56 protein-coding genes (2 of these 56 cut by a window edge) are annotated in these 56687 nt (G+C 64.6%); 33 read left to right on the top strand and 23 right to left on the bottom strand.

Translation table 11 applies throughout. From position 1 onward, the window contains the following. From H6678_14470 to H6678_14450, 5 genes are all read right to left on the bottom strand, one after another. Window positions 1-591, bottom strand: partial view of a T9SS type A sorting domain-containing protein gene (locus H6678_14470; protein ID MCB9475001.1) — the 5' portion only. The gene continues 93 nt to the left of window position 1, outside the view; only the first 591 of its 684 coding nucleotides appear in the window; its start codon is at window positions 589-591; the stop codon falls past the left edge of the window. A 201-nt stretch (window positions 592-792) separates the two neighbouring features. Next, a complete protein-coding gene (locus H6678_14465) occupies window positions 793-1482 on the bottom strand; it encodes a T9SS type A sorting domain-containing protein (GenBank protein MCB9475000.1) in 690 nt (229 codons plus the stop codon). Window positions 1483-1522: 40 nt separating this feature from the next. Beyond that, entirely contained in the window at window positions 1523-2215 is a 693-nt protein-coding gene (locus tag H6678_14460; protein ID MCB9474999.1) for a hypothetical protein, read from the bottom strand. A gap of 397 nt (window positions 2216-2612) precedes the next feature. Further along, a complete protein-coding gene (locus H6678_14455) occupies window positions 2613-3305 on the bottom strand; it encodes a T9SS type A sorting domain-containing protein (GenBank protein MCB9474998.1) in 693 nt (230 codons plus the stop codon). A gap of 331 nt (window positions 3306-3636) precedes the next feature. After that, entirely contained in the window at window positions 3637-4194 is a 558-nt protein-coding gene (locus H6678_14450; protein ID MCB9474997.1) for a DUF1572 family protein, read from the bottom strand. Window positions 4195-4330: 136 nt separating this feature from the next. Here H6678_14450 and H6678_14445 point away from each other — a divergent pair, with 136 nt between their 5' ends. From H6678_14445 to H6678_14380, 14 genes are all read left to right on the top strand, one after another. Then, window positions 4331-6064 carry a SulP family inorganic anion transporter gene (locus H6678_14445; GenBank protein ID MCB9474996.1) on the top strand — a complete coding sequence of 578 codons (1734 nt, stop codon included), beginning with the start codon at window positions 4331-4333 and terminating at the stop codon, window positions 6062-6064. A 234-nt stretch (window positions 6065-6298) separates the two neighbouring features. Continuing rightward, complete coding sequence (locus H6678_14440; protein MCB9474995.1) at window positions 6299-7615, top strand: amidohydrolase family protein; 1317 nt, start codon at window positions 6299-6301, stop codon at window positions 7613-7615. A 65-nt stretch (window positions 7616-7680) separates the two neighbouring features. After that, window positions 7681-8892 (top strand): YgeY family selenium metabolism-linked hydrolase, encoded by a 1212-nt coding sequence (locus tag H6678_14435; GenBank protein MCB9474994.1) that lies wholly within the window; start codon window positions 7681-7683, stop codon window positions 8890-8892. Between the two features lie 46 nt (window positions 8893-8938). Beyond that, the gene (locus H6678_14430) at window positions 8939-9922 is read left to right on the top strand and encodes an ornithine carbamoyltransferase (protein MCB9474993.1); all 984 of its coding nucleotides are present in this window, start codon (window positions 8939-8941) and stop codon (window positions 9920-9922) included. Between the two features lie 2 nt (window positions 9923-9924). Further along, window positions 9925-11388 (top strand): pyridoxal-phosphate dependent enzyme, encoded by a 1464-nt coding sequence (locus H6678_14425; GenBank protein ID MCB9474992.1) that lies wholly within the window; start codon window positions 9925-9927, stop codon window positions 11386-11388. A gap of 7 nt (window positions 11389-11395) precedes the next feature. After that, window positions 11396-12649, top strand: coding sequence for a threonine synthase (gene thrC, locus H6678_14420; GenBank protein MCB9474991.1), 1254 nt, complete (start codon window positions 11396-11398; stop codon window positions 12647-12649). 9 nt (window positions 12650-12658) lie between these two features. Then, entirely contained in the window at window positions 12659-15973 is a 3315-nt protein-coding gene (locus H6678_14415) for an FAD-dependent oxidoreductase (protein ID MCB9474990.1), read from the top strand. Beyond that, window positions 15970-17382 (top strand): 8-oxoguanine deaminase, encoded by a 1413-nt coding sequence (locus H6678_14410; GenBank protein MCB9474989.1) that lies wholly within the window; start codon window positions 15970-15972, stop codon window positions 17380-17382. The genes H6678_14415 and H6678_14410 overlap by 4 nt, the downstream gene beginning before the upstream one ends. Before the next feature lies 1 nt (window position 17383). Beyond that, window positions 17384-18118, top strand: coding sequence for an FAD binding domain-containing protein (locus tag H6678_14405; GenBank protein ID MCB9474988.1), 735 nt, complete (start codon window positions 17384-17386; stop codon window positions 18116-18118). After that, entirely contained in the window at window positions 18115-18570 is a 456-nt protein-coding gene (locus H6678_14400) for a 2Fe-2S iron-sulfur cluster binding domain-containing protein (protein MCB9474987.1), read from the top strand. Before H6678_14405 ends, H6678_14400 begins: the two co-directional genes overlap by 4 nt. Continuing rightward, window positions 18567-20867, top strand: coding sequence for a molybdopterin-dependent oxidoreductase (locus H6678_14395; GenBank protein ID MCB9474986.1), 2301 nt, complete (start codon window positions 18567-18569; stop codon window positions 20865-20867). Before H6678_14400 ends, H6678_14395 begins: the two co-directional genes overlap by 4 nt. Further along, complete coding sequence (yqeC, locus tag H6678_14390) at window positions 20864-21613, top strand: putative selenium-dependent hydroxylase accessory protein YqeC (protein MCB9474985.1); 750 nt, start codon at window positions 20864-20866, stop codon at window positions 21611-21613. Before H6678_14395 ends, yqeC begins: the two co-directional genes overlap by 4 nt. Next, on the top strand, window positions 21597-22238 hold the full coding sequence (locus H6678_14385) for a nucleotidyltransferase family protein (GenBank protein ID MCB9474984.1): 642 nt from the start codon (window positions 21597-21599) through the stop codon (window positions 22236-22238). The genes yqeC and H6678_14385 overlap by 17 nt, the downstream gene beginning before the upstream one ends. Next, a complete protein-coding gene (locus H6678_14380) occupies window positions 22231-23115 on the top strand; it encodes an EF2563 family selenium-dependent molybdenum hydroxylase system protein (GenBank protein ID MCB9474983.1) in 885 nt (294 codons plus the stop codon). Before H6678_14385 ends, H6678_14380 begins: the two co-directional genes overlap by 8 nt. Before the next feature lie 223 nt (window positions 23116-23338). Here the strand turns inward: H6678_14380 and H6678_14375 are convergent, their stop codons facing one another. Both H6678_14375 and H6678_14370 read right to left on the bottom strand, forming a co-directional pair. Then, complete coding sequence (locus H6678_14375; protein ID MCB9474982.1) at window positions 23339-23962, bottom strand: poly-gamma-glutamate hydrolase family protein; 624 nt, start codon at window positions 23960-23962, stop codon at window positions 23339-23341. Next, on the bottom strand, window positions 23959-24375 hold the full coding sequence (locus H6678_14370; protein MCB9474981.1) for a YjbQ family protein: 417 nt from the start codon (window positions 24373-24375) through the stop codon (window positions 23959-23961). Before H6678_14370 ends, H6678_14375 begins: the two co-directional genes overlap by 4 nt. 186 nt (window positions 24376-24561) lie before the next feature. On the opposite strand from H6678_14370, the gene H6678_14365 reads away from it, so the two are divergent. The 12 genes from H6678_14365 (at window position 24562) to gltA (ending at window position 33718) form a co-directional block, all read left to right on the top strand. Beyond that, window positions 24562-24837: a hypothetical protein gene (locus H6678_14365; GenBank protein MCB9474980.1), complete on the top strand. Its 276-nt coding sequence runs from the start codon at window positions 24562-24564 to the stop codon at window positions 24835-24837. A 632-nt stretch (window positions 24838-25469) separates the two neighbouring features. Beyond that, window positions 25470-26069: a spore maturation protein gene (locus tag H6678_14360; protein ID MCB9474979.1), complete on the top strand. Its 600-nt coding sequence runs from the start codon at window positions 25470-25472 to the stop codon at window positions 26067-26069. After that, window positions 26062-26607 (top strand): spore maturation protein, encoded by a 546-nt coding sequence (locus H6678_14355; GenBank protein ID MCB9474978.1) that lies wholly within the window; start codon window positions 26062-26064, stop codon window positions 26605-26607. The genes H6678_14360 and H6678_14355 overlap by 8 nt, the downstream gene beginning before the upstream one ends. Window positions 26608-26661: 54 nt before the next feature. Then, window positions 26662-27186 (top strand): DUF84 family protein, encoded by a 525-nt coding sequence (locus H6678_14350; GenBank protein MCB9474977.1) that lies wholly within the window; start codon window positions 26662-26664, stop codon window positions 27184-27186. A gap of 38 nt (window positions 27187-27224) precedes the next feature. Further along, a complete protein-coding gene (locus H6678_14345; GenBank protein ID MCB9474976.1) occupies window positions 27225-27665 on the top strand; it encodes a DUF1499 domain-containing protein in 441 nt (146 codons plus the stop codon). Between the two features lie 124 nt (window positions 27666-27789). After that, window positions 27790-27948 carry a CDGSH iron-sulfur domain-containing protein gene (locus tag H6678_14340; GenBank protein ID MCB9474975.1) on the top strand — a complete coding sequence of 53 codons (159 nt, stop codon included), beginning with the start codon at window positions 27790-27792 and terminating at the stop codon, window positions 27946-27948. A 2-nt stretch (window positions 27949-27950) separates the two neighbouring features. Beyond that, on the top strand, window positions 27951-28832 hold the full coding sequence (locus H6678_14335) for an aldo/keto reductase (protein ID MCB9474974.1): 882 nt from the start codon (window positions 27951-27953) through the stop codon (window positions 28830-28832). A gap of 188 nt (window positions 28833-29020) precedes the next feature. Beyond that, window positions 29021-30028, top strand: coding sequence for a HAMP domain-containing histidine kinase (locus H6678_14330; GenBank protein MCB9474973.1), 1008 nt, complete (start codon window positions 29021-29023; stop codon window positions 30026-30028). A 112-nt stretch (window positions 30029-30140) separates the two neighbouring features. Further along, window positions 30141-30770, top strand: a complete 630-nt coding sequence (locus H6678_14325) for a chromophore lyase CpcT/CpeT (GenBank protein MCB9474972.1) — start codon at window positions 30141-30143, stop codon at window positions 30768-30770. Then, the gene (locus H6678_14320; protein MCB9474971.1) at window positions 30770-31246 is read left to right on the top strand and encodes an SRPBCC family protein; all 477 of its coding nucleotides are present in this window, start codon (window positions 30770-30772) and stop codon (window positions 31244-31246) included. The genes H6678_14325 and H6678_14320 overlap by 1 nt, the downstream gene beginning before the upstream one ends. A 133-nt stretch (window positions 31247-31379) precedes the next feature. Further along, window positions 31380-32261: a sulfide/dihydroorotate dehydrogenase-like FAD/NAD-binding protein gene (locus tag H6678_14315; protein MCB9474970.1), complete on the top strand. Its 882-nt coding sequence runs from the start codon at window positions 31380-31382 to the stop codon at window positions 32259-32261. Between the two features lie 5 nt (window positions 32262-32266). Further along, window positions 32267-33718 carry an NADPH-dependent glutamate synthase gene (gene gltA / locus H6678_14310; GenBank protein MCB9474969.1) on the top strand — a complete coding sequence of 484 codons (1452 nt, stop codon included), beginning with the start codon at window positions 32267-32269 and terminating at the stop codon, window positions 33716-33718. Here gltA and H6678_14305 read toward each other — a convergent pair. After that, a complete protein-coding gene (locus H6678_14305) occupies window positions 33712-34212 on the bottom strand; it encodes a D-tyrosyl-tRNA(Tyr) deacylase (protein MCB9474968.1) in 501 nt (166 codons plus the stop codon). The genes gltA and H6678_14305 overlap by 7 nt on opposite strands. A gap of 392 nt (window positions 34213-34604) precedes the next feature. Between H6678_14305 and H6678_14300 the strand changes: the two genes are divergently transcribed. The 5 genes from H6678_14300 to H6678_14280 all read left to right on the top strand — a co-directional run bounded on the left by H6678_14300 (window position 34605) and on the right by H6678_14280 (window position 38035). Next, window positions 34605-35831, top strand: a complete 1227-nt coding sequence (locus H6678_14300) for a molybdopterin molybdotransferase MoeA (GenBank protein MCB9474967.1) — start codon at window positions 34605-34607, stop codon at window positions 35829-35831. Window positions 35832-35841: 10 nt separating this feature from the next. After that, entirely contained in the window at window positions 35842-36309 is a 468-nt protein-coding gene (gene moaC / locus H6678_14295) for a cyclic pyranopterin monophosphate synthase MoaC (protein ID MCB9474966.1), read from the top strand. A 193-nt stretch (window positions 36310-36502) separates the two neighbouring features. Next, a complete protein-coding gene (locus tag H6678_14290) occupies window positions 36503-37342 on the top strand; it encodes an NTP transferase domain-containing protein (protein MCB9474965.1) in 840 nt (279 codons plus the stop codon). Beyond that, window positions 37339-37590: a MoaD/ThiS family protein gene (locus H6678_14285; protein ID MCB9474964.1), complete on the top strand. Its 252-nt coding sequence runs from the start codon at window positions 37339-37341 to the stop codon at window positions 37588-37590. Before H6678_14290 ends, H6678_14285 begins: the two co-directional genes overlap by 4 nt. Next, complete coding sequence (locus tag H6678_14280) at window positions 37550-38035, top strand: molybdenum cofactor biosynthesis protein MoaE (protein ID MCB9474963.1); 486 nt, start codon at window positions 37550-37552, stop codon at window positions 38033-38035. The genes H6678_14285 and H6678_14280 overlap by 41 nt, the downstream gene beginning before the upstream one ends. A 188-nt stretch (window positions 38036-38223) precedes the next feature. Here H6678_14280 and H6678_14275 read toward each other — a convergent pair whose 3' ends face one another. From H6678_14275 to H6678_14235, 9 genes are all read right to left on the bottom strand, one after another. After that, window positions 38224-38466: a hypothetical protein gene (locus H6678_14275; protein ID MCB9474962.1), complete on the bottom strand. Its 243-nt coding sequence runs from the start codon at window positions 38464-38466 to the stop codon at window positions 38224-38226. A 638-nt stretch (window positions 38467-39104) separates the two neighbouring features. After that, window positions 39105-39878 carry an AMP nucleosidase gene (locus H6678_14270; GenBank protein MCB9474961.1) on the bottom strand — a complete coding sequence of 258 codons (774 nt, stop codon included), beginning with the start codon at window positions 39876-39878 and terminating at the stop codon, window positions 39105-39107. 41 nt (window positions 39879-39919) lie between these two features. Continuing rightward, complete coding sequence (pdxH, locus tag H6678_14265; GenBank protein MCB9474960.1) at window positions 39920-40498, bottom strand: pyridoxamine 5'-phosphate oxidase; 579 nt, start codon at window positions 40496-40498, stop codon at window positions 39920-39922. A 55-nt stretch (window positions 40499-40553) separates the two neighbouring features. Beyond that, window positions 40554-41744: a trans-2-enoyl-CoA reductase family protein gene (locus tag H6678_14260; protein ID MCB9474959.1), complete on the bottom strand. Its 1191-nt coding sequence runs from the start codon at window positions 41742-41744 to the stop codon at window positions 40554-40556. Between the two features lie 18 nt (window positions 41745-41762). Further along, entirely contained in the window at window positions 41763-42428 is a 666-nt protein-coding gene (locus tag H6678_14255; GenBank protein ID MCB9474958.1) for a class I SAM-dependent methyltransferase, read from the bottom strand. A gap of 156 nt (window positions 42429-42584) precedes the next feature. Continuing rightward, window positions 42585-43667, bottom strand: a complete 1083-nt coding sequence (locus tag H6678_14250; GenBank protein MCB9474957.1) for an alkene reductase — start codon at window positions 43665-43667, stop codon at window positions 42585-42587. 101 nt (window positions 43668-43768) lie between these two features. Further along, window positions 43769-45778 (bottom strand): M23 family metallopeptidase, encoded by a 2010-nt coding sequence (locus H6678_14245; protein ID MCB9474956.1) that lies wholly within the window; start codon window positions 45776-45778, stop codon window positions 43769-43771. A gap of 38 nt (window positions 45779-45816) precedes the next feature. Beyond that, window positions 45817-46317, bottom strand: a complete 501-nt coding sequence (locus tag H6678_14240) for a hypothetical protein (GenBank protein MCB9474955.1) — start codon at window positions 46315-46317, stop codon at window positions 45817-45819. Window positions 46318-46365: 48 nt separating this feature from the next. After that, complete coding sequence (locus H6678_14235) at window positions 46366-49605, bottom strand: methylmalonyl-CoA mutase family protein (protein MCB9474954.1); 3240 nt, start codon at window positions 49603-49605, stop codon at window positions 46366-46368. Window positions 49606-49920: 315 nt separating this feature from the next. On the opposite strand from H6678_14235, the gene H6678_14230 reads away from it, so the two are divergent. Next, window positions 49921-50199 carry a hypothetical protein gene (locus H6678_14230; protein ID MCB9474953.1) on the top strand — a complete coding sequence of 93 codons (279 nt, stop codon included), beginning with the start codon at window positions 49921-49923 and terminating at the stop codon, window positions 50197-50199. Between the two features lie 355 nt (window positions 50200-50554). Here H6678_14230 and H6678_14225 read toward each other — a convergent pair whose 3' ends face one another. The 6 genes from H6678_14225 to H6678_14200 form a co-directional block, all read right to left on the bottom strand. Then, window positions 50555-52390: a thioredoxin family protein gene (locus tag H6678_14225; GenBank protein MCB9474952.1), complete on the bottom strand. Its 1836-nt coding sequence runs from the start codon at window positions 52388-52390 to the stop codon at window positions 50555-50557. 189 nt (window positions 52391-52579) lie between these two features. Further along, window positions 52580-52972 carry a pentapeptide repeat-containing protein gene (locus H6678_14220; GenBank protein MCB9474951.1) on the bottom strand — a complete coding sequence of 131 codons (393 nt, stop codon included), beginning with the start codon at window positions 52970-52972 and terminating at the stop codon, window positions 52580-52582. A gap of 99 nt (window positions 52973-53071) precedes the next feature. Continuing rightward, entirely contained in the window at window positions 53072-53785 is a 714-nt protein-coding gene (locus tag H6678_14215; GenBank protein ID MCB9474950.1) for a response regulator transcription factor, read from the bottom strand. A 63-nt stretch (window positions 53786-53848) separates the two neighbouring features. Then, window positions 53849-55039, bottom strand: coding sequence for a HAMP domain-containing histidine kinase (locus tag H6678_14210; protein ID MCB9474949.1), 1191 nt, complete (start codon window positions 55037-55039; stop codon window positions 53849-53851). A 109-nt stretch (window positions 55040-55148) separates the two neighbouring features. Further along, window positions 55149-55385: a TM2 domain-containing protein gene (locus H6678_14205; protein MCB9474948.1), complete on the bottom strand. Its 237-nt coding sequence runs from the start codon at window positions 55383-55385 to the stop codon at window positions 55149-55151. A gap of 5 nt (window positions 55386-55390) precedes the next feature. Next, window positions 55391-55954: a hypothetical protein gene (locus H6678_14200; GenBank protein MCB9474947.1), complete on the bottom strand. Its 564-nt coding sequence runs from the start codon at window positions 55952-55954 to the stop codon at window positions 55391-55393. Between the two features lie 208 nt (window positions 55955-56162). Between H6678_14200 and H6678_14195 the strand changes: the two genes are divergently transcribed. Beyond that, window positions 56163-56687, top strand: partial view of an acyl-CoA dehydrogenase family protein gene (locus H6678_14195; GenBank protein MCB9474946.1) — the 5' end (the start) only. 660 nt of this gene lie beyond the right edge of the window; 525 of the gene's 1185 nt are visible here — the first part of the coding sequence; it begins with the start codon at window positions 56163-56165; the stop codon falls past the right edge of the window.

Here is a 56687-nt window from a genome sequence, read left to right as displayed (position 1 = left end):
GGTCACTTCGTGGGTGCCGCGAACCATCATCTCGTTGGCCAGGGTGGCAACCTTCTGACCGGTGATGTTGAAGATGTTCAGCTTCACGAGCTCAGCCGTCGGCAGGGCGAAGCTGATCGTGCTGCTGGGATTGAATGGATTGGGGAAAGGCTCCGCAAGCTCGAAGACCACGGGCAGGTCATCAACGCTGATGATTCCCATATCGCAATTACCGACATCGACGCCGAAGTTGGTCGGACCGGCAGGCGGGTTGGCAGGCCCAGGCAGGTAGAAGGTGCTGAACGGGGCGAAGGCCACGCTGAAGGTCCTCTGGCCACTGCAATAGAAGAACAAGTCAATGGAGTTGATCGGGGTCGGGCTGAAGATCTGGCCGTCGTTGGTCCACACGGCATGGTACATCTCGGGGAAGCCGGAGGGGCCGGACATCACGGCGTTGTAGGCGGTGCCGGGGGCCACGAAGCCGATGTGGGCCACGCAGGAGGGCTCACCATGGCCGGCGGGCAGCATGGTGGGATCGAAATCGATCTGGTACTCGGCCATCGCGGTGGCGGCCAGGCCCAGAACGGCGGCGGAAAGGAAGCGTGTCATCATGGTGAACCTCCAGGACCGATGCATGGACAAGAAGGGGACTTCCGGTCAGAACGCAACACAAGGGGAATGATCGTCTCGCTCGCAGGAGTGGCGCATGAACCGTTTGAACGAAGTACAACATCGCTTGTCGGATCGCCGCAGGCAAAAACAAAAGCGGCCCGTCCGAAGACGGGCCGCTCGCAGAATACGGGTTCGGGTGAATTACTTCACCAGGACCATCTTCTTGGTGGCGGTGAAGTCGCCGGCTTCGATGGTGTACATGTACACGCCGCTGCTCAGGGCGGAGGCATCGAAGGTCACTTCGTGGGTGCCGCGAACCATCATCTCGTTGGCCAGGGTGGCAACCTTCTGACCGGTGATGTTGAAGATGTTCAGCTTCACGAGCTCAGCGGTCGGCAGGGCGAAGCTGATCGTGGTGCTGGGGTTGAAGGGGTTCGGGAAGGCATTGCCCAGGTCGAAAGCGACGGGCAGGTCTTCGGTATCGGTGACGATACCTTCGCAGCTGCCGCTCATGTCAACGCCGAAGTCGGTCGGGCCGGCCGGGGGATTGGCGGGGCCGGGCAGGTAGAAGGTGCTGAACGGCTGGAAGGGCACACTGTAGGTCACCATCTGGCCGTTGCAATCAAAGGACATGTCGATGGAGTTGATGGGGGTCGGGCTGAACACCTGACCGTCGTTGGTCCACACGGCATGATACATCTCGGGGAAACCGGAGGGTCCGGACATCACGGCATCATAGGCGGTGCCGGGGGCGACGAAGCCAATGTTGGCAACGCAGCTGGGATAGCCATGGCCGACGGGCAGCATGGTGGGATCGAAGTCGATCTGGTACTCGGCCATCGCGGTGGCGGCCAGGCCCAGAACAGCGGCGGAAAGGATCATTTTCTTCATTGTAGTCTCCGTTGTTTGGCTGTTGACAGGTACGCTGACCTTAGTTCAGGGCGCTGATCGTCTGGGTCTTGGACACCTTGCGGGTGGCGGGAGCCTGCACGGCGGCGGGGGCGGCACCAACGGTGTAATCCCAGGTGAAGGCGGCGCTGTTGATCTTGACCAGATAGGACTCACCGGCCAGCAGGTCCAGACCGTAGGTGGTTCCGTTGTAGGTGAAGGCCACCCAGGCGGTTCCGTTGTGGGCGTAGATGATGTCGCCGGCGCTGAAGCCGTCAGCGGCCAGGGTCAGGTCGTCGGAGTCCAGGTCCACGTTCATGGGCAGGGGGTTGCCGAAACCATTGAAACCGGTCGTGAAGTTGCGCATGGTCAGGTTGGTGCCTTCGGCGATCACGTCACCGGCAATGACCAGGCTCTGGGCGCTGCCGCTGTTGTTGCGATACAGGTAGGCGTTGTTGTAGGTGAAGGTCAGGCCGGTCCAGGCGGCGGACCAGGCGTAGGCCACCCAGGCGGCACCGGAACGCTCGTAGATCACGTCGCCGGCGGTTCCCTGTCCACCGATGTAGTCGCCAGCGGCCACGCCAGCGGCGGTGCCCACGGGGCAGGCGGCGAAGGTGCTGAAACCGGTACCGACGGTCTGGTTGATGAAACCGACGGTGTTGGACGGATCGGACTCGGTGGCGAACGCGGCGACGGCCAGGATGCCGGTCAGGGTCAGAACAAGAGCTTTCTTCATCACTTCCTCCTTGTGTGTCGACTCAGTGTTTGGATCGACTCGGGTAATACTGCAGTTGTGAATGTTCTGTCGATGTCGCGTCAGCGTGCGACTGATGAAGACATTGCAATCCATGTGCCAGACCGCACCGATCTTGCGTGCAACTCGCCCCTCCAACCCACGACATCTTCCAATTGGTTCAATATCAATGGCTTGCATCAAAAAGTCATTCCGCTGGGAGCTTGCATCCCCCCAGGAACAGGACGGATGCCTTTGGCTTTGCGTGCAAAATCGCCCGATCGCCACACCATGAGTAACCCGCGAGTCACAGGCGGGGTGTGAGCTTCGGTTCACACCTGGAAAAACGAAAGCGGCCCGTCCGAAGACGGGCCGCTCGAAGAATGCAGGATCGGGTGAATTACTTCACCAGGACCATCTTCTTGGTGGCGGTGAAGTTGCCGGCTTCGATGGTGTACATGTACACGCCGCTGCTCAGGGCGGAGGCATCGAAGGTCACTTCGTGGGTGCCGCGAACCATCATCTCGTTGGCCAGGGTGGCAACCTTCTGACCGGTGATGTTGAAGATGTTCAGCTTCACGAGCTCAGCGGTCGGCAGGGCGAAGCTGATCGTGGTGCTGGGGTTGAAGGGGTTCGGGAAGGCATTGCCCAGGTCGAAGGCGACGGGCAGGTCTTCGGTACCGATGGTGCCACCACCGTTGCAATCACCGCTCATGTCAACGCCGAAGTCGGTCGGGCCGGCGGGGGGATTGGCGGGGCCGGGCAGGTAGAAGGTGCTGAACGGCTGGAAGGGCACGCTGTAGGTCACCATCTGGCCGTTGCAATCAAAGGACATGTCGATGGAGTTGATGGGGGTCGGGCTGAACACCTGACCGTCGTTGGTCCACACGGCATGATACATCTCGGGGAAACCGGAGGGTCCGGACATCACGGCATCATAGGCGGTGCCGGGGGCGACGAAGCCAATGTTGGCAACGCAGCTGGGATAGCCATGGCCGGCGGGCATCATGGTGGGATCGAAGTCGATCTGGTACTCGGCCATCGCGGTGGCGGCCAGGCCCAGGCAAGCAGCAGAAAGAATCAGCTTCTTCATGTGTGTCTCCAGTTTTTTTCTATGCAGGTTGATCAGAAGGACCGAACTCGTCGGGTTTGCACCCGTTGCCGCAGCAAGGAACCCGTCCTGCAGCAGTCGAGAGAATAGCAACTCATGTGCCAGAAGGCTTGTGATCGCGATCACAATGCCATCTATAGCTTTGATATTGTTTGACTTGGTGGAAAAATCCCTGAATTCTTGCCCACGCCAGCATCTCAGGAACTTCCGTTGACATGCAGGCGGCGTCAAAAATGAGGACGACATCCGGCAGCGAGTGACCACTCTTGAACAACTTCTTGCAGAGGAGACACCGGCGTCAGCGAACGATTCATCAGCTTTGCCGACCACTCGTTTTGCTCTGGCCATGCATTGTTTGGCGTTCCTTGTCCGGATTCATGTTGTAAGCTGCGGTACCTCCCCGGGGGATGCTCAGGGACTGCCAGTCGGTGCCTGCCTGCCAGCGCGCCAGCAGAACGATCTGCCCCACATGGTAGGCAAGATGGGCCAGGGACCGTTCCAGTGCGTCGATCACCGACAGCTCCACTCCACGGATTCGTACCGTTCGCCCCAGAGAGTGCTCATCCAGTTCGCCAAGCGCCTTCTCGAGGCAGTCCCATCCACGGGTCCAGTCCTCAAGCAGTTCGGCGCGCGATCGTGCGGAGGCGTCGAATTCGCCCTCACGGTCCCGCCACTCCTTCTCCCCATCGCTGACCAGGAAATCCGTGAAGCGTGACCGCAGGTTGCCTCCGATGTGCCGCACCAGCACCGCGATCGAGTTCAGCTCCGTACCGAGCGTCGCATGAAGCCCCTGATCGCTGGTGCGCGAGATGGCGGCTTCTCCCAGCTGCCGATAGCGGGTCAGTTCCCCCCGGATGGCGGCAAGCACCATGACGACCTCCTTTATGGTAAGTGTTCGCGCGTCGGCAAGGAGTGCCAGCACCCCGATCCGTTTTCCTTCGTGCGAGAGGTATATTCGCCCGTCGCAGCATAACAATCCCATCAGGTCATCTCCGGGAGCCAACCACATGGTTGCCAGTACCGCAACGTCCAGGCCAGCGTCCGGGGGGCCGGAGCGTCCTCAGCGCTTTCAGCCCAAGGTGTTCTCCTCCTTCAGGGCCTATGGGCGACAGGCCTTCCTGCTGGACCTGAAGGCCGGACTGATCCAGGGTCTGGTGGCCATTCCATTGGCCCTGGGCGTATCGATGGCCTGCGGCCTGCCCCCCGCCTACGGAATGCTGGCAGCCATTCTGGGTGGCCTGCTGATTTCGCTCTTTGGCGGCAGCCGCGTCCAGATCGGCGGTCCGGTGGCGGCCTTCATCGTGATCGCCGGTCCCGTCGTGCAGCAGTGGGGCGTGTCCGGTCTGGCGACAGCCACCGTGCTGGCCGGCGTGATGCTGCTGGTGCTGGGCGCCACGGATCTCGGGCGCTGGCTGCAGTATGTGCCTCACCCCGTGATCGTCGGCCTGTCCTCGGGTCTGGCCCTGTGTCTGCTGGCCTCACAGATTTCTCCGGCTCTGGGACTGGATGCCGAACCCACGGCGGGCACGCTGCTCCACTCCTTCCAGTCCCTGGTGCACAACTGGGATACACCTTCCCTGTTCGCGATTCTGATGGCGGCAATCACGGCCATCAGCTACCAGACCATCCCCCGGCGCTGGCCCTGGCTGCCCGGTGGCCTGCTGGCGGTCTGTGTGCTGGCCTTTCTCAACACCCTGCTGCCCACACCTGAACTCACGCTGGCCGGGTTGTTTTCCGGTCCCCCGTCGATCCGCTTCGAAGCGCCCAGCCTGATTCGCGATCCGGCAATCCTGGGTGCGCTCTTCCTGCCGGCTCTGGGAATTGCCCTGCTGGCCGGCCTGGAAGCCCTGCTCTCGGCCGTGGTGGCCGACGGAAGGATTGGCGGGCGCAGCCACGACAGCACCGAGCTGGTGGCACACGGTCTGGCGAATCTGGCTTCCGGCATGCTGGCGGCCCTGCCTGTCGCCGGCCTGATCCGGCGCACGGGATTGAATGTGCGACTGGGCGCCCGCAGTCCGTTGGCCGGAATCCTCCAGGTGCTGATTCTGGTGCCCGCGGGCCTGCTGCTGATTCCCCTTGCCGGCAGAATTCCCGTGCCCGCCCTGGCCGGACTGCTGATCCAGTTGGCCTGGAACCTGAGCGATGTCCATGACTTCCGGCAACTGCTCAACTCCGAAGCCCACGATCGGGCGGTCCTGCTGCTGACCTTCGGCCTGACCGTGGTGATGGGCGTGGGTGTCGCACTGCAGGTCTCGATGGTGCTGGCCTCGTTCCTCTTCATGAGCCGGATGGCCGAAGCCAGTGAGGTCCGTCCTCTGCTGGCGATGAAGGCCGACGGTGGCCACGCCACCTATTACGATCGTCCCGACGCCCTCAGCCAGCTGAGCATTCCACCCAGCACCCAGGTCTTCGAGGTGCACGGTGCATTCTTCTTTGGTGCGGCAGGGCGTTTCGAGAGCGAAATCCGCAGCATGCACCGTGGCACACGCTGGCTGGTGCTGCGCATGAACAACGTGCTGTTGCTGGACGGCAGCGGGGTGGCCGTTCTGAGGCGCCTGATGCGCGACGCGCGCAATGCGGGAGTCACCCTTCTGCTGGCGGAACTGAATACGGCCTGCACCAACGCCCTGGCCAGTTCAGGCCACTTCGACGAGTTGCTCGAACAGCGCTGCTGGGGCAGCCTGGAAGAAGCCCTGGCCCACGTCACGCGAGAGGAATCAGCACGCGAGCAGACAAGCTGAGCAACAATCCCGCAGCTTGAATGCGGGGAGGCTGTTCCATACCTTCCGTGCCCGGCGCGGCTAGCGGGCCCCGCCATGGTCACCAGTCAGGTTCCCTGCGTGAACCTCCTGCCAACGGACGTGGTATGACACGGCCCCCCGAATCCCCCGGGGCCACCCGCCTCCCCCCGGAACACAATGGCCCGCACCCGCCTGAACTCACTTCACGCCCGGCGCGGACCACAAGGAGCGCCCATGGCCTCGTTGCTGCTCAGCGGATTGCGCATCATTCGCCCCGGCTCCGAACAGGAGCTGATCCCCGAAGGCTGGATCCTTGTGGATGACGGTCTGGTCGCGGCTCTGGGAACGAACAGCGACAGACCTCCCGCCGCCGACAGCTCCCTGGACATGCAGGGCCGCACCGTACTGCCCGGTCTGATCAACGCCCATACCCATCTGTACTCCACCCTGGCACTGGGAATGCCTGCTCCCGCGAACACGCCCAGAAACTTCACCGAAATCCTTGAACGGGTCTGGTGGAAACTGGATCGTGCCCTCGACGAACCTTCCGTGAGCGCATCCTTCCGGGCGGGCCTGCTGGAATGTCTGCGTTGGGGCGTGACCACGGTCATCGATCATCATTCCAGTCCATCCTGGATCACGGGCTCGCTCACACGGCTCCAGCAGATCGCCGACGAGGTGGGGCCCCGGGTGGCGACCGCCTTCGAACTGAGCGACCGCAATGGCACCAAGGTCGCGACCGAGTCACTCAAGGAGAATCTGGATACGGCAAAGCGCGGACACGCGCGGCATGCCAGCCTGCTGGGACTGCACGCCTCCTTCACGCTTGACGACAGCACTCTGGCCGATGCGGCACGCCTGCGTCGCAAGGCCAACACACCCGGGATACACATTCATCTTGCGGAAGATCTGGCCGATCAGACGGATGCCTACAAGCGCAAGCAGCCGGGTGTGGTGGCGCGCCTGGATGCCTTCGGCCTGCTGGACGAACATGCTCTTGTGATCCACGGTCTGCACCTGCGTCGCGATGAGCTGCAATTGCTCGAGCAGCGCAAGTGCTGCCTGGTGCACAATCCCGGCTCCAACGCCAACAATCGCGTGGGCTCGCTGGGCAATCTGGCCTTCAACACCTGCCTGACCGGTCTGGGCACCGATGGCATGCAGGCCAACATGCTGGCCGAAGCCAAGGAAGGCACGCTGATCGCCTCGGCCGTGCGCACACCTGGCACTCCCTCGGTGGACTATCTGCGCCTGCTGTTCCAGAACAATCCACTGATCGCCTCCCGGATCTTCGGTCGTGAAATCGGCCGCATCGAGCCGGGACAACCCGCGGACCTCGTGTTTCACGACTACCGTGAGCGCACGCCCGTCCTTCCGCAGAACCTGTCCGCGCACCTGCTCTTCGGGCTGGAAAAACCCAGCGATGTGTATTGCGATGGCCGCTTCCGGATTCGCGATGGACACGTCACCGAGCTGGATGAAACGGCCATTCTGAAGGACGCGCGCACCCGGGCCGCCGACCTCTGGCAGCGCATGGCCGCGCTGACCTGAACGCGGCGGGACCGCGCAATCGACTTGAGATGGATCACACATTCAACACGAACCCAGGACACTCCATGAAGACCCCCGCCCAGATCCTGTCCGCCGCCGAAGCCAGCAAGGCGGAAATGAGCGCCTTTCTGCGCGCGATGATCGCCCTGCCCAGCGAAAGCACATTCGAGGAGCCCGTGATCAAGCTGATCCAGCGGGAAATGGAGAAGGTGGGTTTCGATTCCACCGAGATCGACGGCATGGGCAACCTGATCGGACGCATCGGCAACGGTCCGCGCGTGATCGCCTTTGACGCGCACATCGACACGGTGGGTGTGGGCAACCGTGCCAACTGGACCTTTGACCCTCATCAGGGCATGGAAGACGAACAGGTCATCGGTGGCCGCGGAGCCAGTGACCAGGAAGGCGGCATGGCCGCGATGGTCTATGCGGGCAAACTGATCAAGGAGCTGGATCTGGCCGCCGACTGCACCGTGCTGATGACCGCCACCGTGCAGGAAGAAGACTGCGACGGTCTCTGCTGGCAGTATCTGATCAAGGAACACGGCCTCAGGCCGGAATTCGTGGTCTCCACCGAACCCACTTCCTGCCGGATCTACCGCGGCCAGCGCGGGCGGATGGAAATCCGCGTGACAACCCGCGGGGTCAGCGCCCATGGCAGCGCGCCGGAGCGCGGCAAGAACGCGATCTACGCCATGGGTCACATCCTGGGCGAACTGGAAGAACTGAACACGCGCCTGGCCGATCACGACTTTCTGGGCAAGGGCACGCTCACGGTGTCCGAGATCTTCTTCACCTCGCCCTCTCGCTGTGCGGTGGCCGACGGCTGCTGGATTTCCGTGGACCGCCGCCTGACCGTGGGCGAAACTGCCGAGTCGGCCATCGCCGAGATCCAGGCCCTGCCCGCCGTGCAGGCCGCCGGGGCCATTGTCGAGATGTACGACTACGCGCGCGCCTCCTGGACCGGTCTGGTCTATCCGACCGAGGCCTACTTTCCCACCTGGCTGATCGACGAAGACCATCCTGTGACACAGGCGCTGGTCGAAGGATATCGCGGCCTCTTCGGCAGCGAGCCCACGGTGGACAAGTGGACCTTCTCCACCAATGGCGTGGCCATCATGGGCCGTTTCGGCATTCCCTGCATCGGCTTCGGCCCCGGCGCCGAGGAGCAGGCCCACGCCCCCAATGAAATCACCTGGAAGGATCACCTGGTCAAGGCGGCCGCCCTCTACGCCGCCCTGCCGGGCAGTTACTCCCGTCGTGCGCCCCGGGCCTGAGCCCCCGGCGACCCCCGTTCGTGCAGCCATCCAATTCGAGGACACCATGCAGAGCACCTTCCGCGGCAAGCACTTCATCACGCTGCGCGACTGGTCCCGCGAGGAGATTGAAACCCTTCTCGACGTCTCCACCACTCTCAAGCGCCGTTTCGCCATGGGCGAACTGACCGACACCCTGCACAACCAGACCCTGTTCATGATGTTCTTCGAGCAGAGCACGCGCACGCGCAACTCGATGGAAGCCGGCATCACCCAGCTGGGTGGCCACGGTCACTTTCTGGACACCAGCACCATGCAGGTGGCTCACGGCGAGGTCCCCAAGGACACGGCCGTGATCCTTTCGCGCTACGGGCACGCCATCGCCTGCCGCAACTGCTTCTGGCAGCAGGGCAATGCCTATCTCAATGAGCTGGCGAAATGGAGCCGGGTGCCCGTGATCAACATGCAGTGCGATCTGTATCACCCGCTGCAGGCCATCGCGGATCTGATGACCATGCAGGAGAAACTGCGCGATCTCAAGCGACGCAAGGTGAGCATCATCTGGGCCTTCGCCACCAGTCACAAGAAGCCGATCTCGGTGCCGCTCTCGCAGGCGCTGCTCTTCCCGCGCTTCGGCATGGACGTGACCCTGGCCCACCCCGAAGGCTACCCGCTGCCCGACTGGGTCCTGGCCGAGGCCGAAGCCAATGCGCGGGCCAATGGCGGCAGCTTTCGCGTGATCCACGACCAGGACGAGGCCTACCGTGACGCGGATGTGGTGATTCCCAAGAATTGGGGCAGCTGGGTGGCCGACACCAGCACCACGGTGGTGGATGCGAAACTGGAAGCCAATCGTGGCTGGAAGTGCACCGAGGCACGCATGGCGCTGACCGCGCCCGAGTCGCTCTACATGCACGCCCTGCCCGCCGACCGCAACAACGAGGTCGAGGATTCGGTGATCGACGGCCCGCACTCGGTGGTCTACGACGAAGCCGAGAACCGCCTGCACACTTCCAAGGCCGTGATGGCCCTCACCATGAACGGACGATGACGATGAACCGTGACAAAGTCCTGGCGGCCACCGTGGCCCGCTGCCGCGAACAGAACATCCTGATTCCCACCTATCGCCAGATGGCCCACCCCGAGCTGATGCCCGCGGGTGTGCACGAGGAGCTGAAGCAGATCGGCCTGTGGGACATCAACCCGCGCAATCTCTTCCGCATTTCCTGGAAGAACGAGCCCGTACCCAGCGGTGGCGGACATGGTGGCGTGAATCACATGGTGCTGCCCCCCGAACTGACCGGTGTGCCGGCGCGCATCGTGGTACTGCTGGGACGCTGGTTTCCCACGGGCGCACACAAGGTGGGCGCCACTTTCGGCCCTCTGGTGGAAAAGCTGGTCAGCGGAGACTTCGACCCCACCACCCAGAAAGCGCTCTGGCCCTCCACGGGCAACTACTGCCGCGGAGGGGCCTTCAATTCGCGCCTGCTGGGCTGTCCCTCCATCGCGGTGCTGCCCGACGAGATGTCGCGCGAGCGTTTCGAGTGGCTCGAGGAAGTGGGCGCCGAGGTGATCCGTACTCCGGGTGGCGAGAGCAACGTCAAGGAGATCTACGACAAGGTCCACGAGCTCAAGGCCCGCCACGGGGACTCGATCGTGGTGCTGAACCAGTTCGCCGAGTTCGGCAACCCCATGTGGCACTACTGGGTCACGGGGCCCGCGATGGAAGAAGTCTTCCAGACCACCAGCCAGCCCGGCGACCGCTTCAGCGGCCTGTTCCTCACCCAGGGCTCCGCGGGAACCCTGGGCAGCGGCGATTACCTGCGCACGCGCTTTCCGCTGATCAAGATCGGCGCGGGCGAAGCGCTCGAATGTCCGACCCTGTTGCTGAATGGCTTCGGCGCGCACCGCATCGAAGGCATCGGCGACAAGCATGTGCCCTGGGTGCACAACATGAAGAACACCGACATGGTGGTGGATCTGCGCGACGAGCACGTGATGCGTCTGCTGCGCCTCTTCAACGAACCCGCGGGCAAGGCACGCCTGATCGAGCAGGGCGTGGACCCCACCGTGGTGAGCCAGCTGGACAACCTGGGCATCTCGGGCATCGCCAATGTGCTGGGCGCGATCAAGATGGCGCGCTACTGGGAGATGAATTCCCGTGACACACTGTTCACCGTGGCCACCGACTCGCTCGACATGTACCGTTCGCGCCTGGCCGAAATGAATGACGAGCGGGGCGAATACACGCCCACCCAGGCCGCCGTGGACTTCGAGCACTGCCTGCTGGACACGGGCGTCGACCACCTGCTGGAACTGTCCTGGCAGGACCGCAAGCGCATGCACAACCTCAAGTATTTCACCTGGGTCGAGCAGCAGGGCAAGACGGCCACCGAGCTGAATGCCCAGTGGACTCAGGACGACTACTGGGAGCAGCAGTATTCGCGCGTGGAGGAGTGGGACGAGAAGATCCGGGCCTTCAACGAGCGCACGGGCATGGCCGCCCGTTATCAGTGAGGTCCCTGTGATACCTCTGTCCACCCGACTCTCCGGATCCCGCTGCATGGGCTGTGGCGCCGAGTACACGACCCAGCCCTTCAGACTGGTCTGCGAGGCCTGCGGCGAGAATCTGGAACTGGTCTTCGACCATGCGGCCATCGCCGCGCGCTGGCGCCGCTCGGGGCTACGTCACGATGGGCGGCGGGACCTCTGGCGCTACCTGCCCCTGCTGCCCGTGGAGGACGGTCCCGACAATTCCAGCCTGCAGGTGGGCGGCACGCCGCTGGTCAACTTTCCGCGCACCGCGGCCGAACTGGGTCTGGGGCGACTGTGGCTCAAGGACGATTGCCGCAACCCCAGCGCCAGTCTCAAGGACCGCGCCAGCGAGGTGGCGATCCGTCATGCGGTGGAACTGGGCGCCGACACCCTCGTGGCCGCCAGCACGGGCAACGCGGCCGCCTCCCTGTCCGCCCTGTGCGCCTTTCAGCGTCGGCGGGCCGTGATCTTCGCTCCGGCCGCGGCTCCCGAGGCCAAGCTGGTGCAGATTCGTCAGTACGGTGCCAGCCTGTTCAAGGTGGACGGCAGTTACGACGACGCCTTCGATCTGGCCACCGAGGTGGTGCGACGCACGGGCTGGTACATGCGCAACACGGGGGTCAACCCCGTGCTCAGCGAGGGCAAGAAGACCGTGGCGCTGGAGATCGCCGAGGAACTGGACTGGCGTCCACCCGACCACGTGCTGGTTCCCGTGGGTGACGGTTGCATCATCGGCGGTGTGTACAAGGGCTTCGCCGACCTGCTGGCCCTGGGCTGGATCGAGAGCATGCCCCGGATCACGGCCGTGCAGGCCGCCGGATCCGCCGCGATCTGCACCGCGCTGCGGCAGGACACCGACATCGTGCCCGTGAAGGCCCGCACCGTGGCCGACAGCATCTCGGTGGATCGCCCGCGCGATGGACTCAAGGCCCTGCGCGCCGTGCGCCAGAGTGGGGGCGGAGCGCTGATCGTGAGTGACGAGGAAATCCTGGCGGCCCAGCAGGAGCTCTCGCGCCGGGGACTTTTTGCCGAGCCGGCCGCAGCGGCCGCCTGGGCCGGGCTGCGCCCCGCGCTGGCCGAAGGCCTGATCAAGCCCGGCGAGCGGGTCTGCGTGCTGGTGACCGGCAGTGGTCTCAAGGACGTGAGCGCCGCAGGGCGGCGTCTGCCCGAGGCGCCGACCATCGAGCCCACCCTGGCGGCTTTCGAGGACCAGGCCCGCAAGAGCGGGCTGCTGAACGACTGAGGACCCGCAATGAGCGACCGCTTCTCGCGTCTCACGGCGCCCCAGTACCTGAAATGGATCCTGAAGGAAGAACCCGCCGGCACGCTTTTCGGCATTCCGCGGGAGCTCTTCTTCACACCCAGCGCGCGTGATCCGTTCCGGATGAGCCGCTACGGCCAGGTCCTGGAGACGCCGATCGGTGTGGCCGCCGGGCCGCAGACCCAGTTGGCGCACAACATCGTGGTGGCCTGGCTCTGCGGGGCCCGTTACATCGAACTGAAGACCGTGCAGACCCTGGACGAGCTGGAGATCAGCAAACCCTGCATCGACATGGAAGACGAGGGTTACAACTGCGAATGGTCGCAGGAGCTGCGGCTGGAAGAATCCATTGACGAATACCGCAACGCCTGGCTGCTGATCCACCTGCTTCGCGAACGCTTCGGTTGGCAGACGACCTCCGGGGCCGAAGGTCCCGGGCTGATCTTCAACCTGAGTGTGGGTTACAACCTCGAAGGCATTCTCAAGCCCAATGTCCAGCGCTTCTTCCAGGCCATGGACGACAGCGGCGAGGCCCTGCGGGCCAAACTGGACGAACTGGCTCCTCTCTGGCCCGACGCGCGCCGCCTGACCGTGCCGGCCCGGCTGTCCAACAGCATCACGCTGTCCACCATGCACGGCTGCCCGCCCGACGAGATCGGCCGCATCGCGCGGTACCTCATGGAAGAGCGCGGCCTGCACACCACGGTCAAGCTCAACCCCACCCTGCTGGGTCCCGCTGAGTTGCGCCCGTTGCTGAACGACACCCTGGGTTTTCCCGTGAGCGTGCCGGACGCCGCCTTCGAGCACGATCTGAAGTGGGATGACGGCGTGGACCTGATCCGCGAGCTGCGCGCCTGCGGCGAGGCCAGCGGTGTCGAGTTCGGCCTGAAGCTCACCAACACGCTGGAAGTGCAGAATCTGCGGCCCGTCTTCCCGGAAAAGGAAACGATGATGTATCTCAGCGGACGCGCCCTGCATCCGCTGAGTCTGCGGGTGGCCCACCGGCTGCAGCGGACCTTCGAGGGCACGCTGGACATCTCCTTCTCCGCCGGAGTCGACTGTTTCAACGCCGCCGGTCTGCTGGCGGCCGGACTGAAACCACTGACCGTCTGCACCGACCTGCTCAAGCCCGGGGGCTACCCGCGCCTGGGGCAGTACCTGAGCGAGATCCGCAAGGAAATGGATCACGTGAATGCCGCGGATCTGGACCAGTTGATCCTCACGCGCGGTGGCCATCCTTCCAGTCCGGAACGCAGCGCCCTGGCCGTGCTGGCCGAACTGGACCGCGACACGCCCGCGCTGAAGGCCTACCGCAAGGACTCCTTCCCGTATCACAACATCAAGACGCCACGCCCGCTGAATGCCTTCGACTGCGTGCAGGCGCCATGCACCGAGTGTTGCGCGGTGGGTCAGGACGTGCCCGAGTACATGTACTGGGCCGCCCGGGGCGAGATGCAACGTGCACGGCATGCCATCCTGCGCGAGAACGCGCTGCCCCACATCACGGGAAAGGTCTGCGACCACCTCTGCCAGAGCAAGTGCACTCGCATGAACACCGACAACGTGCTGCTGATCCGCGAGATCAAGCGTGCCATCGCCGAGCACAGTCAGGGACTGGCCGGGCACGCCATCCAGACCAGGCACGACCAGCGGGTGGCCGTGATCGGTGCCGGGCCCTCGGGCCTGAGCTGCGCCTGGTTCCTGGCCCTGGCCGGAGTGCAGGTGAGTCTGTATGAAAGCAAGCCGATGTCCGGCGGCATGGTCTCCGGCGCGATTCCCGTGTTCCGCATGGACGAGACCAGCCTGCACGCCGATCTGGACCTGATTCGCCAGTTGGGCGCGGACCTGCGACTGGACCAGCCCGTGACGGGGAACGACTTCGCGAAGATCCGCGCCGAACACGATCTGGTCTATCTGGGTGTGGGCGCCCAGGCCAACAAACGTCTCGGGCTGGAGCACGAAAGCGCCCCCGGCGTGATGAACCAGCTCCATTTCCTCGAAGATGTGCGCTCGGGCACCCTGCACGAACTGGGTTCCCGGGTGGCCGTGGTCGGGGGCGGCAACAGCGCGATGGACGTGCTGCGCACGGCCAGGCGTCTGGTGGGAAGCGCGGGCGAGGTGCTCTGCCTGTACCGCCGCAGTCGCGCCGACATGCCCGCCGACCGGGACGAGATCGCCGCGGCCATCGCCGAAGGAGTCACTCTGGTGGAAATGGTGGCCCCGGTGGGCATCGAACTGAAGAATGGCCGATTTGCCGCCCTGCGCTGCCAGCGCATGCAGGCCGGTCCGCCCGACTCCAGCGGCCGCCCGCGTCCGGTGCCGCTGCCCGGATCGGACTTCCTGATCGAGGCGGACACGCTGATCACGGCCATCGGCCAGGACGTGGTGCTGGACTTCTTCCCCGAGCCCGCGCTGGACACGAATCCCGCCACGGGCGAGACCTGCCTGCCCGGCGTCTTCGCGGGCGGCGATGCGGTGCGCGGGGCCTCCAGCCTGATTCTGGCCATGGGCGACGGCCAGCGTGCCGCGCGACGCATGCTGGAGCGGCTGGGCATCACGCCCGACGCACGGGCCGAAGATCCTGCGCGCGAGTTCAGCGTGAGCCAGGCCATGGGCATGCTGGCTACCCGCAGTTTCGGCCCCGAGCTTCCGGAACGCCCCCTGAGCGATCGTGACAACTTCGAACTGGTGCATCCGGGACTGAGCCCCGAGGCCACGCGCGCGGAAGCGGCCCGCTGCCTGCAGTGCGATCTGGTCTGCAGCGTGTGCACCACGGTCTGCCCCAACATGGCCAACCTGACTTACACGCTCAGCGGCCGGCGCACATGGGACTTCGACCTGCCCCTGCTGACCCGCGCGGGTACCGGCGTGCGCACCGTCGGCCACGAGCGCTTCGTGGTGAGCCAGCATCCACAGATCATCAACGTCGCCGATTTCTGCAATGAGTGCGGCAACTGCACCACCTTCTGCCCCACATCCGGAGATCCCTGGAAGGACAAGCCACGGCTCTGTCTCACCGAAGCCAGTCTGGCCCAGGAGGAGAACGGCGTGCTGCTGCAGGGCGACCTGATCCGCGCCCGGGGGGCCAAGGGCGAGTCGCGCCTTCAACGCCGGAAAGACCGACTGGAGTACACGGCCCCGGGAGTCGAAGCCAGCTTCGATCCGGAGAATTTCACGCTGCTTGACGCACATCTGGACTGCCCGGAAGGCGCGCCCGTCTCGCTCAGGCGCGCCGCCGAACTCTGGCTGCTGCTCGAGGAACTCTCGGCTCACCCGGCGATGAATCTTGAGGAGCCCGCACCATGAGTTCCCTGCAGATCCACAACGCCCTGCGTGTGGCCACCATGGACGGGCAGCGCCGGGAATTCACGGGCGGACACATCCGCTTCGAAAATGGGGTGATCACCTCGGTCGGCCCCGGCCCCGCCCCCGGCCCCGCCGACCGCGAGCTGGACGCCACGGGCATGGTGGTGCTGCCGGGTTTCGTCAACACGCATCACCACCTCTACCAGAGCCTGACCCGCGCGATTCCCCGGATGCAGGATCAGGGCCTTTTCGACTGGCTGCTGAACCATTACGAAGTCTGGCGCGAGCTGGACGAGGACTGTGTCTTCGCCGGAGCCCAGTTGGGCCTGCTGGAACTGATGAAGTCCGGCACGACCACCAGCAGCGATCACCACTATCTGTTTCCGCGGCAGGCCTCGCCCCACCTGATCGACGCCCAGATCCGCGCCGCGCGCGACCTGGGGCTGCGCTTCATGCCCACCCGGGGATCGATGTCGCTGGGGCGCAGCCAGGGAGGATTGCCCCCGGATGATGTGGTACAGACCGAGTCCGAAATCCGTGCAGATACCGAACGCTTGCTGGCCGAGTATCATGATGCCTCGCCCGGCGCGATGACCCGGCTGGTGCTGGCTCCCTGTTCGCCCTTCTCGGTGACCTCCGCCGAAATGCGTGACACGGCCCGTTTCGCGCGCCAGCACGGACTGCGCCTGCACACGCATCTGGCCGAGACCCTGGATGAAGAGGCATTCTGCCTCAAGCAGTTCGGCCAGCGCCCGGTGGCCTATGTGGAAGGACTGGACTGGCTGGGCGAGGACGCCTGGTTCGCCCACAGCGTGCACCTGTCCGACGAGGAAATCGCCCGGATGGGTGCGGCGGGTGCGGGGGTGAGCCATTGCCCCAGCAGCAACATGCGCCTGGGCTCGGGCATCGCCCGCATTTGCGAACTGCTGCAGGCCGGCGTCGCGGTCAGTCTGGGTGTGGACGGCAGCGCTTCCAACGACAGCGGCAACATGCTGCTGGAGCTGCGCAATGCCCTGCTGATTTCGCGCCTGCGCGACCCCGCCTGCTGGCTGGGCGCGCGCGATGTGCTGGAGATGGCCACCATCGGTGGTGCCCGCGTGCTGGGCCGTGATGACATCGGCAGTCTGGCGGTGGGCAAGCGCGCCGACATCGCGCTGTTCTCGCTGGAAGGCATCGAATACTCGGGCGCACACAGCGATCCGCTGGCCGCCCTGGTCTTCTGTGCGCGTCAGGGCAGTGTGGACACCCTGATCGTGGATGGCAGAATCCGCATCGAGAACGGCCGCAGCTCACTCGATGAAGCGGAACTGGTGTTGCGCCACCGTCGGCTGAGCGCCCGGATGATCGAACGCGCCTCCCGGCGGACGGGAGTGAACTTCCTGATGGCGGACGAGCGGAAGGAGGCCTGAGATGTGGAGTGCTCTCAAGGACGTGCTGACACCCACGGATCTGGACGATGCCCTGCACCTGGCCAGTCGGCCCGGGCATCGTCTGGTTGGCGGAGGCAGTCATCTGGTGGACGAGCAACCGGCCAAGGTGCACACCCTGGTGGCCATCCGCGCGCTCCTGTCGCACACGATCGACCATGAGAAGGACCGACTGATCCTGGGGGCCGGAGTCTGTCTGGCCGACCTGCTGGAGTACGCCCGCAGCCACGGTCTGAAGGATCTGGCCCGGGCGCTGCAGGCCGCCTGCCCCGAACCCAACCTGCGTCAGCAGCGCCTGCTGGGCGGGTCACTCGTGCACGAACGCCTGAACGGGGTGATTCCCGCGCTTTGTGTGGCGGCCCGTGCCACGATCCAGTTGCACGAGACGGATTCCCCCACGCCCTTTGCCGGCTGGAATGGCACGGGTCTGGTGACAGCCCTGCAACTGCCCCTGGAAGGCCTGGCTTTCGCGGCGGCCTCGCGCCTGCCCGCGTCGGCGCCCTGGCTCTTCGCGGTGCGTGGAGGCTTTGCAAGTCACCAGCGATTCTGCGCCGGTGGCGGGCAGCACGCCTTCCAGTGGGCGGATCACACGACGGGGTCCACGAACGAGCTGGCCGCACGCCTGGCCGAAGGTCTGCCCGATGACAGCCTGGGCCGCCGCGAATACAAGGCGCGAGTACTGGTGGCCCTGCTTGAAGATCTGGAGGCTCAGCCATGAAAAGCGTGCTGCACCTGAACGGCAGAACCGTGGAGGTGGAAGCCCCCGCCGGTCGGACTCTGCTGGAGTACCTGCGCGAGCAGGAGCTGTACAGCGTGAAACACGGCTGCGATCACGGCGAATGCGGTGCCTGTGCCGTGCTGGTGGACGACCGCCCGCACAACGCCTGCCAGCTGCTGCTGCCACTGCTGACCAATCGCCGGGTCGAAACCCTGGAACACCTGGACGCCTCGGGCGAGCTGACCCCGCTGCGCGACGCATTCCTGGATCACGGTGCCGCCCAGTGTGGCTTCTGCACCCCGGGCATGCTGATCGTGGCGGTGGCCCTGCGGCGCCAGGGCGGCAGCCTGGACGAGGCGCGTGTGCGCGAGGCACTGACGGGCACCCTCTGCCGTTGCACGGGCTATGTCAAGCCCGTGCAGGCGATTCTGGCCGCGGAGGAACCGGAATGAAACACATCGGCAAGAAAACCGCCCGGGTCGACGGCCTGGCCCTGATGCGCGGCAAACCCGTGTTCGCCGACGACATCCGGCTGAAGGACTGCCTGCACCTCAAGATCCTGCGCAGCCCCCACGCCCATGCACGGATCACCTCGATTGACGCCAGCGCGGCCCTGGAACTGCCGGGCGTGCTGCGCGTGCTCAGCTGGCAGGATGTGCGCACGCACTACTACACGACCGCCGGCCAGGGGTATCCCGAGCCCTCCCCGCGCGACCTGCTGCTGCTGGACCAGACCATGCGCTTCGTGGGCGACAAGGTGGCCCTGGTGGTGGCCGAAAGCCTGGAAGCGGCCGAGCGCGCCCTGCATCACATCCATGTGGACTACGAGATCCTACCCGCGATCTTCGATCCGGAAGCCGCCATCGACAACCCCGTGGTGCTGCATCCCGAGGAGGGCAAGAGTGGCATTCACGACCCGGCGCGCAATATCGCCTCGGAGATCTTCGCCGAGGTCGGCGATGTGGATGCCGTGCTGGCAGGCAGCGCCCACGTGTATTCTGGACGCTATTCCACACCCTATGTGCAGCAGGTGTCCATCGAACCCCACATCAGCCTGAGCTGGCTGGATGAGAACGAGCGCGTCGTGATCCGCACGGCCACCCAGGTGCCCTTTCATGTGCGCCGGATCGTGGCCGAGGTGCTCGACCTGCCCGTGAGCCGCATCCGGGTGATCAAACCGCGCATCGGGGGCGGTTTCGGCGGCAAGCAGGAAATCCTGGGCGAGGAGCTGGTGGCCTGGGCCACCCTGATCACCGGACGCCCCGCCAGATTGGAACTGACCCGCGAGGAGGAACTGTACGCCGCCCGCTCGCGCCATCCCCAGATCGTGGACCTGACGATCGGGCTGGACGACCAGCGCAGGATCACGGCGATTGACCTGAAGATCCTCGAGAACTGCGGTGCCTACGGCCCCCACGCCCTGACCGTGATGTCGGTGACCGCCCAGAAGACGCTGACCCTTTACCGTTCCCCGGCGATCCGCGTGCACGGGCAGGCGGTATACACCAACCTGCCGGTGGCGGGTGCCTATCGGGGATACGGAGCCCCCCAGGGCTTCTTCGCTCTGGAAAGTCTGATGGATGAGATCGCCATCGCGCTGGAGGTGGACCCGATCGAATTGCGCCGCCGGAACGTGGTGCGCGTGGGCGATGATGTCCCCATCGCCAAGATTCTGGGCGAGGGCCGCGAGGGATTTCCTGTTGTGATCCAGAGTTCGGGCATGGACGAATGCCTGGACCGCGGCAAACTCGCCATCGACTGGGATCGCCAGCGCGTCGAGGGCAAACAGGGCCACCTGCGCACGGGCGTGGGAATGGCGGCCGTGGCACAGGGCTCGGGCATTCCGGGCATCGACATGGGAGCCGCCTGGCTCAAGATGAACGAGGACGGCAGTTTCAACCTGCAGGTCGGGGCCACCGACCTGGGCACCGGTTCGGACACTGCTCTGGCACAGATCGCCGCCGAAGTGCTGGAAGTGTCCATGGACAAGGTTCTGGTCTACAGCTCCGACACCGACCTGACCCCCTTCGACACGGGCGCCTACGCCAGCAGCACCACCTACATCTCGGGTGGCGCAGTCAAGAAGGCCGCCGAGGCCGTGCGCGAACAGATTCTCTCGCAGGGGCGCAAGCTGCTCAAGGACCCGCAGGCCACCATCGGGGGCGGCGAGGTGCTGAGCCGGGACGGTCGCCGCATGGGCTACCCGGAAATCTGCACTCGCAGTTTCTACACCGACGAGCAGATGCAGATCCAGGCCTGCGCCAGCCACATGAGCTACGACTCGCCCCCGCCCTTCAATGCCACCTTCGCCACGGTCAGCGTGGATACGCGCACCGGCATCGTGCGAGTGCTGAAAGTCGTCTCGATCACGGACGCGGGCCAGGTGATCAACCCCCAGATGGCCGAGGGCCAGGTGGAGGGTGCGATTCCGCAGAGTCTGGGCATGGCGCTCTCCGAGTACATGATCTTTGACGAGCTGGGGCGTCCGATCAACCGCACCCTGCGGGACTACTCCATCTACACCAGTCTGGACATGCCGGAGATCGTGGCGGAATTCGTGCCCGGGCATGAGCCCTGCGGCCCCTTTGGCGCCAAGGCCGTGGCCGAGATTCCCATCAACGGGCCGGCCATCGCGGTGGCCAACGCCATCGCCAACGCCTGCGGGGTGCGTCTGCGTCACTGCCCCTTCCACCCGGAAACCCTGTTGACCGAGCTGGATCGCCTGCAAGCCACGGGCGCCGGAACGTGAGCCCTTCTTCAGTGTTCTTCGACCTGCTGTTCGATGGAGTGACACAGGCGCGCGGCGCACGCATCGCCCTCTTCGGCGCAGGGGGCAAGACCAGCCTGCTGCATGCTCTGGGGCAGGAATTCGCACGCGAGCACGCGCGTGTGCTGCTCAGTTCGCTGACCAAGGCCGTCCCCGACGAGCGCTTTCCGCTGCTCGTGCTGAACGACGACACACCTCCCGCCAGTCTCCCTTTCACGCCGGCTGAGCGCCTGCTGGCCCTGCTGCGCTCGGGACACACTCCGGGCAAACACGCAGGACTTGAACCCGAGCAGTTGCGCCAGTCCTGTGAGCTGGCCGATCTCTGCATCTTCGAGAACGACGGTGCGGCCAAACACCCACTCAAGGTGCATCGCCCGCCCGACCCGCGCGTCCCGGACTGGAGCACACACTGCGTGATTCTGGTGGGAGCCGAGGTGCTGGACGCGCCCATCGGCGGCGGTCTGGTGCATCGGCCCGAGGCATTCTGCGCCCACTGGGGCTGGCATGACACAGACCGTCTTGACGAGGAGCGCCTCTGCCGGGTGCTGCTGGGGCCGCGTGGCTATCGGGCCATGCTGCCCGCAATTCTCGACCCCGTGTACCTGGTGAACAAGGCGGACCGCTGGCCCGCGAAGGCCCGGCGCCTGGCCCGAGCCCTGCGTGCCGGCGGTGCAGAGCGCGTGCATCTGGGCAGTCTGCAGGAGGGCTGGCATGAACGCGTCCAGTGACACACCGGCATCGGCCTGCGTGATCGTCTGCGCCGCCGGCCAGAGTCGTCGCCACCCGGGCAAGCTGCTGCGCCCCGTGAATGGGCGACCGGCGCTGCTGCATACGATGGATGCTCTGGCCGGGCACAACCTGCCGCTGGTGGTGGTGATTCCTGCGGAGTCCGCTGAGCTGGCCTCGCTGCTGGCCGACTGGATCACGGCCCACCCGGAAGAGCGAGTGACCATTGCAACCAACCCGGATGCGGCTATGGGCCTGGCACACACGATTCGCCTGGGCTTGGCCACGGCCCCGGATACGGAATGGCTGGGCCTCTGCAACGGCGATCGGTGTTTCCTCGCCTCACCCACGCTTGACGCCATTCTCGAAACCCTGAGCACACGCCGATCCGGCATCCTGCTTCCCGTGGATGCCGCCACTCCCGGGATTCCGGGCCATCCCGTCTTCTTCAATCGGGAGTTCCGAGCCGAGCTGGATGGTCTTGAAGGAGACGAGGGCGCGCGCGCACTGTTCCAGCGCCACCCCGACGCCGTGTGGCGTCTGGAACTCGAGGACCGCGGCCTCTGGCTGGACATGGATCGCTGGCTGGACAGCGGTGGCGAGCGATCAGGATCCGCGCATGAGTGACAACACTCCACAGAGGGCGCTGTCCTTGGCATGGCGGGAAACGGCCGCCGACTGCCGCATCTGGGTGCGCGGGGCGGGCGAGCTGGGCAGCGCCTGCGCCTGGGTCCTGTCCCGGGCAGGCTTCCCGGTCGTGCTGAGCGAACTGCCCCGGCCCCTCGCGATCCGTCGTCGGGTGTGCTTCAGCGAGGCGCTGTACGAAACTCGCGCCCGTGTGGAAGGCCAGTCGGCCCTCCTCTGTGCCAGTACGGACGAAGCGGAGCGCCTGCTGCGGGATCCCGGCGCAGACTTGCCCATCCTCTGCAACGCCCATGAATCGGCACGCGCACTGGCTCCACGCATTCTGGTGGACGCCCGCATGCTCAAGCAGAAATTGCCGGATCAGCGCTCGCTGGCCAGTCTGGTCATCGGGCTGGGACCTGGCTTCAGCGCCGGAACCAACTGCCACAGGGCCATCGAAACCATGCGCGGACACACTCTGGGACGGGTGCTCGACGAAGGGGCCCCCTTGCCCGACACGGGCATTCCGGGACGCCTGGGCGGCGAATCGTCCAGACGGGTGCTGCATGCCCCCTTGGCGGGCACCGTATACTGGACCTGTGAGCTGGGAGATCGGGTACACGAAGGCCAGACTCTGGGCCAGCTGGACGGCCAGCCACTGCTCTCGCCGCTTTCCGGCCAGGTGCGGGGCCTGTTGCGTCACGGCACCCGGGTCGAGGCTGGCTGCAAGCTGGCCGACATCGACCCGCGGGATTCCGGCGTCAACCCCGACCTGATCTCGGACAAGGCACTCTGCGTCGCTCGCGGCACACTGGAGGCCGTGATGTGTTGGCTGACCCACGCCAGTCCGCAATCCAACAGTGGCATCGTAGCGCCGTAGCCCGGATGCAGCAGCAATCCAACAGTACAATCGAAGCGCCGTAGCTTCCAGCCGGGCCCGATGCAGCGAAGCGCAATCCGGGAAAAGCACATGTTGGGAGTTCAGCGTGTGTGGCGCGAGCCGGGTGTGATGTCCCCGGATTTCGCTGCGCTGCATCCGGACTACGATGGATTGGCGCTCCAGCAGCAATCCAGACGCTTCATCGACGTCTCCGGATACTGTATCACGCCTTGCTCAACGTCTCGCCGAAGTCCCGCAGCGCCTGCCCAAGCAGGGCCACCAGCGCGGGACGCACGTCCGCCGTGCGCAGGGGGGCGCCCAGCTCCAGTTGCACGCCCGCGTGTCGCAGACCCCGGTTGCAGATGTTGCGCGGATGGCGACCGGAAAAGCGCTTCAGCTCCTCCAGCACGAATCCCCCGGCCTCAAGAGCCTGGGCCAGATGCTGCGCGAATTCGCCATCCCGTCCCCCCACGCAGACCGTGGCCTTGCGGGTGGCACGACCGTGCAGCGCCAGCACACGCGGTGAGCGGGCCAGCAATTCCAGGCAGCGCGGCTCGTCGAAGTGGTGGCTCGTGATGTGCAGCACGTTGTTGTCGCCGCCCTGCCGAATTCCTTCCAGCGCATAGAAGCTGTGTTCGGTGCCGGCCAGGGATCGTGCCAGGGGCAGTGTTCCCGGTTCGATGCCTCCGCCGTGAGGCGCGATCACGCTCAGCCAGGAATCCCGCGGGGTACAGTGGATGCGGAAGTCCTGCCCCTCGACCTGCTCGCGCGCCAGCTCCGCGAAGTTCCGGTAGCGATCGCCGGAAGGGCCCCTGGCGGGGCGGTCGCCAAAGGAACTGTCGCTCACTGTCCCACCAGAGTCAGCAGCACACGCCGGCTGTGGGCGCGGGTACGGTGCTCCCAGAGATACAGTCCCTGCCAGGTGCCCAGGGCCAGACTGCCGGAACGGACGGGCAGACTGAGCGAGTTGCTGGTCAGCACGCTGCGCAGGTGGGCGGCCATGTCGTCGGGGCCTTCATCGCGATGGCGGAATCGCGGGTCACCATCCTGGACCGAGTCGGCGAACCAGCACTCCAGATCCTGGCGCACGCGCGGGTCGGCGTTCTCGCACAGAATCAGCGAGGCGCTGGTATGCGCCACGAAGACATGGCACAGACCGTCGGTCCGGGGCAGGGACGCCAGCCACTTGCGGACGGCCGGGCCCAGGTCCGTGAATCCACGCCCGTTCGTGGCAACACTGAATTCGTGGGTGTGCACCATTCGGGGTCTCCTGGAACGACGGGTTGGCGGAGTGCGATGTCCGCATGGGTGCGGGGATTCTGGCAAGCACCATGCATCAGCTGCGGCGCAAGGCGCCGTCCGCTGCATGCAGGTGCCCTCGACCCCACATGTAATCAACGCCATAAATCATATTGGGCGCTGGCTCAGAAAACAACGGGGAACGCAATGATCACCAAATCCCATCACATTCACACCCAGGATGGGTCGGTTCGCGTGGGTGGAGTCTACTGGTACGAAGACAGCCAGGCCCGGATCAAGGTGGAAGTGGTACAGGATCTCTCCGACCGCGAATGGGTCAAACTGCTGCTCAGGCAGCTGCCCGAAGGCTCGCGCCAGGTGGCCAACTGGGAGCCCTTCGTTGTCAAGGGGCTGCGCGGCAACTTCGAGTACCGCAGCAGCTGGAAACTGCTGGACCAGAACACGGCCCCCGCCAGGGTCTGATCCCCCGGCAAGGTCAACAGAACCAACCCCGTGATGCGCTCCGACAGGTCGGAATGCGTCACGGGGTTCGTGTCTCCGGCCCATGCCCGGAGCCTGGTGCGTGGTCCGCACATAAAAAAGCCGGCCCATTCAGCGGTATGGGCCGGCGCTCCGAACAAGGAACAAACTGCCTGATTCATCCCTTATGAAAATCTGTCTCCTCACCTCCGGGAGATCTCGGGGACAGACACACGTCACCCCGAATGGGGTGCTGGAGTTGAGTTAGAGGGATTTGCCAATTCAGTTGGCCAAATCAGGCACGAAACGTGCCAAGTCTTCAATGCTTGTATTCCAAGCAGTTAGCTCTCGGGCAGCTTGAACTCCTGTCCAATTTCCGACAGTGGAATCAAAGCTGTTGTTCAACCACTTCCCCTTTAAGAACAGTGAAATTGGCCATGCCGAACAAAAATCTGCCATAACGCGGGACTTTCTCCCGAGTCACGCAGGAGCCTCGAGGACCATCCGGCACCATGTGGCACAGCCTGGCAGAGGCACTCGTTGGCCTTTCTGAGCGTATTCGCGAGCTTGTGGGCCACGACCGGTCACGAAATCCACCGGTCCTGCGGCCCACGGACTCAACAGGGGAAACGCGCATGCTGAACTATCTCTGGCTGGGGCTTGTGCTGTCCAGCGTGATCGTGGGGTTCTTCACCGGTCGCCTGCCGGAAGTCACTCAGGCGGCTTTCAACATGGCGGAGACCGCCGTCACCATCGCGATCGGGCTGGTCGGGGTGATGAGTCTCTGGCTGGGTGTGATGCGCATCGCCGAAAAGGCAGGCATCATCCGCGGCCTGGCCTGGCTGCTCAAGCCGGTCTTCCGCAGACTTTTTCCCGATATCCCCGATGGACATCCCGCGCTGGGCAGCATCCTGCTCAACGTGAGCGCTTCCTGGCTCGGCCTGGGCAATGCCGCCACCCCCCTGGGCCTGAAAGCCATGGAGCAGCTTCAGGAGCTGAATTCCGTGAAGGACAGCGCCAGCGACAGCCAGGTCACCTTCCTGGCGATCAACACCGCCAGCATCACCTTGATTCCCAGCACGATCATCGCGGTACGTGTCACAGCAGGCAGTGCCAGCCCCACGGAAATCATCGGCACCACCCTGTTCGCCTCCGGGTGCGCCACCGTGGTCGCCATCGTTGCCAGTCGCCTGCTGCGCCATCTCTTCCCGCAGAAGGGGGCCGCGGATGCCTGAGAGCCTGCGCACCATCCTGGACACGGTCAGCGTGTCCCTGATTCCCATTTTTCTGGCCCTGGTGCCACTGGTGGCCATCACGCGCCGGGTCAAGGTCTACGAGGAGTTTGTCGAAGGCGCCAAGGAGGGATTCTCCGTGGCCCTGAGAATCATTCCCTATCTGGTGGCCATGCTCGTGGCAATCGGCATGTTCCGGGCCAGTGGCGCGCTGGATGTCTTCGCGCGAGTGGTGTCTCCCCTGACCGACCTGATCGGGATGCCCGCCGAAATCCTGCCCGCCGCCCTGATGCGTCCTCTCTCGGGCTCGGGCAGTCTGGGCCTGGTCACCGAACTGATCAACACCCATGGCCCCGACTCCTTCATCGGCCGATTGGCTTCCACCCTCTACGGCAGCACCGAGACCACTTTCTACGTGCTGGCCGTGTACTTCGGCTCGGTGGGCATCTCGCGTGGGCGGCATGCGGTACTGGCCGGCCTGTGCGCCGACCTGGCGGGCGTGCTGGCCGCCGTGTTCATCTGCCGGATGATGTTCCTGTAACCCGAAGGGGGGCAGCCCATGCAACGGATCCTGGCGGTCGGTTCCCGGAATCCGGTGAAACACGACGCGGTACGCCTGGCCTGCGAGCGCCTGTTTCCCGCCCAGGTGCTGGAGCTGCAGGCCGTGGAGGCGTCCTCGGGCGTGCCCGAACAACCCTGGGGCGACGGCGAGACACGTCAGGGGGCACTCAATCGTGCGAGCGGCGCTCTGGCGGCCCTGCCCGGAGCCTGGCTGGGAATCGGCCAGGAAGGCGGAGTGGTGGAAACTCCGGCAGGCCTGCTGGCCTGTGCCTGGTTCGCCGTCACCGACGGCACCCGGATCGGCGAGGGCCGCAGCGCGTCCTTTCCTCTTCCTCCCGCACTGGAACGCCTCGTGCGCTCCGGCATGGAACTGGGCCACGCGGTGGACCAGGTTTTTGGCCGCGAGAACAGCAAACAGCAGGAAGGTGCCATCGGCCTGCTGAGCGCGGGTGCCCTGGGGCGCCGAGAACTGTATGCCCAGGGCCTGCTGATGGCGCTGTTGCCTTTTCTGCCTGAATCACCCTACCCAAGGCTCAAGTCGGAGATCCCCCACCCATGAACGCCACCTGCTGGTTGTTTCCTGCCCTGTCCGTCCTGATGCTCAGCGCCTGCTCGGGTCACCGCCCGGCTCTGGACGGCCCCGGCGCCCCGCGTCTCACACCCTGTGTGCGCACCACCAACTGCGTCTGCAGCGACGACACCGGACGCGCGTCGGAGATTGAACCCTTCGTGATCCAGGGCAATGCCGAGCTGGCGTGGGAAACCCTGCGCTCGGCTCTGACCAGTGCCACACGCACGCGCATCACGGACGAAACGCCGCGCTACCTGCGCGCCGAGTGCCGTAGTTTCCTGTTCCGATTCGTCGACGACCTGGAATTCCAGCTTCGTCCCGACGAGGATGGTGAAGGCGGCCTGATCGCCGTGCGCTCCTCGGCCCGGGTGGGCATTTCGGATCTGGGGGTCAACCGGCGTCGAGTGGAAGGCTATCGCCAGATCCTGCAGCGAGCCGGAGTCGTGGAGCCGTCGTCCACACCCTGATGGATCGGGGCAGGGAGTTCGCTTCTTCGCGCCGGGGTGCTTCTCTTCCTGGAGGCGCACCAGCGGTTGCACCCGCTCGACGCGTCGTTTCGCACGCCGATCACAACACACGGGAGAACGTTTCATGAGTGCCATGCGCATCGCCGGCCGCCGACCCGAGATCGTGACTCTGACCGCCGGTGAAACCGTCTGGTGGTGTCGCTGCGGCCAGTCCGGCAATCACCCTTGGTGCGATGGCCAGCATGCGACGCTGCCCCGTGACCCAGCGTCCGATCAGGCCTGAGCATGCAATACCGGGCACTGGGCAACACGGGTCTGATGGTGTCGGTCCTTGGGCTGGGAACCGGAGAGTGGGGCGATCCACGTGCCGACGAACCCCAACTGGAACACCTGCTGGCACGAGCCATCGACCTGGGCATCACGCTCATCGACACCGCTCCGTCCTACGGGCTGAGTGAAGAGCGCCTTGGCCGGATGCTGGCCAGCCAGCCCCAAGAGCTGATTCTGTCCACCAAGGTCGGCTACGGCATCGAGGGCGTGCCGGACTGGACGCCCGAATGCATCCGTCTGGGAGTGGACCGGGCGCTCAGGCGCCTGCGCCGGGACTGCGTGGACATCGTGCATCTGCATTCCTGCCCCGCGCACACTCTGGAATGCAATGGAGTGCTGGACGCCCTGCACGAGGCTCGCGAGGCCGGCAAGATCCGTGTGGTGGCCTACTCGGGCGAGAACGAGGCTCTGGACCTGGCGTTGCGGGACATGCGCGTGGGCAGTGTGATGAGCTCGCTCAACCTGTGCGACCAACGCGTACTGGACAATCCGCGCCTGCAGGAAGGCCTGGCCCGGGGCTGCGGCTGGCTTGTGAAACGCCCACTGTGCAATGCGGTCTGGCGCCACGCCGAGTGCCCCCAACGGCCGGACCTGGCCGAATATTGGAGGCGCTGGCATGCATTGTCATTGCCCACGGCCCCGGATACCGCTGCTCTGGCGATGCGTTTCGTGTTGTCCTGCAGCACCGTATCCAGCGCCGTCGTGGGCATCGGATCGGAAGCACACCTGCTGTCCTGTGTCGCCGCTGCCCGTGAACCGGCTCTGGAAGCCGATGTCATGCGTGACATGCGCGCACACTGGCATTCCGTCGAACAGAGTTGGCCCGGGCTGATCTGATCGTGTCCGTTCTGTATAACGGTGTTGTATTTGCAAATGGACAATTTCATTCGACTCTCTGCCCGATCCGCCTTAGATTGGCCCATCTTGACTTATCACGATTGATGCACTTGCGGTATCACTCGATTCTGTCGGTCCGGGAGGGCGCTCCTTCCTGACCGAAGTGGCGACACACGGAACAGCAACGCATGGTCATGTCTCTCGATTCGATCGAACAACAGGCTCCCGAAGACGGCCTTCACGGTACGGCATCCCGTCTGAGGCCGCTGCCCATCGCGCTTCTCGTGGCGGGCATCTATACCATCGCAAGCGTGGTCTACATTCGGGTTTCCAGTTCGATCGCGGCCCGTCTGTCCCATTCGGTGGCCGAAATGCAGGCGATCGAACAGTACAAGGGCATCTTCTTCGTACTGGTCACGGGCCTTCTGCTGTTCGTGATCGCCTGGCTGCTGCTGAATGCCCTGCGCCGGCGCGATGAGGAACTGCTGCGCAATCGCAACGTGCTCATCTCAAGCGAGCGTGTGGCCATCGCGGGTATCTTCGCGTCGTCCATGGCACACGATGTCAACAACATCCTCACCGCCATCCAGGGCAATCTGGAACTGCTGATGGAGTACGGCTCACCGGACCCCACCCATCGGACCATGCTGGCCGATGCCTACCAGGCCGGTGAACGACTGGGTCAGGTTTCCCGCCGGTTGATGCACTCCGCGCGCAGCCATACTCCCGGGCAGATCACCAACCTGGATCTGGTACCCATCATCCAGGAAGCGGCGGACTTCGCCCATTCGCACCAGAAAGTCCGCCAGCGCCATGTGTCACTCGAGTTGCCCGACACATGCGTCATGCCCGTGAATGCCCCCATGGTGACTCGCTCCCTGCTGAACCTGATCATCAATGCGGCGGATGCAACAGCTCCCGGGGGGCGCATCCAGGTGGTGCTGGATGTCCAGGAAAAGGAGGTCGTTCTGCAGGTGCACGACGACGGCCCCGGGATTCCCGGCCATCAGCTCGAGCGGATCTTCGAACCCTTCTTCACGTCCAAGGAAGACGGGAATGGCCTGGGCTTGCTGTCCGTGCGCAGTTGCGCCCAGGAACACGGGGGGCGGGTCCTGTATCGCCAATCCCCTCTGGGCGGTGCCTGTTTCGAACTGTATCTGGCATGCAACAGCGCTCTGACGCCCCAGTCGGCGTAAGATGGCGCTCACGGCCTCCCTGGACACCTCTGCCAGCCTTTCCCCACAAGTTTCCTGCCTGCGAGCTGCGTATATTCCGCGGTCACGTCCACGTTGATTCACGGAGTCCTTCATGCGCCTGCTGACCCTTTTCCTGCTTGCGGCAACCCAATGCCCGGCAAGCCAGGCCCGACCCCCCGCCCTGGACCTGTTGGTGCACTTGATGTCCGGTTCATTCAGCAGCCAGGATCAGGCACTGCAGGACAGCAGTTACTTCGACATCCGGCTGGAAATGGCCCCGGTTTTTCCCGAGCGCGAGGATGGCCATTGGCTTTACGTGGAACAGGCCGTGGCCGAGCATCTGGACCGCCCCTATCGCCAGCGCGTGTACCACGTGGAATCCACGGAGCAGGGATTCATCAGCGCGGTCTTCGAGATTCCCGACCCACTGCGGTTCGCCGGGGACTTCGCCAGCGCCAGGCCCCTGGCGGGACTCACGCCTGATTCGCTGAGTGCACGCGAGGGCTGCGCCGTGATCCTGACCCAGCAGGCGGACTCTCTGTTTGCCGGCAGCACCCCGGGCAAGGAGTGTCTCAGCAGCCTGCGTGGCGCCACCTGGGCCAGTTCACAGGTCGAGATCGGTCCGGGATGGATCACAAGCTGGGACAGAGGGTACGACGCCGAAGACCAGCAGGTCTGGGGAGCCGAAAAGGGCCCCTACCTGTTTCTGCGTGTGCCATCCGCGGTCGGTGCGGAAAACTGATGGGCTGGACCACACGCGACCAGATCTTCGAGACATCATTTGACCTGCGCCTGCCACTGGCCCAGGTATTTGACTTCTTCGCCGACGCCGGCAACCTGGAACGGATCACACCGGACAAACTGTCTTTCCAGATCGTCTCGCCGCAGCCCATCGAGATGCGCGACGGTGCCTTGATTGACTATCGCCTGAGTCTGATGGGAGTCCCGTTCACGTGGCGTACCAGGATCACGCGCTGGGATCCGCCCCGCCAGTTCGAGGACACACAGCTGGCCGGTCCGTACCGCAAGTGGGTGCACACCCACTCCTTCAGCGAGCACGACGGCCTCACCACGATCAGTGATCGGGTCGTGTATCAACTGCCGTTCTGGCCGCTTGGCCAGCTGGGATTGCCCTTTGTGCGCCGCCAGGTACGGCAGATCTTCCGCTTCCGCGAGCAGGCCATTCGCGCCTGGTTCCAGCAGACTGAGGCTCGCTGACGCCCCTTTCACGCCGTTTTTGCCTCCAGCCCACTTCCGGACCTGCCCAAAACCCGGGATCAATTCTTTCCAATTCCGCATTGCAAATACAACCAATGCTGTTAATCTTTCAACAGGTGTCTTTGGAGGCCTGATGAACACTATTCTTCGAACGTCCACCCTCGCGCCCGGCATTCATGATCTGCATGTCCAGTCCCCGCGCATCGCCCGCAAATGCCGCCCAGGGCAGTTTCTCATGCTGCGCCTGTATGAAGGCGGCGAACGCATTCCCCTGACCATTGCCGACTCCGACCCGGTTGAGGGCTGGTTGCGTCTGATCGTGCAGACGGTGGGGCGAACAACCAGGGAACTGGTTCTTCTGAAACCGGGCGAGAAGATCCTCGATCTTGCCGGCCCGCTGGGGCATCCCACCGAGATCGCCTTCAGGGGCACCGTGGTCTGTGTGGCGGGCGGCATCGGAGCCGCACCGATCCTGCCCATCGCCCGTGCCCTGAAGGCCGTTGGCAACCGTGTGATCGTGATCCTGGGCGCGCGCAACGCGGCGCAGATGATCCTGCAGAAGGAACTGGAGCTCTGCAGCGACCGGCTTCTGCTGTGCAGCGACGATGGCAGTGCAGGTCTGCCCGGTCAGGTCACCGCAGTCCTGGAACCCATGCTGCGGTCCGACTCACGTCCCGATCAGGTCCTGGCCATCGGCCCGGTGGCCATGATGGCAGCCGTCAGTGAAATGACCCGCGCACTGGCCATCCCCACGATCGTCAGTCTCAACGCCACCATGGTGGACGGCACCGGCATGTGCGGCGGGTGTCGGGTAAGCATTGGCTCAACTACCCGTTTCGTCTGTGTCGACGGACCCGAATTCGACGGGCATCTGGTGGATTTCCACGAATTGCAGAACCGGCAGCATGCCTACTCCAGGCAGGAGCAACAGGCCATGGAGCAACCCCATCGCTGTCGTCTCGAGCGCACCGAGTCCGCCCTGTTGCGCGATGAGCATCGGAGGACCCCGGCATGATCACCATGGAACCGGTCGCCAAAGCCCGTCCGGGCAGTGTGGCACGAGTGCCCATGCCCATGCAGGAACCGGCTGAGCGCATTCACAACTTCCAGGAAGTGCCCACGGGGTATACGCCCGCGCTGGCCCAGCGAGAGGCCAGTCGCTGCCTGGAGTGCAAGGATCCCCTGTGTGTCAGGGGCTGCCCAGTGGGCGTGGACATCCGGGGCTTCGTGACGGCGATCCGCGATGGCGACTTCGCCCGGGCAATACACACAATCCGTCAGGACAATGCCCTGCCGGCCGTCTGCGGCCGGGTCTGCCCCCAGGAAACCCAGTGCGAGCAGCTGTGTGTACTGGGCAAGAAGCACGAACCCGTGGCCATCGGCCGGCTCGAGCGATTTGCCGCCGACTGGGAACGCGAGCAGCTGCCGGCGCCCTCCGTGCGCCCCGAGCCTCGGGGTGGCAGACGCATCGCCGTGGTGGGCAGTGGCCCTGCGGGCCTGACCGTCGCCGGGGATCTGGCCCGGCTGGGGCATTCCGTGACGCTGTTCGAAGCGCTGCACAAGGCCGGGGGTGTGCTCATGTACGGCATTCCCGAGTTCCGCCTGCCCAAGGCCATCGTCCAGGAAGAGGTGGACCGCATCTGCGCTCTGGGAGTGAAACTGGTCACGAACGCGGTCATCGGCCGCATGATCACGGTCAGTGAGCTGCTCGAGGAAGAGGGATTCGACGGAGTGTTCCTGGGTGTCGGGGCCGGCCTGCCCTGGTTTCTGGACATTCCCGGAGAAAACCTGAACGGTGTCTACTCGGCCAACGAGTATCTCACGCGCGTGAATCTGATGAGCGCCTGGGACTTTCCCAATTCCGACACCCCTGTGCGTCCTGCGCGCCGTGTGGCAGTCTTCGGGGGCGGCAACGTGGCCATGGATGCGGCGCGTACCGCCGTGCGACTGGGAGCCGAGGAGGTTCACATCATCTACCGCCGCAGCCGGGAGGAAATGCCCGCGCGCCAGGAGGAGATCGAGCACGCTCTGGAAGAAGGGGTGAGGTTGCAGCTGCTGTACTCACCGCTGCGCATCGGCGATGATGGCGCGGGCAATGTGCGCTCCGTGCTCTGTCAGCGCATGGAACTGGGCGAGCCGGACAGCAGTGGACGCCGTCGCCCCCTGCCTGTGCCCAACAGCGAGTTCGAACTGGAGACCGACGCGGTGATCGTGGCCATCGGCAATGGCGCCAACCCGCTGCTGACGGGCGCCACGCCGCAGCTTGAACTCAATCGCAAGGGCAACATCGTGGCCGAATCCGGCAGCGGGCGCACCTCGATTCCGGGTGTCTACGCCGGTGGCGACATCGTGCTGGGCGCGGCCACGGTCATTCTGGCCATGGGTGCGGGCAGGCGTGCCGCAGCGGCCATCCATCACGACCTGCAGGTCAGGTTTCCCGGGATAGGCACCACGGGCGAGTTTCATCACTGACGGGACAATTCGTCCGTATCCAGCAACACGGTCACCGGGCCATCGGCCTCGATGCCCAGATCCATGTGATCTCCAAAGACCCCGCAGGCCACGCCCACACCCTCGGCCCGCAGGGCGGCCGCCATGGCCTCATACAGCGGAATCGCCTGCTCCGGTGGCGCGGCATTGCCGTAGTACGGACGGCGACCGCGTCTGGCATCGGCAAACAAGGTGAACTGACTCACAAGCAGGACCTCCCCGGCCTGTCCCTCGGGCCCGTCGGCGTGTTCACCGGCCGATGGACCGTTCATCTCCAGCAGGCCAAGGTTCATCACACCTTTCGCGTCGGGCATCAGGCGCAGAGTGGCGATACGCCGCGCCAGGGCCCGCACCTCCTCGGGTCCGTCCTGGCCGTGAATTCCCAGCAGCACCAGGTATCCCCGGCCGATCCGGTTCACGGGTCCGCTTTCGCAGCGCACCTCGGCCCGGTGCACTCTCTGGATCAGGGCTCGCATCGCACGGTCTCCGGATTTGACACTTGTTCCCTTGAACGAGGAGTGAAGATCCTGAACACTGGGCACAATCCGCAGACCCCGAAGCGGCAGCTCTTCAGCTTTGATGTGTGCCGTCTGCACTCTGTACTCCTTTGTGATTCCAGCACTTCCATTCGACCCGGCAAAAATTGTCATTCATGGCATGGCAATTGCAGATGGGGCGACGACTCCCGGAGCGCCGGGACCTTCCCGCGTGCCCGAACGCACCCCGAATGATCAGCCATGGAACATCTCCTGACCGCAATGTTGGATAGCGGCCAAGGCGGTAACCCCTTGCAAGAGGGGAAAGAGAGCGAAAGGGGCACCCGTGTGTCCCTTTCGTGTTGTTGGCCGGATTCCTACACTTGGCCCCTATGACCGTAACAGAGAACTCCCCTTTGCACAGCGTTCAGCACGCGACCCAGCTGATTCACAGTGTGCGGATCCCCCCGGAGACGGAATGGGTACCCTGGACCGCGGCCATTGGCCGTGTGCTGGCCCAGCCGATTCGTGCCGACCGGGATTTTCCGCCATTCGATCGCGTGGCCATGGACGGTGTGGCGCTCCAGCATTCGCGCTGGGTCGCTGGCCAGAGAGTCTTTCCGGTGCAGGGCAGCCAGGCCGCCGGCCAGCCTCGAGGCACGCTGGCAAGCCCGGAGGCCTGTCTGGAAGTCATGACGGGCGCACCATTGCCCCGGGGCTGTGACTGTGTGATCCCCGTGGAACTGCTCGCCCGCGAAGGAGGTGGCGTGCGTCTCAGCGAGGACGCGGCCCCTGTCCCGATGCGCCACGTGCATCTCCAGGCCAGCGACCGGAAGCAGGGCGACTGTCTGCTGAATGCGGGCACACGCCTGCGTTCGCCCGAAATCGCGGTGGCGGTGACCGTGGGACTGGCCAGGATTCCCGTGATCCAGCGCCCACGCATCACGGTTCTGGCGACCGGAGACGAGCTGGTTCCCGTGGAGAACACTCCCCTGCCGCACCAGATTCGTCAATCGAACGGGCCCGCCCTGGTGGCCGCCCTGCAACGGGCGGGCCACGATGTATTGCCCCTGTGTCATGTGCCCGACGACGCCATCGCGCTGGATCTTGCGCTGGAGCGTGCGCTCGGCGAATCCCGGGTTGTCGTGCTCAGCGGCGGAGTCTCCATGGGGCGCCACGACCTGGTGCCGGAGGCCCTCGCACGCCATGGAGTGCGCGCCGTGTTCCACAAGGTCAGCCAGCGTCCGGGCAAGCCGCTCTGGTTCGGGCGGGACGAGTCGGGCCACACGGTGTTCGCGCTGCCCGGCAATCCTGTAAGCACCGCAGTCTGCCTGCATCGCTACGTGCTTCCCTGGCTGGAACACTGTCTCACGGGAATCGCACCGGAACCGCAGCGCCTGCGCCTCGCGGAGGATGTGTCGTTCCAGGCGCCGCTGAGTTTCTTCCTGCCGGTGAAGCTGGATGCCGATTCCGAGGGTCGCGCTCTTGCCAGGCCAGTCCCGACGGCCGGCTCGGGCGATTTCGCCCGACTGTGCGCCAGCGATGGTTTTGTGGAACTGCCCCGGGGACCTCGCCTGCATCCCGCGGGCGAGAGCGTGCCCTGGTGGCCCTGGATCTGAAGGAGGCCCGATGCTGAGCCATGTGGACCCGCAGGGCAGACCCGGCATGGTGGATGTGGGCGACAAGCACCCCAGCGATCGTCGCGCACTGGCACTGGGCGAAGTACAGTTGCCCGAAGAGCTGGCGGCTCTGTTCCAGGACGGGGAGTACCACAGCCCCAAGGGCCCCGTGTTCCAGACCGCGATCATCGCCGGAACCATGGCCGCCAAGAACTGCTCGTCCCTGATTCCCTTCTGCCACCCTCTTCCCATCGATGGCTGCCGGCTCGAGATCGAGTTGCAGCAGCGTACCGTGACGATCCGTTGCGAGGTGCGCGTGCATCATCGCACGGGGGTGGAGATGGAAGCCCTCACCGCCGTCAGCGTGGCGGCCCTGACCGTGTACGACATGTGCAAGGCCGTGACCCACGCGATGGTCATCGGGCCCATCCGGCTGCTCGAGAAGGAAGGGGGGCGCCATGTCGTCCGACAGGACTGAATGCGGCCTGCCGTCCGGTTCACCGCCCGTCAGCCATTCCGGACCGCTGCGCATCACCTGCACCGGGGGCGAGGCCTCCGAGCGACTGGCGCTCTGTGCCGATGTGGCCGGCGATCTGGGCCGCGAGTACCGGGTGCTGCTGCAACGGGGCAACCAGTTGCCCCCGCTGGAAGAAGCCGATGGCGGCGACCCAATGCTCCAGGTTCTGGAAGTCACCGGGGATGAGATTCGCTGGGTGCGGCGGGGCCGGCGCGATCACTTTTCCCCGCTTGCCGAGTGGGACGAGGCGGAAATCGTGTTTCTGGTCGATGGAGACCCGATCCGCGACGGACAGGAGCTTGCCCTGCATCTTGAAGCAGACACGGAAGGCGACCGCACGCAGATCTGGCACGCGGAATCCGGGGCCCTGCCTGTGAATTCACTGCGGCACGCCTTGCGCGAGACAAGTGCCCGGGCACCACTCTTCGGTCTGGTGCTGGCCGGTGGCCACAGTCGCCGGATGGGCCGGGACAAGGCCGAACTGCCCTTCGTGGGAATCCCGCAATGGAAACGTGCGCTGGAGACGCTTTCGCCGCATTGTACCCAGACGCTTCTTTCGCGCCGCTCCGACCAGGACTGCCCTGCGGACACTCCCTGCATCACCGACCGTTTCCTGGATTTCGGGCCGATGGGCGGCATGCTCTCGGCCATGCACGCGCATCCGGGTGCTGCATGGCTGGTACTGGCCTGCGATCTGCCTTTCGTGGACGGCGCGGTGCTGGAACACCTGATCCGGAATCGTCGTCACACGGCACTGGCCACGGCCTATGCAGACCCCGCCAGCGGACTGCCCGAGCCCTTGTGCGCCATCTGGGAACCACGCATGAAAGCGCGTCTGCACCGTTTCATGGCCGAGGGCGTGCACTGTCCTCGCAAGGCATTGATCCGCTCGCACATCTCCCTTCTGGCGCTGGAAACCAGAAATGCCCTGGACAACATCAATCGGCCCGAAGACTACCAGCGGGCTCTGGAACGGCTGAAGGACACTCCATGAACGAGACCCGCAGGATCCAGGTCGAGTACTTTGCCCTGTTGCGCGAACAGGCGGGCTGCAGCCGGGAGACCCGGGTGAGCGCGGCCAAGGACGCGGGGGCCCTGTTTGCGGAACTGGCGGCCCAGCATGGGTTCACTCTCACGCGCCAACACTTGCGCGTGGCCGTCAATGACGAGTTCGCCGACTGGCACACCGAACTGCAGGAAGATGACCGGGTGGTCTTCATCCCACCGGTCGCGGGAGGTTGAGATGTTCGTGCTGAGCAAGGACCCCATCGATTGTGCGCGCCTGTCCCGCGAGCTGGATCTGCCGGCCGCGGGGGCTCTGGTGACCTTCGAAGGTCGGGTACGGGCCGAGAACGAAGGCCGGGATGTGCTGAGGCTTGAGTACGAAGCCTATGCCGGCTTGGCCGAGAAGGAAGCGCAGCGCATTCTGGACGAGGCACGTGGGCGCTTTCCCGTGCTGGACATTCGCTGTCAGCACCGGATCGGGTTGCTGGAGATCGGTGAGGTGGCGGTCTGGGTGGGAGCCCTGTCAGGCCACAGAGGCGAGGCCTTTGACGCGTGTCAGTTCGTCATTGACGAATTGAAGCAGCGAGTACCCATCTGGAAGAAGGAATACTGGACGGATGGAGACTCGGGATGGGTGCGTTGCGAGCACTGCGCACACCCGCACGGGCATCAGGAGACCTGAAGAGGGTCCCGCCGGGCCCGCATATTCCGCTTCAGTGGCCCTGGAATCGGGCCACTGAAGCGGCTCAGCGCAGGCAGTCCACTCCGCAGGACGGATCCGGAGAGTGGGTCAATGGTGGCAGTATTCTGTGTGAAGCGAAGGCGGACAACGGCAACTGTTCCGGAACCGGACTGGAGGCCCTCAGGGGCCTAGAAGGAAATGTCGCCGCCGATTTCCCCTTCCTTCTTGATCCAGCGATAGACGCTGCGCTCACTGACCTGCATGTACTGGGCAGCGGCACGGATATCCCCCTGATAGCGGTTCAGGATTTCCATGACCACGCGGCAGGTGAATTCTTCCTGGGCCCGCTTCAGACTGAAGCTGTTGCGATCCAGATCCGGAGTCCAGGATCGTGCAGGCTCGTAAGTAAGCTCAATTGATTTTCTGGCCATCTCAACCCCATATCTGTCTGTCCTGACACCGGCTTCTCTGACAGTTTTTTCTGAGTAAGCCTTGCAGAAACAGTAGGTTAATTTGTGCTGTTTGGCAAGCAGGAAAAACTGCGTCTCCGCATGAATCCTGCTTCTCACGGCTGATTCTGACCATTTGTGGTCAAAATCGGCTGAACCCTCCAACCCAGGCAGCAAAACAACCCGAAAACCCGTTCCGGAACCCGGCGACGAGCGCTGTTTCCAGCCAATCGCAAAGCAAGAGTCAGCTTCAACTGCCAGAGGGGGTAGAATCCGGCGGGGAATTTCAGAATCTTCCCGCAGAATTCACCCCGCTGGGGCACAAAAAGTGCTCCCTTTCAGGGGCCGGTACTCACCTGAACCTTCTACCCAAGCCCTTTCAACCTGAGCGGCAGGGGATGGTCGATCTTGCAGTCTGCGATTGACCAAAGCAAATCATGGGCCGATTGACCGCCAGGCTCACCAGACCAAGGCTGGAGAGTCTCATCTGGACAAATCTGGCTTGCTTTGCTGCAGGCCCCTTCTATCGGACAGCGAGCGGGCGAATTCACTCGATTCGCGGAAAAATCACCCCCGAGACGAAAAAAGTTCTGCGGGGCTTGGCAGCTTCATTGGCAGCTTCAATAGTAGAAGTGCTTGATCTGTTCACCCTTGAGTCCGATCTCGGCCATGGCCTCGATGCCGATTTCCAGGTGCAGGCGCGACCATATCTGGGTCACGGCGGCGTCGGAGCGCTCGGTCTTCACCCCTTCGGGCGTGATGGGTACATCCGAGACCAGCAACAGGGCACCCCGCGCGATCTGGTTGTAATGGCCCACGATGAAGAGCGTGGCGGTCTCCATGTCAATGGCCAGGCAGGTCAGGTCCTGCAGGCGTTGCTGGAAAGCCGAATCGTGCTCCCAGACTCGCCGGTTGGTGGTGTACACGACACCCGTGCGATACTCGAGCTGACGGGCAACGATCTTTTCCGAGACGAACTTGTGCAGTTTGAACGAGGGCAATGCGGGCACTTCGGGCGGGAAGTAGTCGTTGCCGGTGCCTTCGCCGCGGATGGCCGCGATCGGCAGCACCAGATGCCCCAGTTCCGTCGAGGACTTGAGGCCACCGCACTTGCCCAGGAACAGCACGCCCTTGGGCTCCACGGCAATCAGCAGGTCCATGATCGTGGCGGCATTGGCACTGCCGATGCCGAAGTTGATGATCGTGAGACCGGAGCCATTGGTCGCAGCCTGCATCGGCCGCCCCTGGCCGAAGATGTCGCAGTTGAACATGGCGGCAAAGTCGTTCAGGTAATGGCTGAAGTTGGTGAGCAGGATATACTCACCAAAGTTCTCAAGAGGCATGCCGGTGTAGCGGGGCAGCCAGCTTCTGGCGATATCCAGCTTGTTCAGCATTTCATCTTCCGCGTTCCGCTCGGGCGCGCCCCAATGCGGCTTCAGGGGTTCAACCGCTGCAAGGCCCATCCTCCCGACCCCATGGAGTACAGGAATCTGTCATGCAGCCGGTCCTGGCCATTCTGCCAGAATTCGATCTCGCGCGGCGTGAGCCGGTATCCGCCCCAGTGCTCGGGCAGGGGAATCTCCTGGCCGTCCATCGCCTGGCGGGCTTCACGCAGTGCGGTGGCCAGATCTTCATAGCGGGCCAGAGGCAGGCTCTGGCGCGACACCACGGCACCGAGCTGGCTTCCCCGGGGACGGCTGTGGAAGTACTCGCGTGACACCTCCCGGTCCACTTCGGTAATGGTTCCGCGCACGCGAACCTGACGCCCGCAGTCGGGCCAATGGAAACACAGGGCCGCGCGCGGATTCTCGGCCATGTCCCGACCCTTGCGGCTTTCACGGTTGGTGAAGAACAGGAAGCCCTCGGGGCTCCAGCCTTTGAGCAGCACCACTCTGGCACTGGGCTCGCCCGAAGCGGAGGCCGTGGCCAGCGTCATTGCCGTGGGATCGCCATCCGTCAGTTCGCGCCAGGTCCGGTACCAGTCATCGAATTGCTGGAACGGGTCTTCCGCCATCGCGTTGCGTCGCAGTCTCACCAACACCTCCGATCGATTCGCCCGCGGGCGGTTCCTACAGAGTCACTTCCGTCTCGACGGCCTGGCTGTAATCCACGCCTTCCACTCCAAAGCCGAACAGGCGCAGGAAGTCGGCGTTGTATCCGGCCACGTCGGCCAGTTCGCCCACGTTCTCGTCGTTGGCGATGCCCCAGAGGCGCATGATCTCGGTCTGGATCGCCGGATCCATCTCCCAGTCGTCAATGCGGATCCGTCCGGCCGAGTCGGTCGTGGGCGTCCTGTCGGGAGCCAGATGATCCCGGAACAGGCGCAGGATCTGCTGAATGGCATCCTCGTGTACGCCACGGTCCTTCATCACCTTGAAGGCCAGCGACATGTACAGTGAAATCGCGGGAATCGCCGAGGAGGACTGGGTCACCAGCGACTTGGCGACCACGGTGTGACACAGACCACCGATGCGCTCGGACAACAGGCGGTGGAGCCTGCGGGCCGTGTCTTCCAGATGCTTCTTGGCGTGGCCGATGGTGCCTTCCCGGTAGACCGGGTGTGTGACTTCGGGGCCGATGTAGGAGAAGGCGATCACGCGGCAACCGGGCGCCAGCAGATCCGCCTCAAGCAGGGCATTCACCCAGCGCTCGAGATCTTCACCGCCCATCACCTTGACCGTTCCGCGAATCTCCTCCTCGGTGGCCGGCTCGAAGGAAGCGGGGCTCAACGTGCCCTTGCTCACATCCAGAAAGCGGGTTTCGTAGACACTGGCGGTGGTCTTCAGGGCCGAACGGTACTCCTCGCCGGTGGCCGGATCGGTGCGCCGCGGCGCGGCCACGCTGTAGACGAACAGGTTCAGCTTGCCAAAATCCTTGCGGATCCGGGCAATGGCATCTTCCAGTGTCTCACGGCTGAAGGCGTCGGCATTCACATTGTCGGCCCTCAGGCCTTCGGCTTCGGCCTGCTGGCGGAATGCCGCCATGTTGTACCACCCGGCGGTGCCGGTGCGGGCTCCGCGGGGCTCCTTCTCGAAGGCGATGCCCAGGGTGTTCATTCCATGACTGAAAGCGGCCGTGATCCGGCTGGCCAGCCCGTATCCGGACGAAGCGCCCACGACCAGTGCCGATCCGCCACTGCGCTGCCCCCCCTGGGCTTTGGCAAGAGCGATTTCCCGGCTCACTTCGGCCGCGCATCCCACGGGATGTGCCGTGGTGCAGATGAAACCCCGGGTACGGGGGCGAATGACTTCAAGACTGATGGGATCCTCCTTTCAGGATCAGGAAAGTCGACGGAGCAGGGCCAGCAGCAGGTGATGCCGGTGGGGCCCCTCGGCGCCGTGGGATTCCGCTTCCATGTGACCGATCTCTTCCAGCAATTCAAAGCCCCTGAAGAGACGGGCCAGTTCTCCGTGATGGAAATAGTGGGCCGGTCGGCCGGGTTTGCTTTCCCTGCTTCCCGGTTCGACCTCCCGGCCGATGGAGCTGGCGGGATCCTCGTGGGAAAACACGCTCAGCGCCAGCAGTCCGCCGGGAGCCAGAAGACGTCGGGCGGCGTCGGCAAAGTTACAACGGCCCTCCGCCAGAAAAAAGTGAAGCAGGTTGAAGGCGTACAAGGCGCTGAACGGGGCGGGTTCCGGAGCCAGTTCCAGCAGGTCTCCGCAGCGCAGGTCCAGCTCCGGGAAGTTCCGCCGTGCCATTTCCACCGCCTCGGATGACAGATCCAGGCCGAGCAACCGGGTATAACCTTGCCCCGCGAAGCAGGACAGGTTGCGTCCGTACCCGCATCCGGCGACCAGCAGGGAGTCACACCCCCGCTCACGGAAGTGCCGCTGAGCCCATTCCGCGGTCGGGCTGGGACGATCGCCCCAGATGGCTCCTTCCTCGCGGTAACGCTTGTTCCAGTATGTGCCCCGGAGAGTGTCCGGAGCTGGCGTGTGTGGCATGGCTCAAGGTAGGGTTGCCCGCGCGCGCACGGAAGCGGAAAGCGCGCGGAATCGTGCCCGGTGAAGGGCTTCCGTGAGAATTCTGTAAGACAGAACCGGGCAGCCCGGTCCTGCAGGCTGCCCGATGAATGCGCGGTGGGTTGAACTGCCGGGGGCTCAGGCCAGGGTCGGATAGTCCGTGTAGCCTTTTTCGCCCGGGGTGTAAAAGGTCGAGAAGTCCGGCGCATTGAGTTCCGCCCCGCTTTTCAGACGGGCGGGAAGGTCCGGATTGGCCAGGGAAGCGCGCCCGAATGCCACCAGATCCCCGCGCCCCGCGGCCAGATCCTGGTCGGCCCGCGCACGATCGTAGTCACCCGACAGGATGAAGGTGCCGCCGAAGCGCGCCTTCATTCCCTGCTTGAGCGCAGCCGGCACGGCGGGCGCCCCCATGGAGCTGTGATCCACGATGTGCATCCAGGCCAGTCCCAGACGCCCCAGCTCGGTGGCCAGCCAGAGAAAATCATCTTCGATTCCATCCCAGGGCTGGATGTCGTTGAAGACTCCGCAGGGCGACAGACGAATGCCCAGGCGTTCGCGACCAATGGCGGCGGCGCAGCGATCGGCAACCGTCAGGGCAAAACGCGCCCGGCCGGCGATCTCGCCGCCCCAGCCGTCCGTGCGCTGATTGGCCGACGGCGTCAGGAACTGATCGATCAGGTAGCCATTGGCCCCGTGCAGCTCCACCGCATCAAAACCCGCGAGCATCGCGTTCTTCGCGGCCACCACATAACTCTCGATGGCCCGCTCCACCTCGGCCCCGCTCATGGCGCGCGCCTCCGGGTAGGGCTGGGGCCCCTGTGAGTCGGTGTACATCTCGCCGGACATGCGGGAGACGCTGGGAGCCAGCACCGAGCTGCCCTCGGGCATGTTCAGCGGATGCCCGACCCGCCCGGTGTGCATCAGCTGGGCCGCGATCAGTCCACCGGCCGCATGCACGGCGTCGGTCACCGGCTTCCAGGCGTCCACCTGCTGCTGGTTCCAGAGGCCCGGAATGCGCGGATACCCACAGCCGTCAGGCTCCGGCGCGACTCCTTCGGAAATCAGCAGGCCGGCCGCAGCGCGAGCGCCGTAGTAGTCCGCCATGATCGGGGTCGGCACATGATCCCCAGTGGACCGGCTGCGGGTCATGGGGGCCATCACGATGCGATTGGCCAGGTGAAGTGGCCCCATGTCCAGTGGGGTGAACAGGTCGATTGCCATGTGGGCTCCTCTGTGTCCATCTGTGTTGTGTGCGTGTGTTGTCAGGCGGCGCGGGACGGGCATTCAGCCACCGGGGCCCCTTGATGCCGGGTCCGTGATTCTCAGTGTACCACGAAACTCCCGTTCCATTCGGACTCGTTGCCGCAGGCGTCGCTCACCTGCAGGCGCACCTTCTGCGGCCCCGCGGCCAGAGAACCCCGCGGACGATAGAGGACCCGCCCACCTTCGGGATCGTAGCGGGCGAAGACCCGCACCCCGTTGAGCCACATCCGCACGTCCTGGATGCCGGAGCGTTCGTCCCTGGTCGCGAACTGGATCAGCGGCCGGGAGCCCGCTTTCTGCTTCCAGTCGCCAGCCAGGCTGATCCGGGGCGCCGTCGTGTCCGCGGCCACAGTGTAACGCCCGGGCCAGGTCACGGTTCCGGAGAGACCGGATGGCGTGCTGTCGTGACCAATCCAGCTCAAGTCCTGGTTCTCGCTGCGATAGAGGGCCAGTTTCTCCCGGGGCAGATCCGGCCCGACCCAGTCCGGGAGTGAGACGGAGAAAACCAGGCTTTCCACCAGCTCCAGATCGGCCGGCCCCAGCAGCCAGTCTCCACCGCGATCTTCCACCAGCAAGGGTTGTGCCGCCTGGAAGCTGTCCTTCTCCCACCCCAGTTTCAGGGTGTTGCCCAGCTTTCCGGTCAGGCTCAGCAGCCCCGCCTCGCCCGGCTGAACGGCGGCCAGGTTCCAGAGGGGTCCGGCCTGCCAGAGTCCATCCTTCTTGCGCCAGGCCAGCTGCAACCAGCGGGATGCCGGATCGAAGCGGAAACTGCCTTCGACGGACTGCTTGCCCGGACTTGACGACAGGGGCCAGAGCGTGCATCCCCGATCGCTCATCAGCAGCAGGCTGTCGGCACTGGCCACCGGCAAGCGCAGTGAGGCCCAGTCTCGCTCCCAGTGAAACACGGCCGATTTCCAGGCGGTCCCTTCCACCAGCGTGTCCGGCAGGCTGACCGCCCGTGATTCAGGCTCCCGCTGCGGGAGATGGTGCAGCACCAGGCTCATCACCGAGCGGTTGGCGGCAGTGTCTTCCAGTTCCAGTCGCAGGGCAAGACTGTCCGCTCCGTTTCGGTCTTCCCAGTGGATCACACCGTCGGATTCCGGCTCCCGGGCGATTGGCACAGGTGATGCAAGCAGGGGGCGCAGGGGCCGCGCAAAGGGCAACTCGCCCGGCGTGGGCCAGAGGTTGCGAAAGGTTTCCTTGCGCTCGACGCGCAGCCAGCGGTTGATTTCGCCAATCACCTGGTGATTGAGGGCGAAGGGAAACTCCTCGAAGACGGCGTCATACAGAGTGTCTTCCTCCACCAGCAGCCGGATGCGGTAGGGTGCCAGACGATTGTCGCTGAAGTCCACCTTGTCAATGGCTCGCAGCGCCAGTTTCAGCGGCCCGCTGACCACCAGTCTGCGCTCCGCCTCCCAGCCATGGCTGCCCTGGCGCAGGCCGACCACCGTGGGCAGTTGCGATCCCAGAACACGCACCCCGGGCGCGGCCGGAATCAGGGCCAGTTCCTGGAACAGGGGGGCCTTGTGATCCGGGGCAACCACTCCGTTGGTCAGAGGATTGAGGACCCAGCCCTCGCCCTGGCGCACCTCGAAGTGCAGATGGGGCGGTCCGGATCCCGTATCACCGCTGAGCGCGATCTGCTGGCCACGTGTCACCCGGAAGCGCTCGGCGTCGGGAACGATGCTCTGGATGTAACTGCCGGCCTCCTGCTGGTGCCGCAGCAGTTCCACTTCCAGGTCGTCACGGAACTCCAGCAGATGCCCGAAGAGGTAACTGCGGCCATTGTCGCCGGTCACGACCAGATGCTTGCCGTAGCCCCAGAAGTTGGCGCTGATCCTGCTCACGTAGCCATCCACGGGGGCCAGGATCGGATGCCCGACCGTGCCGTTGGTGGAAATGTCGATGCCGGCGTGATAGCGCTTGCCGCGCAGTTCGCAGAAGTTGCTCGTGATCCGGCGTGACACGGGAGCGACCCAGGCCAGGCTGTCGCTCTTGCCGGACGAGGCCGTCGCCGTGGACGTCACGCCGACAAGCCAGGTCAGGATCAGGGGAACGAAGGTGAGCATGCGAAGGGCAGACAGGCGGGCGAAAAGGGGAGTGTGTTTCAGTTGCCACCTCCCGCAAGACCGGCCTTGCCGCAGGCCAGCTGTTCCAGGCGCTGGGCCTGGGTCGTGTGTTCGCCCCGGGGCCAGCGGGCGAGCAGGCGGCGGGCTTCACGGCAGCCGCGGGCTTCCTGGCCCAGATTGGTCCAGCACAGCGCCACCCGCAACTGGGCCACTTCGGCCTTGTTGGCATTGGGCTCGGCCAGGCAGCGCTCGTAACACAGCATCGCATCCAGCCAGGCGTGCTGGGCATAGTGGCATTCGCCCAGCCAGAACTGGCCATTGTCCTTCAGGTCAGTGGGCAGGGCATCGGTGCGAATCAGCGAATCCAGCAGGGTGCGTGCCGCGCGGTACTGGCCGGCGCCCACAAGTTCAACGGCCCGGGTATAGCCGGCGGGCGGAGTGGCCGCCAGGACCGAGGTCAGCGGAGTCGCCAGCAGCAGCCCGGCCAGAACCAGCAGGGTGCCCGCGGCGTGTGGACGTGAGTTGGCAGTCATTGACATCATGATCTCCCCGGGATCCGGACGGGCGATGTGCCCCCGGTCCCTTCCTTACATGTTGCGGCGATACTGGCCACCCACCTCGAAGAGCGCGGCCGAAATCTGCCCCAGACTGGCCACCCGGACCGTCTTCATCAATTCGGCAAAGATGTTGCCACCCTCGTGGGCGGTCTTCTTGAGCGCCTCCAGAGCCCCGGGAAGCTGTTCCGCGTGGCGCGCCTGGAACGCACGCAGCGCCTTGATCTGGCCTTCCTTCTCCTCGTCGCTGGCCCGTGCCAGTTCGATGTCGTCGGGCACTTCGGAGCCCTCGGAGTCGATGAAGGTATTCACCCCGATGATCGGCAATTCGCCGCTCTGCTTGCGCAGCTCGTAGACCATGCTCTCTTCCTGGATCTTGCCGCGCTGGTACTGGGTCTCCATGGCACCCAGCACGCCGCCACGCTCGCTGATGCGCACGAACTCGCTCAGCACGGCCTCTTCGACCAGTTCGGTCAGCTCGCGGATGATGAAGGCTCCCTGCGAAGGGTTCTCGTTGCGCGTGCTGCCGAATTCCTTGTTGATGATCATCTGGATCGCCAGCGCACGGCGCACGCTCTCGCGCGTGGGTGTGGTCACCGCCTCGTCGTAGGCGTTGGTGTGCAGGCTGTTGCAATTGTCGTTGATCGCCAGCAGCGCCTGCAGCGTGGTGCGGATGTCGTTGAAGGCCATTTCCTGGCTGTGCAGGCTGCGCCCCGAAGTCTGGATGTGATACTTGAGCTTCTGGCTGCGCTCGTTGGCGCCGTAGATCTCGCGCATGGCCACGGCCCAGATCCGGCGGGCCACCCGGCCGATCACGGCGTATTCCGGGTCCAGTCCGTTGCTGAAGAAGAAGCTCAGGTTGGGCGCGAAGTCGTCGATCTTCATCCCGCGGGCCAGGTAGTACTCCACGTAGGTGAAGCCGTTGGCCAGGGTGAAGGCCAGCTGGGAAATCGGGTTGGCACCCGCCTCGGCGATGTGATACCCGCTGATCGAGACGCTGTAGTAGTTGCGGATGCCCTTCTCGATGAAGTACTGCTGCATGTCGCCCATCATGCGCAGCGCGAACTCGGTGGAGAAGATGCAGGTGTTCTGGGCCTGGTCCTCCTTGAGGATGTCGGCCTGCACGGTGCCGCGCACCTGCTGCAACGTACGGGAGTGCAGCTCGGCGGCTTCCGTCTCGTCGGGCTCGCGCCCGTGTTCCGCGCGGAAGCGGTCGGTCTCGAAGGAGATGGCCGTGTTCAGGTACATCGCCAGAATCATCGGCGCCGGGCCATTGATCGTCATCGAGACGCTGGTCATGGGCGAGCACAGGTCAAAGCCTCCGTAGAGGATCTTCATGTCGTCCAGGGTGCAGATCGAGACGCCCGACTCGCCCACCTTGCCGTAGATGTCCGGGCGCTCGTCCGGGTCCTCACCATAGAGTGTCACGCTGTCGAAGGCGGTGGACAGGCGCTTGGCCTCGCTGTCGCGGCTGAGAAAGCGGAAGCGGGCGTTCGTGCGTGCCGGGGGGCCTTCGCCGGCGAACATGCGTGCCGGGTCCTCGCCCGTGCGCCGGAAGGGAAAGACTCCCGCCGTGTACGGAAAGTAGCCCGGCAGATTCTCCAGAGCCAGAAAGCGGTACAGGTCTCCGGCATCACTGAAGTCGGGCAGGGCCACCTTGGGAATCATGGTGCCTGAAAGGCTTTCCGTGGCGGTTTCCTGGGTCACCGTGCGGCCGCGTACGCTGAAGTCGAAACTGCTGCCGGCGTAGAGTCCGGCCAGCCGGTGATACTCATCCACGGCCGCCAGCACGCCCGCATCGATGCCCTTGCGGCTCTCCTCGACCAGACTGCCCAGTTCCGGACTGGTGTGTCCCTTCTCCTCCAGCTCGGCCCGGGTCGCCTCGAGGCGGGTGTGGCGCGACAGGCGCTCGGCCTGATTGCGCGCCCTTTCCTTGTAACGCCGCACCGTGCGCGAGATCTCGGCCAGGTAGTTGCGCCGCTCGCCCGGAATCAGCTCGCTGGTCTGGACCTGCGGGCCGCTGGCAAGAGCTTCGTGTGCCGCCGTGAAACCCGTGCGCTCGCGCACCTTTTCCATCAGGCGATCGAAGAACCAGTTGGTGCCGTTGCAGTCGAAGCGGCTGGCGATGGTGCCGTACACGGGAAGCGCGTCATCGGGCACATCCCATGAAATCTCGTGCGCGCGCCGGTACTGCTTGCGCACGTCGCGCAACGCATCCTGGCTGCCCGCCTTCTCGAACTTGTTCAGCACCACGATGTCGGCGTAGTCGATCATGTCGATCTTTTCCAGCTGGCTGGCTGCTCCGTACTCGCTGGTCATGGCGTATACGGACACGTCCACCAGGTCCACCACCCCGCTCTCGCCCTGGCCGATGCCGCTGGTCTCGAGGATCAGCAGGTCGTTGCCGGCCGCCTTGAGAATGGCCAGCGCGTCCTTGGTGGACGGGGCCAGTTCCTTGCCGCTGCCCCGGGTGGCCAGACTGCGCATGAAACTGCGGGAATTGCTCAGGCTGTTCATGCGGATCCGGTCTCCCAGCAGGGCCCCGCCCGTGCGCCGCTTGGTGGGGTCCACGCTGACCACGCCGATGCGCAGCTCCGGATAGGCCCGCAGGAAGCGCCGCAGCACTTCGTCGGTCAGGCTGCTCTTGCCCGCGCCGCCCGTTCCCGTGATACCGATCACCGGCACGGCGCGCTCGGCGCCACGGGCCAGAACGCGGGCCAGTTCTTCGCCGATCTGCCCGCCCTCGCTGGCGCGTTCCGCCAGGCTGATCGCCCGGGCCACGGCCGCCGGGGTTCCGTTGAAGACCGCCTCGGCCAGCGCCGGAAAGTCCATGGCGCAGAGATCCCGGTCCACCGCTTCGACCATTTCGTTGATCATGCCCTGCAGCCCCAGCCGGGTGCCATCCTGGGGGCTGAAGATGCGCGCCACTCCGTAGGCCTGCAGCTCCTCGATCTCCTGCCGCACGATGACACCCCCGCCGCCGCCGAAGACCTTGATGTGGCCGCAGTTCTGCTCGCGCAGCATGTCCACCACATACTTGAAGAAGCGCACGTGGCCGCCCTGATAGCTGGAGATGGCAATGCCGTGGGCGTCTTCCTGGATGGCCGCATCCACGATCTCGCGCACGCTGCGGTTGTGACCCAGATGCACCACTTCCGCGCCTGTGGCCTGAATGATCCGCCGCATGATGTTGATGGCCGCATCGTGCCCGTCGAAGAGGCTGGCGGCAGTGACGAAGCGGATCTTGTGGCGTGGCTGGTAACGGTCGCTCATCGGGCTCTCCTGCTGGGTGGCGTCGCGCAGCCTGCAAGCCGCGCACGAATCGGGCGGCAAGGTAGCATTTCGGAAGAGCCGCCACGGGGCGCCGCCCCCCGCGCGGCCGGGCTCACGCACGATGCTCACAGAACTCCCGTGCGCCCGCGCACAACCCTCATGCCGGCATGTTGTTTTGTTCTGTGCGAACCTGCGGAGGACCCGATTTTCACGCGATGGGACTGAAGTCCTTTGCCGGGGAATCCGATGTACACGGAGTCGGATACTGGAACGCGGACGGCGACTGGCCGTTCCGGACAACTGGAAGGCCCCATCATGCGCGCGGACGTGCCGGACAATTACCTGAACGAAATGATCCAGAGATTTCATTTCGAGCTGATGGCCGGCGACATGCTGGCCGCCGATGCGGTCCTGGGCCGCATGATCCATCTGCTGAATCGCCTGGGCATTCCCAGCGAACTGGCGCAGGATGTGCGCAGCCGGCTCAAAGGAATGACCCGGACAGCCGATACGGGCTACCGGGACGACGCACTGCACCACCGGGCAAGCTCGCTGCTGACCCTGCCGCTGGTGGACCGTCGTTTCCTGAACTGACTCCTCTCTGTTATTGCTGTTAGTGGGAACGCCCGTCGAGTGCTTCGGCGGGCGTTTTCCCTTTTTGCGGTTTCAATTGGGGCAGAGCGAAACGGGCCACCCGAAGGTGGCCCGTGGAGCGCGCTGTCAATGCGCGTCAATCTGGTGATTGAGATCGTGGAGGATGAATCCTCAGGGTGTCTGGAAGGAACCCTTGGTTCCCTGGCAACTGTCGCAAGTCATCGTACCTCCATGTTTGACCGGGGCCGACGTCTCGAACCAAGCTTGGTGCCGAACAATAGCTCTTATCGGACACGCGAGCAAAAGGAATCACCTCGCTCGTGAAATTCCTTCGGAACACGATTCCCGCCAGGCCTCAGCGCACCTCGCGCATCCACTCCAGCACCTTGTCGGCCTTGTGGAATCCATTGAAGCGCCGGACTTCGTGCCCACTGGCGTCAAAGAAGATCACGGTGGGCATGCCCACGATGGTGTAGCCCTGGTTCTGGGCCTTGGCCCAGTCGCTGGAGGTGCGCGTCATGTCCATCTTGATGGTGGTGAAGCGCGCGGCTTCTTCCATCACCCGCGGGTCCGACCAGGTCTCGTGATCCAGCTCCTTGCACTGCACGCACCACTCGGCCCAGAAGTCCATCACCACGGGCTTGCCTTCGGCGGCCGCCGCGGCCAGCAGGGCGTCGTGGGTATCCGACTCGGGTGAGGAAACGGTCCAGGCGACTTCGGCCTTCTGCGCGCTTGCCACCGGACCGGCGGTACCGGCCACCATGCTCGCCACGGGGCTGCCCAGACCGAAGATCAGGTAGCGTGCTCCCAGCAGGACCGCGATGATGCCCACCGCCTTCATGAAGCGCGGCCCGTGGCCGGCGTCCTCGGGCAGGGGGCTGAAGGCGTCGCTGAAGACACCGAAGATCACCAGACCACCACCCACCAGATAGACCATGATCTCGGCGGGAATCAGGGTGCGCAGGAACCACAGCGCCATGGCCACCATCACCACGCCGAAGAAGTGCTTGACCGTTTCCATCCAGCTGCCGGCGCCGGGCAGCATGTTCAGCGCACCGGCGAAGGTGCCAATCACCAGGAACAGCGAGCCCATGCCCAGCGAGTAGGCCAGCATCAGGAAGAAGCCGTTGACCAGGTTGCCCGTGTTGGCAATGAACAGCAGCAGGGTCGCGATCACGGGTCCCACGCAGGGCGCGGCGATGAACCCGGTGATGCCGCCCATGATGATCGCGCCCGCGGGGCCGTTCTTGCGACCGCTGGGCAGCTTCTCCATCCAGGTGTTGGGCAGCTGCAGGTCGAAGGCGCCGAACATGCTGGCGGCCAGAACAAGAAACAGCACGGCCAGACCCACCAGGAAGATCGGGCTCTGTCCGGCGGCACCGAAGACGCCACCGGAGGCCGCCGCCACCACGCCCAGCGTGCTGAAGACCAGCGCCATGCCCACCACGAACCACACCGACTGGATGAAACCGGTCCAGCGGCTGTTGCCACTGCGGGCCCCGATGAAGCTGATGGTGATGGGAATCATGGGGTACACGCAGGGCGTCATGCTGCTGAGAATGCCCAGCACGAACACGATCAGAAAAGCGATCCAGCTGCCCTTGGCCAGAGCCGCATCCAGACGCCCCTGCAGGCCTTCTTCGGCGGCGGGCTCGGCGGCGGCCATGGTTTCGCCGAAGATCTCGGGATGCAGGGGCCGCATCTGCTCGGGCGAGGCCACCATGGGGAACTCCAGCGGGAATTCCAGATCCACGGGCAGGTAGCAGGTAAGCGCTCCGGTTTCGCTGCAGACCTGGAACCCGGCCCGCACGGTCCAGGGCAGATCGGCGCTCACATCACGATCCAGCGCGATGTCGGCGGTGACGATGACCGAGCCCCGATAGACCTTGTCGCCGTGCGAATCGACGATCGGCTCGGGATAGCGGATATTGTCAAGCCGCAGTCCGTCCAGAGTGTCCGCTTCCACATAGAACAGTCCGTTGGCGATGTCCGTGATGTGGTAGTTGGCGGGCACATGGTAGACCACCGCCAGCCGTGCGGGTGCGCCCGGGGCCAGCGCCTCGTGCGAGAGCAGGACTTCGACCGGCACATCGGACTGGGGATCGAACACATCGACTGCGGGCTCGCCCGGCCCGGCGATCAGCACGCGGGACAGGGTGAGCAGGGCCAGCAGGAGTCGGGCAAGCTGCATGGTGGAATCCTTGAAAGACCTGGGAGTGTGGGGGTCACCGGACAGGCTCCCCCGGGGGGCAGGGTCGGTGGTGAATCGCGGGGAAGATAGCACGGCGGGCAGACTAGGGTTCCTGAACTGCAGCCACCTTCCGACGCAGAAAGAAAAACCCGGCGTAAACCGGGCAAATGCAGCATGGATCCGGCAGCCTCAGGCGCCTTCCGCCGGTTTCTTGCGCGTGGCTCCCACCACCACCCGGTGGTTCAGGCGGGCCCGGATGCGGGTGCCCAGAGTGTGGCTCATCATCAGTTCGTCGGGTTCCACATCGTCGGGAAAATAGGTGCCCCCGATGCGCGCATGATGAATCGAGGAGCCTTCCAGGTCCCAGTGCCGGATGTCGCAGCCACGCAGGTTGGCATCGCGCAGGTAGCAGGCCTTGAGGAACAGGGTATCCAGCGGAAAGGCCTGGAAGTCCACACCGCGGAAGTTGGCTCCTTCCAGAACCACCTTGCCCCGCCGCATCATCTCCTGGCTGAACTTCTCGACGTTGTTGTTCCGGAGATGATGGAAGATGGGGTCGTCAAGAAAGTCCGCTTGATCCATGGGCACCTCCTCAAAGCCGTTGGAGCCGCAATCGCCCATTCAGAATCCATTCAAGGGGCGAGCCGACAGTGATTCTTCAGGAGTTGCATATCGGCAGATTCAGGCGGGACTGTCAGTGGGATCGGCCACAAAGCGGTATCCGACGCGATAGACGGACAGAAAGTGCCGGGGTTCGGTGGGCTCCCGCTCGAAATACTTGCGCAGGTGCAGCACCAGATTGTCCACGGTGCGGGTCGAGGGATACTTGTCGGTGCCCCAGATGCTGTCCAGGATCTCGGTGCGGTCCACCACGCGGCCTTCATTCTCCACCAGCAGACGCAGCAGCATGCACTCCTTCTGGGTCAGATGCACCTGCTCGCCCGTCCAGGTGGTGGCGGAATAGGCATCAAAGTCCACCGTATTGCCCCCGAAGCTGCCGGTGGCATTCTTCTGGATGCTCTGATCATACCAGCGCTGGCGCCGCAGCATGCTTTCGATGCGGGCCACCAGTTCCTTGATGCTTAAGGGCTTGGGCATGTAGTCATCGCCGCCCGCTTCAAGCCCCTGCACCCGATCCTCTTCCAGACTCTTGGCGGTCAGGAACAGGATCGGGACTCGGTTTCCTTCCTGGCGCACTTGACGGCAGATCTCGAAACCGTCCATTCCGGGCAGCATCACGTCCAGCAGCACCAGATCGGCACCGCCCTGGCGAATGGCAGCCAGGCCGGAGAGACCATCGGCCGCATGCGAGCAGGTGTAACCTTCCAGCTCCAGATTCATCCGAAGCCCCAGGGCAATGCCCTCTTCATCCTCGACCAACAGGATGTGTGCCATCTGTTTCCTCATGCTTGGCAAGACCCGGAGCGCCCGGGTGTCGAAATGCGTTGGTGTGCCGGCTCAGCTTGGCACGCGGTCATCAGGCCCGGTCGAATCGTCCGGATCCTCTCCGGATCGAGAAGGCCGGGAAAGCGGCAGGGTCACCGTGAATCGTGAGCCCCGGCCCGGGCCATCGCTTTCGGCGCGCACGCGCCCTTCCATGCGTGTCACAAGTTCCTTGACGATGTACAGCCCCAGTCCGGTACCGCGGGTTTCCCTGCGCAGTTCGCTGCCCGAGCGATAGAACCGGTCGAACAGACGCAGCGACTCCACCTCGTCGAAACCGATGCCATGATCGCGCACCTGCAGTTCGATGAAGTGCCCGCTCACGGCCAGCCGCACGCGAATGGATCCTTTGTTCGGCGAGTATTTCATGGCGTTGCTGAACAGGTTGCCCACCACCGAATCCAGGGCCTTGGTGTCTCCCAGGACCCAGGCCCGGTGTTTGTCCGGCCCCTCGGGCAGTTGCAGTTCCAGTTCGAAGCCCGCATTGCTGGCCACGTCCCTGGCGCCCGTGTACCAGCGCTGCAACCAGCCAACCAGATCCAGCGCCTGCAGTTCCAGGTGGAAGTGGTCGCCGTCCAGCGTGCGTGCCAGCAGGATCTGGTCCACCAGCTGATTCAGGCGGTCGGTGGATTCGAGAATGCGCCCGCCGATCTCGGCCCGCTGATGTGCCTCGAGGTTCTGGCGCTGGGCCAGTTCGCCGAAGAGCCGGATCGTGGTCAAAGGTGACTTCAGCTCGTGTGTCACCGCCGAGATGAAATTGGACTGCTGTTCGCTGTTGCTCAGCTCGCGCCGGTAGGCCCGTGCCTGAAACCAGACGCCCGCGGCCAGAACCAGCACGAAGACCGAGCCTTCGAGCGCGAACATCCGGTTGCGCCGTCGGCTTTCCTCCCAGATCGCCGCCTGGCGCCGGGTATCGATCACGGGCGCGTAGCCCGAGGGAAAACGTGTGCTGAATGCCAGCACCAGCCCTGGATAACGGTTCTCGAAAGAGGCCAGTTCCTGCGGACTGAGCAGGTCCTTGCGGGCCAGGTCCATTTCGGCCAACCGGACACGTTCTTCAAGCAGGCGCAGGCTCAGTTCCCGGTAATACACGCCTTCCTGAAGCTGGTACCAGACCCACCAGAGCGCCTGCAGACTGGCGAATCCGGTCAACAGGATCAGGGTGTACAGCGGCAGGCGTTGGCGAAAACTGCGGGACAGTGTCATCGGGGCAGTCCTGTGTGGGTCCCCGACCCAGCGGGCTCCCCGGAACGGATTGTGGTTGCCGGGCGCACAACGGAACCAATGGGTGTCCGCGGGAGTGGCCGGGGGGCGGTCAGAATGAACCGGGCTCCAGCCAGCGGAAGATCCGGCGCTCCTCGGCGTCGCGGAAGGAACCGATCACGATCACGATCAGATCAACCGTGTACCAGATGCCCAGGCCTCCCAGAGTCAGCAGCATCAGCAGACCGGTTCCGATCTTGCCCACGTAGAATCGGTGAACACCGAAGTATCCAAAAAAGAAACACAGCAGCAATACCACCAGCCGGGGCCGGGGTGACAGTTCGCCCATGTCGGTCATTCCATGTCTCCAGACTGTGTTCCGGGCGTGTCACTTTCCGGTGTGTCCGGATTCGGGACAGGTGCCCACTCCATGGCCTTGACCACCTCGTGCAGGCGCTTCTCGAGCGCATTCAATTCCGGGGTCTTCTCCGAACCCACCCGTTGTTTCACACTGCGGCCATCTTCCCCGAAGTACTCGATGTAGCTGGCCGGAGTCTGACGCTGGGAGTGGCTGTAGGTGTCGGTGATGCTGAACAGGTCCGCATGCTTGAGCGCCACTTCGATCGCGGCCAGGGTATCCAGCGAGGCCACGCCATACCAGTTGCCCGGCCAGGGAATGCGCTCGACTCCATTGTAGCGCGCGCTGCCGTCCCGGTAGAACATCACACCATAGACGGGGCAGAGATCCTTGCAGGGGTTGTAATACATCATCACCAGCGGAGCCGCATCGGGGACCGCCGGAACCGCAACCACGGAGGAATCGGCGGCCGCCACGTTGTCGGAGGCCGGTACACTGCCTGACGAGCAGACCAGAAGCCCCGTGAACACGGTCAGGGCCAGGCGACGGGATGAGTGCATGACGGAAAGTCCTTTCTGGAATGGCAGGCCCACAATCTGCATTGCCGCCTTTGCCTATGCAAGCCACAAGGGCCACCCGGGCCGGTGCCCACGCCGCTGTTTCCTTGGAAGGGAGCCTTACATTGAGCCTCCCTTTCGGGTTCCACGCAGCTTCCTCGCCCCGATGCGAGGGCGGAACGGAAAATCGTCATTGACCAAGGAGCTTGCCATGGCCTACCAGGCACTGGATTTCTACGACTTCGACTCCCTGCTGGAGGAGGAGGAGCGTGCGGTACGCGACGAAGTGCGTCGCTGGGTGGACGAACGCTTCATGCCGCTGGTGAGCGACTGTTTCATCGAACAACGCTTTCCGCTGGAGCTGGCCCGCGAACTGGGTGAGATGAACCTCTTCGGCGCGACCCTCACGGGGTATGGCTGTGCCGGCATGAACAACCGGGTCTATGGCCTGATCAACCGGGAACTGGAGCGCGGCGACAGCGGCCTGCGCAGTTTCCTTTCGGTGCAGAGCGGCCTGGTGATGTACCCGATCTGGGCCTACGGCAGCGAAGAACAGAAGCAGCAGTGGCTGCCTCGGCTTGCCGCGGGAACCGCCATCGGCTGCTTTGGACTGACCGAACCCGACCATGGTTCCGATCCCGGCGGCATGATCACCCACGCCGAAGACCACGGCGACCACTATCTGCTCAACGGCGCCAAGATGTGGATCACCAACGGCAGCATCGCCGATGTGGCG

This window comes from Candidatus Delongbacteria bacterium, assembly GCA_020634015.1.
In the GTDB taxonomy this organism is placed as follows: domain Bacteria; phylum CAIWAD01; class CAIWAD01; order CAIWAD01; family CAIWAD01; genus JACKCN01.
Note: the sequence above shows the minus strand (reverse complement) of the source record. Positions and strands in the feature narration are given on the sequence as shown.

Bases quoted from the DNA above. Each gene is read 5' to 3' on its own strand.
- H6678_14235 (MCB9474954.1), bottom strand. From the start codon at position 49,605: ATGAGCGACCGTTACCAGCCACGCCACAAGATCCGCTTCGTCACTGCC.
- H6678_14320 (MCB9474971.1), top strand. From the start codon at position 30,770: ATGGGCTGGACCACACGCGACCAGATCTTCGAGACATCATTTGACCTG.
- H6678_14405 (MCB9474988.1), top strand. From the start codon at position 17,384: ATGTGGAGTGCTCTCAAGGACGTGCTGACACCCACGGATCTGGACGAT.
- H6678_14455 (MCB9474998.1), bottom strand. From the start codon at position 3,305: ATGAAGAAGCTGATTCTTTCTGCTGCTTGCCTGGGCCTGGCCGCCACC.
- H6678_14280 (MCB9474963.1), top strand. From the start codon at position 37,550: ATGACCGGGTGGTCTTCATCCCACCGGTCGCGGGAGGTTGAGATGTTC.
- H6678_14450 (MCB9474997.1), bottom strand. From the start codon at position 4,194: ATGGTGCTTGCCGCCATCCGGGGGGAACTGACCCGCTATCGGCAGCTG.
- H6678_14425 (MCB9474992.1), top strand. From the start codon at position 9,925: ATGAACCGTGACAAAGTCCTGGCGGCCACCGTGGCCCGCTGCCGCGAA.
- H6678_14220 (MCB9474951.1), bottom strand. From the start codon at position 52,972: ATGGATCAAGCGGACTTTCTTGACGACCCCATCTTCCATCATCTCCGG.
- H6678_14365 (MCB9474980.1), top strand. From the start codon at position 24,562: ATGATCACCAAATCCCATCACATTCACACCCAGGATGGGTCGGTTCGC.
- H6678_14330 (MCB9474973.1), top strand. From the start codon at position 29,021: ATGGTCATGTCTCTCGATTCGATCGAACAACAGGCTCCCGAAGACGGC.
- H6678_14255 (MCB9474958.1), bottom strand. From the start codon at position 42,428: ATGCCACACACGCCAGCTCCGGACACTCTCCGGGGCACATACTGGAAC.
- H6678_14385 (MCB9474984.1), top strand. From the start codon at position 21,597: ATGAACGCGTCCAGTGACACACCGGCATCGGCCTGCGTGATCGTCTGC.
- H6678_14355 (MCB9474978.1), top strand. From the start codon at position 26,062: ATGCCTGAGAGCCTGCGCACCATCCTGGACACGGTCAGCGTGTCCCTG.
- H6678_14445 (MCB9474996.1), top strand. From the start codon at position 4,331: ATGGTTGCCAGTACCGCAACGTCCAGGCCAGCGTCCGGGGGGCCGGAG.
- H6678_14215 (MCB9474950.1), bottom strand. From the start codon at position 53,785: ATGGCACACATCCTGTTGGTCGAGGATGAAGAGGGCATTGCCCTGGGG.
- H6678_14225 (MCB9474952.1), bottom strand. From the start codon at position 52,390: ATGCAGCTTGCCCGACTCCTGCTGGCCCTGCTCACCCTGTCCCGCGTG.
- H6678_14250 (MCB9474957.1), bottom strand. From the start codon at position 43,667: ATGGCAATCGACCTGTTCACCCCACTGGACATGGGGCCACTTCACCTG.
- H6678_14315 (MCB9474970.1), top strand. From the start codon at position 31,380: ATGAACACTATTCTTCGAACGTCCACCCTCGCGCCCGGCATTCATGAT.
- H6678_14285 (MCB9474964.1), top strand. From the start codon at position 37,339: ATGAACGAGACCCGCAGGATCCAGGTCGAGTACTTTGCCCTGTTGCGC.
- H6678_14465 (MCB9475000.1), bottom strand. From the start codon at position 1,482: ATGAAGAAAATGATCCTTTCCGCCGCTGTTCTGGGCCTGGCCGCCACC.
- H6678_14435 (MCB9474994.1), top strand. From the start codon at position 7,681: ATGAAGACCCCCGCCCAGATCCTGTCCGCCGCCGAAGCCAGCAAGGCG.
- H6678_14245 (MCB9474956.1), bottom strand. From the start codon at position 45,778: ATGCTCACCTTCGTTCCCCTGATCCTGACCTGGCTTGTCGGCGTGACG.
- gltA (MCB9474969.1), top strand. From the start codon at position 32,267: ATGGAACCGGTCGCCAAAGCCCGTCCGGGCAGTGTGGCACGAGTGCCC.
- H6678_14335 (MCB9474974.1), top strand. From the start codon at position 27,951: ATGCAATACCGGGCACTGGGCAACACGGGTCTGATGGTGTCGGTCCTT.
- H6678_14440 (MCB9474995.1), top strand. From the start codon at position 6,299: ATGGCCTCGTTGCTGCTCAGCGGATTGCGCATCATTCGCCCCGGCTCC.
- H6678_14325 (MCB9474972.1), top strand. From the start codon at position 30,141: ATGCGCCTGCTGACCCTTTTCCTGCTTGCGGCAACCCAATGCCCGGCA.
- moaC (MCB9474966.1), top strand. From the start codon at position 35,842: ATGCTGAGCCATGTGGACCCGCAGGGCAGACCCGGCATGGTGGATGTG.
- pdxH (MCB9474960.1), bottom strand. From the start codon at position 40,498: ATGGCGGAAGACCCGTTCCAGCAATTCGATGACTGGTACCGGACCTGG.
- H6678_14270 (MCB9474961.1), bottom strand. From the start codon at position 39,878: ATGCTGAACAAGCTGGATATCGCCAGAAGCTGGCTGCCCCGCTACACC.
- H6678_14275 (MCB9474962.1), bottom strand. From the start codon at position 38,466: ATGGCCAGAAAATCAATTGAGCTTACTTACGAGCCTGCACGATCCTGG.
- H6678_14305 (MCB9474968.1), bottom strand. From the start codon at position 34,212: ATGCGAGCCCTGATCCAGAGAGTGCACCGGGCCGAGGTGCGCTGCGAA.
- H6678_14415 (MCB9474990.1), top strand. From the start codon at position 12,659: ATGAGCGACCGCTTCTCGCGTCTCACGGCGCCCCAGTACCTGAAATGG.
- H6678_14290 (MCB9474965.1), top strand. From the start codon at position 36,503: ATGCTCCAGGTTCTGGAAGTCACCGGGGATGAGATTCGCTGGGTGCGG.
- H6678_14370 (MCB9474981.1), bottom strand. From the start codon at position 24,375: ATGGTGCACACCCACGAATTCAGTGTTGCCACGAACGGGCGTGGATTC.
- H6678_14210 (MCB9474949.1), bottom strand. From the start codon at position 55,039: ATGACACTGTCCCGCAGTTTTCGCCAACGCCTGCCGCTGTACACCCTG.
- H6678_14300 (MCB9474967.1), top strand. From the start codon at position 34,605: ATGACCGTAACAGAGAACTCCCCTTTGCACAGCGTTCAGCACGCGACC.
- H6678_14460 (MCB9474999.1), bottom strand. From the start codon at position 2,215: ATGAAGAAAGCTCTTGTTCTGACCCTGACCGGCATCCTGGCCGTCGCC.
- H6678_14430 (MCB9474993.1), top strand. From the start codon at position 8,939: ATGCAGAGCACCTTCCGCGGCAAGCACTTCATCACGCTGCGCGACTGG.
- H6678_14230 (MCB9474953.1), top strand. From the start codon at position 49,921: ATGCGCGCGGACGTGCCGGACAATTACCTGAACGAAATGATCCAGAGA.
- H6678_14345 (MCB9474976.1), top strand. From the start codon at position 27,225: ATGCTCAGCGCCTGCTCGGGTCACCGCCCGGCTCTGGACGGCCCCGGC.
- H6678_14400 (MCB9474987.1), top strand. From the start codon at position 18,115: ATGAAAAGCGTGCTGCACCTGAACGGCAGAACCGTGGAGGTGGAAGCC.
- H6678_14240 (MCB9474955.1), bottom strand. From the start codon at position 46,317: ATGTCAATGACTGCCAACTCACGTCCACACGCCGCGGGCACCCTGCTG.
- H6678_14395 (MCB9474986.1), top strand. From the start codon at position 18,567: ATGAAACACATCGGCAAGAAAACCGCCCGGGTCGACGGCCTGGCCCTG.
- H6678_14340 (MCB9474975.1), top strand. From the start codon at position 27,790: ATGAGTGCCATGCGCATCGCCGGCCGCCGACCCGAGATCGTGACTCTG.
- H6678_14205 (MCB9474948.1), bottom strand. From the start codon at position 55,385: ATGGGCGAACTGTCACCCCGGCCCCGGCTGGTGGTATTGCTGCTGTGT.
- H6678_14380 (MCB9474983.1), top strand. From the start codon at position 22,231: ATGAGTGACAACACTCCACAGAGGGCGCTGTCCTTGGCATGGCGGGAA.
- H6678_14410 (MCB9474989.1), top strand. From the start codon at position 15,970: ATGAGTTCCCTGCAGATCCACAACGCCCTGCGTGTGGCCACCATGGAC.
- H6678_14200 (MCB9474947.1), bottom strand. From the start codon at position 55,954: ATGCACTCATCCCGTCGCCTGGCCCTGACCGTGTTCACGGGGCTTCTG.
- H6678_14360 (MCB9474979.1), top strand. From the start codon at position 25,470: ATGCTGAACTATCTCTGGCTGGGGCTTGTGCTGTCCAGCGTGATCGTG.